This is a genomic window from Microbacterium azadirachtae (assembly GCF_000956505.1).
In the GTDB taxonomy this organism is placed as follows: domain Bacteria; phylum Actinomycetota; class Actinomycetes; order Actinomycetales; family Microbacteriaceae; genus Microbacterium; species Microbacterium azadirachtae_A.
This window is the reverse complement of the sequence record NZ_JYIX01000031.1, coordinates 1-55922: the sequence shown is the minus strand read 5'-3', so window position 1 is coordinate 55922 and position 55922 is coordinate 1. Positions and strand designations below refer to the sequence as shown.

The 55922-nt window shown below is 71.0% G+C and carries 54 protein-coding genes (1 of these 54 running past the window's edge); 24 read left to right on the top strand and 30 right to left on the bottom strand.

Annotated elements, in window-relative coordinates:
• A protein-coding gene (locus RS86_RS06675; protein ID WP_045271449.1) for a histidinol-phosphate transaminase crosses the window boundary here: on the bottom strand, nt 1-210 show its start. Its footprint begins 861 nt before the window's first position; 210 of the gene's 1071 nt are visible here — the first part of the coding sequence; the start codon lies at nt 208-210; the stop codon falls past the left edge of the window.
• Between the two features lie 125 nt (nt 211-335).
• Here RS86_RS06675 and RS86_RS06670 point away from each other — a divergent pair, with 125 nt between their 5' ends.
• Nucleotides 336-740 (top strand): phage holin family protein, encoded by a 405-nt coding sequence (locus RS86_RS06670; RefSeq protein WP_045271448.1) that lies wholly within the window; start codon nt 336-338, stop codon nt 738-740.
• 23 nt (nt 741-763) lie between these two features.
• On the opposite strand, the gene RS86_RS06665 is transcribed toward RS86_RS06670, so the two are convergent.
• Complete coding sequence (locus tag RS86_RS06665) at nt 764-2167, bottom strand: hypothetical protein (protein ID WP_045271447.1); 1404 nt, start codon at nt 2165-2167, stop codon at nt 764-766.
• Between the two features lie 6 nt (nt 2168-2173).
• Nucleotides 2174-2419 (bottom strand): hypothetical protein, encoded by a 246-nt coding sequence (locus RS86_RS06660; RefSeq protein WP_045271446.1) that lies wholly within the window; start codon nt 2417-2419, stop codon nt 2174-2176.
• A gap of 170 nt (nt 2420-2589) precedes the next feature.
• Between RS86_RS06660 and RS86_RS06655 the strand changes: the two genes are divergently transcribed.
• The 3 genes from RS86_RS06655 to RS86_RS06645 are packed head-to-tail and all read left to right on the top strand — an operon-like array spanning nt 2590 to nt 4917.
• Nucleotides 2590-3093 carry a low molecular weight protein-tyrosine-phosphatase gene (locus tag RS86_RS06655; RefSeq protein WP_045271445.1) on the top strand — a complete coding sequence of 168 codons (504 nt, stop codon included), beginning with the start codon at nt 2590-2592 and terminating at the stop codon, nt 3091-3093.
• Nucleotides 3094-3134: 41 nt separating this feature from the next.
• The gene (purB, locus tag RS86_RS06650) at nt 3135-4511 is read left to right on the top strand and encodes an adenylosuccinate lyase (protein WP_045271444.1); all 1377 of its coding nucleotides are present in this window, start codon (nt 3135-3137) and stop codon (nt 4509-4511) included.
• Nucleotides 4512-4515: 4 nt separating this feature from the next.
• Entirely contained in the window at nt 4516-4917 is a 402-nt protein-coding gene (locus RS86_RS06645) for a DivIVA domain-containing protein (protein WP_045271443.1), read from the top strand.
• Nucleotides 4918-4965: 48 nt separating this feature from the next.
• Here RS86_RS06645 and RS86_RS06640 read toward each other — a convergent pair whose 3' ends face one another.
• From RS86_RS06640 to manA, 5 genes are all read right to left on the bottom strand, one after another.
• A complete protein-coding gene (locus RS86_RS06640; protein WP_045271442.1) occupies nt 4966-6378 on the bottom strand; it encodes an MFS transporter in 1413 nt (470 codons plus the stop codon).
• Nucleotides 6379-6454: 76 nt separating this feature from the next.
• The gene (locus RS86_RS06635) at nt 6455-6895 is read right to left on the bottom strand and encodes a hypothetical protein (protein WP_200892758.1); all 441 of its coding nucleotides are present in this window, start codon (nt 6893-6895) and stop codon (nt 6455-6457) included.
• Entirely contained in the window at nt 6892-7560 is a 669-nt protein-coding gene (locus tag RS86_RS06630) for a hypothetical protein (RefSeq protein ID WP_045271441.1), read from the bottom strand. The genes RS86_RS06635 and RS86_RS06630 overlap by 4 nt, the downstream gene beginning before the upstream one ends.
• A 130-nt stretch (nt 7561-7690) precedes the next feature.
• Nucleotides 7691-8662, bottom strand: a complete 972-nt coding sequence (locus RS86_RS06625; RefSeq protein WP_235281669.1) for a DMT family transporter — start codon at nt 8660-8662, stop codon at nt 7691-7693.
• Nucleotides 8663-8826: 164 nt separating this feature from the next.
• Nucleotides 8827-9987, bottom strand: a complete 1161-nt coding sequence (manA, locus tag RS86_RS06620; protein WP_045271439.1) for a mannose-6-phosphate isomerase, class I — start codon at nt 9985-9987, stop codon at nt 8827-8829.
• A 150-nt stretch (nt 9988-10137) separates the two neighbouring features.
• Between manA and RS86_RS06615 the strand changes: the two genes are divergently transcribed.
• Nucleotides 10138-11883: an AMP-binding protein gene (locus RS86_RS06615; RefSeq protein ID WP_045271438.1), complete on the top strand. Its 1746-nt coding sequence runs from the start codon at nt 10138-10140 to the stop codon at nt 11881-11883.
• 104 nt (nt 11884-11987) lie between these two features.
• On the opposite strand, the gene RS86_RS06610 is transcribed toward RS86_RS06615, so the two are convergent.
• On the bottom strand, nt 11988-12413 hold the full coding sequence (locus RS86_RS06610) for a winged helix-turn-helix transcriptional regulator (protein ID WP_045271437.1): 426 nt from the start codon (nt 12411-12413) through the stop codon (nt 11988-11990).
• A gap of 116 nt (nt 12414-12529) precedes the next feature.
• Here RS86_RS06610 and RS86_RS06605 point away from each other — a divergent pair, with 116 nt between their 5' ends.
• Nucleotides 12530-12895, top strand: a complete 366-nt coding sequence (locus tag RS86_RS06605; RefSeq protein ID WP_045271436.1) for a DoxX family protein — start codon at nt 12530-12532, stop codon at nt 12893-12895.
• Nucleotides 12896-13032: 137 nt separating this feature from the next.
• Here the strand turns inward: RS86_RS06605 and RS86_RS06600 are convergent, their stop codons facing one another.
• The 8 genes from RS86_RS06600 to RS86_RS06565 all read right to left on the bottom strand — a co-directional run bounded on the left by RS86_RS06600 (nt 13033) and on the right by RS86_RS06565 (nt 23438).
• The gene (locus RS86_RS06600) at nt 13033-13938 is read right to left on the bottom strand and encodes a VOC family protein (RefSeq protein WP_045271435.1); all 906 of its coding nucleotides are present in this window, start codon (nt 13936-13938) and stop codon (nt 13033-13035) included.
• Nucleotides 13939-14063: 125 nt separating this feature from the next.
• On the bottom strand, nt 14064-15536 hold the full coding sequence (locus RS86_RS06595; RefSeq protein ID WP_045271434.1) for an MATE family efflux transporter: 1473 nt from the start codon (nt 15534-15536) through the stop codon (nt 14064-14066).
• A gap of 150 nt (nt 15537-15686) precedes the next feature.
• Nucleotides 15687-17393: a hydantoinase B/oxoprolinase family protein gene (locus tag RS86_RS06590; protein ID WP_045271433.1), complete on the bottom strand. Its 1707-nt coding sequence runs from the start codon at nt 17391-17393 to the stop codon at nt 15687-15689.
• A 1-nt stretch (nt 17394) separates the two neighbouring features.
• A complete protein-coding gene (locus RS86_RS06585) occupies nt 17395-19443 on the bottom strand; it encodes a hydantoinase/oxoprolinase family protein (RefSeq protein WP_045271432.1) in 2049 nt (682 codons plus the stop codon).
• A gap of 103 nt (nt 19444-19546) precedes the next feature.
• Entirely contained in the window at nt 19547-20530 is a 984-nt protein-coding gene (locus RS86_RS06580) for an ABC transporter permease (RefSeq protein ID WP_052680116.1), read from the bottom strand.
• Entirely contained in the window at nt 20527-22053 is a 1527-nt protein-coding gene (locus RS86_RS06575) for a sugar ABC transporter ATP-binding protein (protein ID WP_045271431.1), read from the bottom strand. Before RS86_RS06575 ends, RS86_RS06580 begins: the two co-directional genes overlap by 4 nt.
• A gap of 4 nt (nt 22054-22057) precedes the next feature.
• On the bottom strand, nt 22058-23092 hold the full coding sequence (locus RS86_RS06570) for a sugar ABC transporter substrate-binding protein (RefSeq protein WP_045271430.1): 1035 nt from the start codon (nt 23090-23092) through the stop codon (nt 22058-22060).
• Nucleotides 23093-23120: 28 nt separating this feature from the next.
• Nucleotides 23121-23438 (bottom strand): antibiotic biosynthesis monooxygenase family protein, encoded by a 318-nt coding sequence (locus tag RS86_RS06565; RefSeq protein ID WP_045271429.1) that lies wholly within the window; start codon nt 23436-23438, stop codon nt 23121-23123.
• A 181-nt stretch (nt 23439-23619) separates the two neighbouring features.
• Here RS86_RS06565 and RS86_RS20605 point away from each other — a divergent pair, with 181 nt between their 5' ends.
• From RS86_RS20605 to RS86_RS06550, 3 genes are read left to right on the top strand one after another with little or no spacing between them, the layout of a single operon-like run.
• Nucleotides 23620-24894 carry a hypothetical protein gene (locus RS86_RS20605; RefSeq protein ID WP_045271428.1) on the top strand — a complete coding sequence of 425 codons (1275 nt, stop codon included), beginning with the start codon at nt 23620-23622 and terminating at the stop codon, nt 24892-24894.
• The gene (locus tag RS86_RS06555) at nt 24878-25960 is read left to right on the top strand and encodes a DUF917 domain-containing protein (RefSeq protein ID WP_045271525.1); all 1083 of its coding nucleotides are present in this window, start codon (nt 24878-24880) and stop codon (nt 25958-25960) included. The genes RS86_RS20605 and RS86_RS06555 overlap by 17 nt, the downstream gene beginning before the upstream one ends.
• Nucleotides 25957-27456 (top strand): helix-turn-helix domain-containing protein, encoded by a 1500-nt coding sequence (locus tag RS86_RS06550; protein WP_045271427.1) that lies wholly within the window; start codon nt 25957-25959, stop codon nt 27454-27456. The genes RS86_RS06555 and RS86_RS06550 overlap by 4 nt, the downstream gene beginning before the upstream one ends.
• A gap of 13 nt (nt 27457-27469) precedes the next feature.
• Here RS86_RS06550 and RS86_RS06545 read toward each other — a convergent pair whose 3' ends face one another.
• A complete protein-coding gene (locus tag RS86_RS06545) occupies nt 27470-28474 on the bottom strand; it encodes an aldo/keto reductase (protein ID WP_045271426.1) in 1005 nt (334 codons plus the stop codon).
• A 176-nt stretch (nt 28475-28650) separates the two neighbouring features.
• Here RS86_RS06545 and RS86_RS06540 point away from each other — a divergent pair, with 176 nt between their 5' ends.
• Entirely contained in the window at nt 28651-29430 is a 780-nt protein-coding gene (locus RS86_RS06540) for a helix-turn-helix domain-containing protein (protein ID WP_327037093.1), read from the top strand.
• Nucleotides 29328-29540, top strand: coding sequence for a hypothetical protein (locus tag RS86_RS21140; RefSeq protein ID WP_327037092.1), 213 nt, complete (start codon nt 29328-29330; stop codon nt 29538-29540). Before RS86_RS06540 ends, RS86_RS21140 begins: the two co-directional genes overlap by 103 nt.
• 165 nt (nt 29541-29705) lie before the next feature.
• On the opposite strand, the gene RS86_RS06535 is transcribed toward RS86_RS21140, so the two are convergent.
• Complete coding sequence (locus RS86_RS06535; RefSeq protein ID WP_045271425.1) at nt 29706-30182, bottom strand: MarR family winged helix-turn-helix transcriptional regulator; 477 nt, start codon at nt 30180-30182, stop codon at nt 29706-29708.
• A gap of 53 nt (nt 30183-30235) precedes the next feature.
• On the opposite strand from RS86_RS06535, the gene RS86_RS06530 reads away from it, so the two are divergent.
• The 3 genes from RS86_RS06530 to RS86_RS06520 all read left to right on the top strand — a co-directional run bounded on the left by RS86_RS06530 (nt 30236) and on the right by RS86_RS06520 (nt 32160).
• Complete coding sequence (locus RS86_RS06530; protein WP_045271424.1) at nt 30236-30946, top strand: hypothetical protein; 711 nt, start codon at nt 30236-30238, stop codon at nt 30944-30946.
• Nucleotides 30943-31668, top strand: a complete 726-nt coding sequence (locus RS86_RS06525) for an SDR family NAD(P)-dependent oxidoreductase (protein WP_045271423.1) — start codon at nt 30943-30945, stop codon at nt 31666-31668. Before RS86_RS06530 ends, RS86_RS06525 begins: the two co-directional genes overlap by 4 nt.
• Nucleotides 31669-31794: 126 nt before the next feature.
• A complete protein-coding gene (locus RS86_RS06520; protein WP_052680114.1) occupies nt 31795-32160 on the top strand; it encodes a hypothetical protein in 366 nt (121 codons plus the stop codon).
• A gap of 211 nt (nt 32161-32371) precedes the next feature.
• On the opposite strand, the gene RS86_RS06515 is transcribed toward RS86_RS06520, so the two are convergent.
• The 4 genes from RS86_RS06515 to RS86_RS06500 form a co-directional block, all read right to left on the bottom strand.
• Nucleotides 32372-34666: a heavy metal translocating P-type ATPase gene (locus RS86_RS06515; protein ID WP_045271422.1), complete on the bottom strand. Its 2295-nt coding sequence runs from the start codon at nt 34664-34666 to the stop codon at nt 32372-32374.
• Between the two features lie 37 nt (nt 34667-34703).
• The gene (locus tag RS86_RS06510) at nt 34704-35669 is read right to left on the bottom strand and encodes a hypothetical protein (RefSeq protein WP_045271421.1); all 966 of its coding nucleotides are present in this window, start codon (nt 35667-35669) and stop codon (nt 34704-34706) included.
• Nucleotides 35669-35878: a heavy-metal-associated domain-containing protein gene (locus RS86_RS06505; protein ID WP_045271420.1), complete on the bottom strand. Its 210-nt coding sequence runs from the start codon at nt 35876-35878 to the stop codon at nt 35669-35671. Before RS86_RS06505 ends, RS86_RS06510 begins: the two co-directional genes overlap by 1 nt.
• 150 nt (nt 35879-36028) lie before the next feature.
• Nucleotides 36029-36607 (bottom strand): DUF1349 domain-containing protein, encoded by a 579-nt coding sequence (locus RS86_RS06500; RefSeq protein ID WP_045271419.1) that lies wholly within the window; start codon nt 36605-36607, stop codon nt 36029-36031.
• 65 nt (nt 36608-36672) lie between these two features.
• On the opposite strand from RS86_RS06500, the gene RS86_RS06495 reads away from it, so the two are divergent.
• The 3 genes from RS86_RS06495 (at nt 36673) to RS86_RS20600 (ending at nt 39419) form a co-directional block, all read left to right on the top strand.
• On the top strand, nt 36673-37944 hold the full coding sequence (locus RS86_RS06495) for a hypothetical protein (protein ID WP_045271418.1): 1272 nt from the start codon (nt 36673-36675) through the stop codon (nt 37942-37944).
• 39 nt (nt 37945-37983) lie between these two features.
• Nucleotides 37984-38505 (top strand): AAA family ATPase, encoded by a 522-nt coding sequence (locus tag RS86_RS06490; RefSeq protein ID WP_045271417.1) that lies wholly within the window; start codon nt 37984-37986, stop codon nt 38503-38505.
• Nucleotides 38506-38696: 191 nt separating this feature from the next.
• Entirely contained in the window at nt 38697-39419 is a 723-nt protein-coding gene (locus RS86_RS20600) for a hypothetical protein (RefSeq protein WP_052680113.1), read from the top strand.
• Nucleotides 39420-39525: 106 nt separating this feature from the next.
• On the opposite strand, the gene RS86_RS06480 is transcribed toward RS86_RS20600, so the two are convergent.
• The 5 genes from RS86_RS06480 to RS86_RS06460 form a co-directional block, all read right to left on the bottom strand.
• Nucleotides 39526-40677 (bottom strand): cystathionine gamma-synthase, encoded by a 1152-nt coding sequence (locus RS86_RS06480; protein WP_045271416.1) that lies wholly within the window; start codon nt 40675-40677, stop codon nt 39526-39528.
• Nucleotides 40678-40693: 16 nt separating this feature from the next.
• Nucleotides 40694-41725 (bottom strand): pyridoxal-phosphate dependent enzyme, encoded by a 1032-nt coding sequence (locus RS86_RS06475; protein WP_045271415.1) that lies wholly within the window; start codon nt 41723-41725, stop codon nt 40694-40696.
• 197 nt (nt 41726-41922) lie between these two features.
• Nucleotides 41923-42543, bottom strand: coding sequence for an NADPH-dependent F420 reductase (locus RS86_RS06470; RefSeq protein ID WP_045271414.1), 621 nt, complete (start codon nt 42541-42543; stop codon nt 41923-41925).
• On the bottom strand, nt 42540-43760 hold the full coding sequence (locus RS86_RS06465; RefSeq protein WP_045271413.1) for an FAD-dependent monooxygenase: 1221 nt from the start codon (nt 43758-43760) through the stop codon (nt 42540-42542). The genes RS86_RS06470 and RS86_RS06465 overlap by 4 nt, the downstream gene beginning before the upstream one ends.
• 40 nt (nt 43761-43800) lie before the next feature.
• On the bottom strand, nt 43801-45192 hold the full coding sequence (locus RS86_RS06460; protein ID WP_045271412.1) for an MFS transporter: 1392 nt from the start codon (nt 45190-45192) through the stop codon (nt 43801-43803).
• Nucleotides 45193-45342: 150 nt separating this feature from the next.
• Here RS86_RS06460 and RS86_RS06455 point away from each other — a divergent pair, with 150 nt between their 5' ends.
• Together RS86_RS06455 and RS86_RS06450 are read left to right on the top strand one after the other, a co-directional pair.
• Entirely contained in the window at nt 45343-46242 is a 900-nt protein-coding gene (locus tag RS86_RS06455; RefSeq protein ID WP_045271411.1) for a LysR substrate-binding domain-containing protein, read from the top strand.
• Between the two features lie 76 nt (nt 46243-46318).
• Complete coding sequence (locus RS86_RS06450; protein WP_152642106.1) at nt 46319-46741, top strand: hypothetical protein; 423 nt, start codon at nt 46319-46321, stop codon at nt 46739-46741.
• Between the two features lie 42 nt (nt 46742-46783).
• On the opposite strand, the gene sufU is transcribed toward RS86_RS06450, so the two are convergent.
• Nucleotides 46784-47233, bottom strand: a complete 450-nt coding sequence (gene sufU, locus RS86_RS06445; RefSeq protein ID WP_045271410.1) for a Fe-S cluster assembly sulfur transfer protein SufU — start codon at nt 47231-47233, stop codon at nt 46784-46786.
• The gene (locus RS86_RS06440) at nt 47230-48570 is read right to left on the bottom strand and encodes an aminotransferase class V-fold PLP-dependent enzyme (protein ID WP_082076627.1); all 1341 of its coding nucleotides are present in this window, start codon (nt 48568-48570) and stop codon (nt 47230-47232) included. The genes sufU and RS86_RS06440 overlap by 4 nt, the downstream gene beginning before the upstream one ends.
• 154 nt (nt 48571-48724) lie before the next feature.
• On the opposite strand from RS86_RS06440, the gene RS86_RS06435 reads away from it, so the two are divergent.
• From RS86_RS06435 to RS86_RS06415, 5 genes are all read left to right on the top strand, one after another.
• Complete coding sequence (locus tag RS86_RS06435) at nt 48725-49783, top strand: hypothetical protein (protein ID WP_152642105.1); 1059 nt, start codon at nt 48725-48727, stop codon at nt 49781-49783.
• 77 nt (nt 49784-49860) lie between these two features.
• Nucleotides 49861-52653 (top strand): hypothetical protein, encoded by a 2793-nt coding sequence (locus tag RS86_RS06430; protein WP_045271408.1) that lies wholly within the window; start codon nt 49861-49863, stop codon nt 52651-52653.
• Between the two features lie 143 nt (nt 52654-52796).
• Nucleotides 52797-54506, top strand: coding sequence for a radical SAM protein (locus tag RS86_RS06425; protein WP_082076626.1), 1710 nt, complete (start codon nt 52797-52799; stop codon nt 54504-54506).
• Nucleotides 54507-54509: 3 nt separating this feature from the next.
• The gene (locus tag RS86_RS06420) at nt 54510-54947 is read left to right on the top strand and encodes a hypothetical protein (RefSeq protein ID WP_235281667.1); all 438 of its coding nucleotides are present in this window, start codon (nt 54510-54512) and stop codon (nt 54945-54947) included.
• Nucleotides 54947-55753 (top strand): prolipoprotein diacylglyceryl transferase, encoded by an 807-nt coding sequence (locus tag RS86_RS06415; protein ID WP_045271407.1) that lies wholly within the window; start codon nt 54947-54949, stop codon nt 55751-55753. Before RS86_RS06420 ends, RS86_RS06415 begins: the two co-directional genes overlap by 1 nt.
• Nucleotides 55754-55922: the final 169 nt, after the last annotated feature.

The window sequence follows — 55922 nt, the reverse complement described above, 5'->3', positions numbered from 1 at the left end:
GAGGCGCGCGCGCAGCGCACCCGCGGTCGCGTCGGGGTAGCGGTTCATCGGCGTCGCGTCGGAGAGCGCGGCGAGGACCGAGGGCAGCGGGTCGAACGGGTTCTCGTTGCTGGACAGCTTGAACGCGTCGGCACCGGCCTGCTTGCCCTGGCGGTACGGCGGAAGGGCCGCGATCTCTTCGCGGATGCGGGGCAGGATCTCTTCGCTCACGCGTCGAGTCTAGATCCGGCTACCCGGACTGTTCCGGCCGGGCGGGCGCGACAGCCGGTCCGCCGTCGCGGAAGGCCCGGAGGATTCCTGGGCGGATCCCGGGTGCGGATGCGACAATCGGCATCATGAGGTTCCTGATCCGCGTCATCGTGAACGCCTTCGCCATCTGGGTCGTGAGCCTGATCACGGTCCTGGAGGTCTCGGTCACCCCCTATCCCCCGGGCGGCATGGTCCCGCTGCTCGTCACGCTGCTCGCGATCGGCGCCGTCTTCGCGATCGTGAACACGATCGTCGGCACCGTGGTGAAGATCGTGGCGATCCCGCTGTACATCCTCACGCTCGGCCTGATCTCGCTCGTGATCAACGGCTTCCTGCTCTGGCTCACCGCCTGGATCACCGGCTTCTGGGGCTGGGGTCTGGCGCTCGGAGGCTTCGGCTGGACGATCGTCGCCGCCTTCCTCATCGCCGTGATCAACGCGGTCTTCAACGCGATCCTGCGCCCGCAGCGGCAGCGCGACCGCGATCGCTGACACCACGGCACGGGTGCTCCCCCTCATCCCGTGACCCGTCGGGCGGTGTAGTCGGTCGACGTCATCGACGTCGCGGTGTCGAGCACCGCGAAGTGCTCGGCGATCCTCGCCATCCGCTCGTCCCCCGAGGCCTCGGCGCGACGCACCGTCTCCGCATAGCCGTCGAGCAGGTGCGCCGGGATCTGCGGATCCGTCCCGTGACCGGGAGCGACCGTGCGACGGATGACCAGGCTGTCCGGCGAGCCCGTGCCGTTCGGACTGCCGCCGCCCGCGAGGCCGGCGACCGGGTCGTCGGTATGCCGGACGGCGACGCTCAGCACGTCGTCCGGCAGGACGGGTTCGATCGGGGATCCCACGGTGACGACGCCCTGCACGTCGAACTCGCCGGACTGCGCGAGCAGGCCGGCGATCATCCCGCCCTGCGAGTACCCCACCAGGTCCACCGGGGTGTCCGCGCCGGCGCCGGCATCGCGCAGCGCCTCGGCGACGGCCCTGTAGGAGTCGGCCTCGGCGTGCTCGGAGTACATCCGCAGATTCGAGGCGAACGACCACGGCTCCTCGGCGGACCGGCCACGGGTGCCGTCGATGTAGGCCACGAAGCGCTGCGCACCGTCGCCCATCCGATAGGTCTCGACCCGTACCTGCGACGAACGCCCGAAGGGGATGCGCGACACCGCCCCGGCGAGGGTCGAGGGTCCGGCGGGGATCGTGGCGGCAGGTCCGCGATCGATCACCACATCCCCCGCCCGGGGTCTGACGCCCGCCGGGCTTCGCGCATCCGCCATCAGGACGAGACCGGGCGCAGGCGCGAGCGGCGCCGGGCGCACCACGCCATTCTCGGCCGCGACGGAGGTCATCAGGCGCTGCGCGCCCTCCGCCTGCACCCGCGTGTTCCACCCGAGCACACTCTGGAGCAGGAACAGCGCGGGGCTGAGCCCGAGCAGCAGCGCATCGCCGGCCGCCCCGGGCAGCGACCCCGGCTCGCCCCCCGGAGCGAAGCCCTCGGCCACGCCCCGCCGCCAGCTCTCCTGCAGTCGCTCGTCAAGAGCGGACAGCCTCGCATCACCGGCCAGAAGCCGCTCCTCGCGGCGGCGGAGATCCCGGGCGGCCGCGACATCGCCCGCGCCGAGCATGGCCTGCCGTGCGCGCAGATCGGCCAGCTCGTACACGTCCGCCATCGTGCCGACCCCGCCGGCGAGCCGCTCCAGCGCGTCCTCGACGTTCTGCAGTCGGGCCGCCGCCGACCACAGCGCCGGGAACCCGCGGGCGAGCGGGACGTCGTCGACGAGGCCCGGGATCGCGAGCAGATCCTGTCGCGCGCACGCGACCTCCCCTGCCTCGGCCCGCACCCGGCCCGCCGTCGTCCGCAGCCGATCCGGATCGACCGCGATCATGCCGCCATGAGTGATCTCGACGTCATCGGCCATCCGCGCTCACCCCGCCTGCAGCGCCGCTTCGATGGACGGCAGCGACTCCCGCGCCACCCCGAGCGCCTGTCGCTGGGTCTCCAGCTCCCGCTGCAGGAACTCGACGCTCCTCGAGCGCCATCCGCAGTCGGCCTCGATCGCACGCAGCGCGACGACGGCCGCCTCGATGCGTTCACGGGCGCTCTCGCAGCGGAGCAGTGCCTCGGCGAGCTGCCAGGATCCCGGGGCGGCGTCCGGGGCGAAGGTGATCATGGCCGCCAGCCTGCCCGTCACCGGAGCACCGCGGAGGCCTCGTCGCGCAACCCGTGCGCACCGGGAGCAGGCCGCTGCGTGTGGAGGACGAACCGCCCCGTGCATGGCATCCGACACCGCGGCGGGAATCCGCGCACGGGTCGGCGGATCCGGTGCGGCACAATGGAGGGATGACCGAGTCGGATCCGTTCCGCGTCATCTTCGTATGCACGGGGAACATCTGCCGGTCCCCGATGGCGGAGGTGGTCTTCCGCGACATCGCGGCGAAGCAGGGACTCGGCGACCGGATCGTCTCGACGAGCGCCGGCACGGGCGACTGGCACGTGGGCGAGCAGGCCGACAGTCGCACGATCGACGCCCTCGCCCGCCGCGGTTACGACGGGACCAAGCACCGCGCGCGCCAGTTCACCTACGAGTCCTTCACCGGGAGCGACCTCGTCGTGGCCCTGGACCGCACGCACGAGCGGATCCTGAAGCAGTGGGCCCGCGACGAGTCGGAGGAGGGCAAGGTGACCCTGCTGCTCTCGTTCGAGCACAACCCGACCGTGCTGGACGTGCCGGACCCCTACTACGCCGACGCCCGGGTGTTCGATGAGGTGCTCGGTATGATCGAGAGCGCGAGCCACGGCCTCTTCCGTCAGCTCGAACCCGCCATCCGACCGTCACGTCCGTGACACAGGCGGTCCGGATCCACGACTCTTCCCGGAGGACCCCCGTGACCGCCTCGCTTCCCGTGCAGCCCCTCAGCCCGCTCGACGGGCGCTACCGCGCCGCGGTCGCCCCTCTCGCCGACTACCTCTCCGAGGCCGGGCTCAACCGCGCCCGCGTCGAGGTCGAGGTGGAGTGGCTGATCGCGCTCACCGACCGCTCGCTCTTCGGCACCGCGCCCCTCGCCGACGCCGACAAGGAGCGCCTGCGGGGCCTCTACCTCGACTTCGGCCAGGCCGAGATCGACTGGCTCGCCGAGAAGGAGGCGGTGACCCGCCACGACGTGAAGGCCGTGGAGTACCTCGTCCGCGACCGCCTGTCGACCCTGGGCCTGGACGCGATCGCCGAGCTCACGCACTTCGCGTGCACGAGCGAGGACATCAACTCCGCCTCCTACGCGCTGACCGTCAAGCGCGCCGTCGAGCGCGTGTGGCTGCCCGCCCTGCAGGACGTGATCGCCAAGCTCCGCGAGCTCGCGATCGAGCACGCCGACGCCGCGATGCTGTCGCGCACGCACGGCCAGCCCGCGACGCCCTCGACCATGGGCAAGGAGATCGCCGTCTTCGCGTGGCGCCTGGAGCGCGTGGTCAAGCGGATCGAGGGATCCGAGTACCTCGCGAAGTTCTCCGGCGCGACCGGCACATGGTCGGCGCACCTCGCCGCCGAGCCCGACGCCGACTGGCCCCGCATCGCCCGCGAGTACATCGAGGGCCTCGGGATCGACTTCAACATCCTCACCACGCAGATCGAGTCGCACGACTGGCAGGTCGAGTTGTACGACCACGTCCGTCACGCGGGCGGGATCCTGCACAACCTCACGACCGACATCTGGACCTACATCTCGCTCGGCTACTTCGCCCAGATCCCCGTCGCGGGCGCGACCGGATCCTCGACCATGCCGCACAAGATCAACCCGATCCGCTTCGAGAACGCCGAGGCGAACCTCGAGCTCTCCGGTGCGCTGCTCGGATCCCTGTCGCAGACGCTGGTCACGAGCCGTCTGCAGCGCGACCTCACCGACTCGACGACGCAGCGCAACATCGGCGTCGCGTTCGGGCACTCCCTGCTCGCCCTGGACAACCTGCGCCGCGGCCTCAACGAGATCTCGCTCTCGCGCGACGTCCTGCTCGCCGACCTCGACACGAACTGGGAGGTGCTCGGCGAGGCGATCCAGACGGCGATCCGCGCGGAGGTCGTCGCGGGGCGCTCCACGATCCAGGACCCGTACGCGATGCTGAAGGAGCTCACCCGCGGTCACCGCGTGGGCGCCGCCGAGCTCGCCGAGTTCGTTCAGGGGCTGGAGATCGGCGACGCCGCGAAGCAGCGCCTGCTGGCCCTGACCCCGGCGACCTACGTGGGCCTCGCGGAGACGCTCGCGAAGTAGCGGCATGGACAGCGCCGGTCTCTCGGCCGCCCGTCTCGCGCGCCGCCGAGCGGGCGCGCGCTACGCGATCGACGAGGTCGACGACTTCCTCGACGAGTGCGTCGCGACCCTGCGGTCCTGGGAGGAGGGCCGCCAGGGCCCCCTCTCGGCAGAGTCGGTCGTGCTCGCGCAGTTCACCGACGTCCCACTGAGCGGCGAGGGCTACGACGCGGATGCCGTCGACGAGCTGCTCGACGCAGTCGCGGATCGGCTCCGCGCGTACGCCGGCCCTTCTGCAGCGGCGTCGAGCGCGCCGCTCCCCGGCGATCGCCCTCGCTGGCTCGTCCTCGGGATCAGGGGCATCGGCGTGCTGGCGGTCGTGGCGACCGCGGTGATGATCGCGATGCGGATGCTCGGCGACAGCTGACGTCGAGCACCGCACGCGGGCCGCGAACGAGATCTGGCCGGGAGACCCTCAGCCGTGGTCGCCCGCGCGGTCCTTCGGCATCGCGAAGACGGCGACCAGCACGAGCGCCGCGGTCACGGCCGCCGCGATGAACACCCAGGTCGAGGCGCGCACGACGGTGGCCGGATCCCCGGATCCACCGCCCGACGCCATGACGGCGTTGGAGATCGCGCCGAACACGGCCACGCCCACGGCGCTGCCCGCCGAACGCGCGAACGTGTTCATGCCGGTCACCGCGCCGCGCTCGCCCCAGCCGACCGAGGCCTGCGCGACGATGAGAGTGGGCGCCGCCGTCCAGCCCAGGCCGAAGCCGATCACGAAGGCGACTGCGGCGAGGGAGTAGGCGTTCGGATACGGCCCGATGAGCGCCAGCCCGATCGCGCCGAGCGTCGCGATCGACGCTCCGAGCAGCGCGGTGAATCGGAATCCGTGCCGCAGGTACAGTCGTCCCGCATTCGCCGCCGAGAGCGGCCACCCCAGCGTGAGCGCCGCCACGGCGAGCCCCGCGAGCAGCGGCGGCACGGCGATCGCGCCCTGCAGATAGGCCGGCGCGAAGCTCGTGATGCCCGTCAGCAGGGCGCCGATCGCGAGCGACGCGAGGGTGGTGGTGAGGATGAGGCGGCCCGAGATCAGCCGCAGGTCGATGATCGGCTCGGCGGCGCGGCGCTCCACGAGCGCGAACGCGACGAGGGCGATGGCCCCGCCGACGAAGCAGGCGAGACTCGGCACCGACTGCCAGGCCCAGGCGTTCCCGCCCTCGAGCACGCCGACGATGATCGCGGTGAGACCGATCGTCAGCAGCACCGCGCCCGCGTAGTCGATCCGATGCCGGCGTTTCTCGATCTGCTCGTGGAAGTGCCGCAGCAGCATCCAGGCCGCGATCAGGCACAGCGGGATGTTGATGAAGAAGATCAAGCGCCAGGCGTCGAACTGAGCGAACACCCCGCCCAGCGCGGGCCCCACCACCGAGGACAGTGCCCAGACGCTCGCGATGTACCCCTGCACGACCGCCCGCTCGGACAGCGTGTAGATGTCGCCAACGATGGTCGCGACCATCGGGCCCACGGCTCCCGCACCCAGGCCCTGCAGCAGTCGGAACAGGATGAGCGACGGCATGCTCCACGCGAGTCCGCACAGGATGGATCCGAGGAGGAACAGCGCGATTCCGATCAGCACGATCGGCTTGCGGCCGACCGTGTCCGCGAGCTTGGAGTAGATCGGCACGCTCACCGCCTGCGCGAGCAGGTAGACCGAGAACAGCCAGGGGAACTGCTGGTAGCTGCCGAGGTCGCGCACCACGCTCGGCACGGCCGTGGCGAGGATCGTCGCATCCATCGCGATGAGGCCCATCGCGAGCATGAGCGAGAGCAGCACAGGACCGCGCTCGGAACGGAAGCCCACCGTTGCGCGGTCGATCGTCATGCTCACCCTCGTGACAAGCCGTGCGGAGCGCGGGCTATTCCCGAGCCCGCGTGCGGCGGGACGGGGATCCGGCCGGTCAGGAGGCGGAAGGCGTCCCGGATCCGGGAGCGTCGTCGGCGTCGTCCGCATCGGACGGAGCGGCCGACTCATCGGATCCAGTGGATCCCGCATCCGCCGCAGCGGCGGCTCCCACTGCGGCGGCATCCGCGGACTCGGCGTCGTCGTCGTACAGCACCGGACGGTCGTGCGGCTTCGTGAAGTCCGACGGGTCGACGGCCAGGATCAGGATCGACAGGATCAGCAGGGCGGCGATGAAGATCCCGCCCGTCACGATGAACGCGAGGTTCCACGGCGGGATGGCGCCGTAGGTGCCCTTGTCGACCATGCGCATCACCTTGTCGGTGAACGCGCCCGTGGCGATCAGCGTCACGACACCGGCGAAGAGGCCGCACAGCAGCGACAGGCCGACCAGCTGCAACGGTCGGAACAGATCCCTGCGCCTGGTCTTCTCGGTCATGCGGATCCTTCGTTCTCGGCCGGCGCCCTGCCGGCGGTGTCGGTGCCCGCACCAGTGGCGCGGGCGCGGGGGCTGAGCCCGGCGATGCCGAGGAAGACCGCGACGATGGCGGCGTAGGCGCCGAAGATCCCGACGGCCAGGGTGATCCCGGTCAGCGTGAACGAGCCGGCCTCGGCGATGGAGTAGTTGAGCGCATAGGTCGTCGGCACGCACAGCAGGCCGACGGCGAGGGCAAGCCCCAGGGATCCGATCAGGATCGCATCGCGGGCGCCGTCGGCGATCACGGCCGGCGCGGTCCCGGTGCGGGCCTGGCGGCGGGCGCGGATCCCGGCGATGAGCTCGACGAGTCCGCCGAGTGCGCCCCAGGCGATCACCACGACGAAGAACATCGGCGTGGTGCGCCAGGCCGGGATACTGCTGGCCATGCCGGTGACGATCGCGATGGCCGCGAGCAGCACGTACGGCCAGCGCCACCCCGAAGGTGCGACGAGCCAGGCCGCGAGCATGTGGATCAGCGCGGTGACCAGGGCGAACCCGCTGAACACCGCCAGCCCCACGAACGCGGAGTGGTTCGCGGAGAAGGTGATCATGAGCGCCGCGACCGCAGCGAAGGCGGCGCGCGCGAGCTGCACGTGGCGCAGCTGGAACGTGCGTGTGGCGGGCATGACGGATCCTCGGGTCCCTGTGCTTCGAGCCCTTCGAGCGGCCTCGGGGACCGAGCCTCAGCAACCGCTTCGACGGGTTCTACGGCCGCCCCGGTAGATGGGCGGACTCCGCCAGTCTACGCGCGGGATCCTAGGCGCCCGCTCGGGAGCTGAGCTCCGTCGCATCCGGATCAGGATCGTCGGACCACTGCTCGGGATCCGGGTCTTCGACCGTGCGGCCGTTCTTCCGCCGCGGCTGCAATTCGCTGAGCAGGGTGCCCGCGATGATGAGGGCCGCTCCCAGAATGGCGAGCGGCGGGATCCGCTCCCCCGCGATGCGCCCGACCACGCCCGCCCACACCGGTTCGCCGGTGTAGATGATGGTGGCGCGGGTCGCGGAGACGGAGCGCTGCGCCCAGTTCATGGTGAGCTGGATCAGTCCGCTCGCCAGGCCCATGCCGAGGCCGGCGATCAGCCAGACCGGGTCGAAGGCGGGGATGCTCTCGCCGACGGCGGGCATGGTCGCGAAGCCGAGGAGCGATGCGGTGAGCAGCTGCACGACGGTCAGCCGGCCTACGTCGAATCGTCTGCCGAAGAGGCTGATCAGGATGATCTCGCCCGCGATCGGCAGGGTGCTGATGAGCGTGAGGATCTCGCCCTCGCCGAGATGGACCCCGCGGGATCCGATGCCGGCGACCAGCAGCAGGCCGGCGAAGGCGAGGCCCGCGCCGGCGAGGGTCAGCGCGCGCGGCGGCTTGCGCAGCACGAGCCACTGCAGCAGGGGCACGAGCGGCACGTAGAACGCCGTCATGAACGCGCTGGTGCTGGAGTCGATCGTCTGAAGGCCCGCGGTCTGCAGACCGTAGCCGCCGTAGATCGCGGCGCCGATGGCCGCGCCGGCGCCGATCTCGCGCCAGGTCATGCCGCGCAGCGAGCGCCAGAAGATCGCCGCGGCGAACAGCCCCGCGGCGAGGAACCGGAACCCGACGAAGAACCAGGGCCCCGAGTGCTGCATCGCGGTGTGCACGACGAGGAAGGTGCCGCCCCAGATGATCGTGATCCCGACGAGGGCCCACTCCGGAACGGACAGCCCCAGGACGCGGCGGGAGGCGGACTGGTTCACAGTCATACGCTACGCGGTTCCGCGCCGCGAAGGCTCTTCCCCCCAGGGACGTTGAGCGAGGACGGCTAAGCCGACGCCCGGGGTCGTTGAGCGAGGACGGCGCGTTTCGTCTCGCGGAGCTCGCTCAACGACCGGACGGGCGGCGCTCTCGCGAGCGCGCCGCGTCAGCCGGCGGTCGCGATCCAGAGCCGTCCGGATCCGGCGACCTGCACGTCCGCCGAGCGGGTGGCGAACACGGCCGCGCCGCGTGGGACATCGGCCGTCGCACCGCCGGAGGACAGCGCGAAGGATCCGTCCGTCGTGATCGCGATCGACGAACCGGCGAGCGCGATCGTCGCGTCGCCGGTGATCGCGAGCAGCTCGAACGGCACGTCGGCGCCCGAGGCGTGGATGCGCGGACGGTAGCTCTGCACATTCTCGGCGACCGCGACGGGCACCAGGTGGTCGTCCTCCGACGCCGTGAACGTCAGCACCCGCTCGAGCTCTGCGGTGTCGACGTGCTTGGGGGTGAGCCCGCCGCGCAGCACGTTGTCACTCGGGCCCATGAGCTCGACGCCGGCCCCGCGCAGATACGCGTGGATGTTGCCTGCCGGCAGCCAGAGCGACTCCCCCGCGGCGAGCGTGACGTGACGCAGCATGAGCGCGACCGCGATCCCGGGGTCGCCGGGGTACGTCTCGGCGAGACGCGTGAGCAGCTCGAAGCGCTCATCGCCGGACGCCGCGGCCACCAGTGCGGCGACGGCGAGGTCCACGCCCGCAGCGCCGGCGAGCAGCCAGGAGAACCCGGCGCGCAGGCCGTCCGGCCCGCTCAGCTCTTGGCGCCAGGGGGCGAGGGAATCGGATCCGGCGCGTGCGGCGAGGGCATCGACGTCGGCCAGGATCTCGGCGACGGGGCGGAACCCGCACAGCGCCTCGAAGCCGTCCTCGAGGGCCACGATCAGCTCGGGCTTGGCGTACGGATCCTTGTAGTTGCGGTGCGCGGCCGTGAGCGGAACGCCGCGCAGGTTCTCGTCGGCGAATCCGGCCTCCGCCTGCGCCGGCGTCGGGTGCGCCTGCAGCGAGAGCGGACCGCCCGACACGAGGATCTTGAGCAGGAAGGGCAGCTTCGCCCCGCTCTGCCGCTCCCAGTCGAGGAGCGTGGGCCAGGGAGTCCCGTCCGCCGTCCGGGCCGGCGAGCCGGGGTGCGCGCCCAGCCACAGCTCGGCCTCGGGACCACCGGTGCCTGCCGTGCCCAGCACACCGGCGACGCCGTCGACCCTGCCCCAGGCGTAGTCGCGCGGCTCGTTGCCGATCTGGACGAAGAGCTCGTTCTCGTGCGCGCTCATGCGGCTCCGTTCAGGGTTGGAGGGGATCCCTGCCAGCGTAAGGCCCCCGGCCGCTCTGTTCCCGCCGTTTCGAAGCGCGCGAATGGCTGTATTCCGAGCCCCGGATCCGCGTTTCTCGCGCTTCGAACCGAGACGGACCAAGATGGCTCCATGAGCCAGCCCCGTGCCGCGACCGCGGCGACCTCCGCGATCCGTGCCGCCCGCGACCTGCTGCTCGCGCACGCCAGCGACTACGCCGGCGCCCGCAACGCGTTCCGCTGGCCAGAGCTCCGCGAGTTCAACTTCGCCCTGGAGTGGTTCGACGTGGTGGCCGGCGAGACGCCGAACCGGCCCGCGGTGCAGATCGTCTCGGCCGACCTCTCCAGTCGCAGCTGGTCGTACGGCGAGCTCGCGCGGCGCTCGAACCAGGTCGCGAACTGGCTGCACGGACTCGGGATCCGCCGGGGCGACCACGTGATCGTGATGCTCGGCAACACGATCGACCTGTGGGAGACGATGCTCGGCCTCGCCAAAGTCGGAGCGGTCGCGATCCCGACCTCGACGCTGCTCTCCCCCGCGGACCTCGCCTATCGTGCGGAGAAGGGCGAGGCACGCGGTGTCGTGACGCTCGGCTCGCTCACCGACCGGGTGGCGGAGCTGCCGGCCTCGCTCCTGCGGATCGCGGTGCCGGAGAGCGCGGGCGCCGCCGCACCGGAGGGCTGGCACGACTTCGCCGGATCGAACGACGCCTCGGATGAGTTCGAGCCCGAAGGCCCGACTCCCGCCGGCGACACCAGCCTGCTCTATTTCACCTCCGGCACGACCAGCCGGCCCAAGCTCGTGCAGCACACGCACGTGTCGTATCCGGTCGGGCACCTGTCGACCATGTGGTGGCTGGGCGTGCGCGAGGACGACGTGCATCTGAACATCTCCTCGCCGGGCTGGGCCAAGCACGCCTGGTCGAGCTTCTACTCGCCGTTCCTCGCCGAGGCCACCGTGTTCGTCTACAACTACGACCGCTTCGATGCGAACACCCTCATGGAGGTCATGGAGACGCACCGCGTCACGACGTTCTGCGCCCCGCCGACGGTGTGGCGCATGCTGATCCAGGCTGATCTGGGCCGGCTCCCGCACCCGCCGCGCGAGCTCGTCGGCGCCGGCGAGCCGCTCAATCCGGAGGTCATCGGCCGGGTGCGCCAGGCGTGGGGCGGCACGATCCGCGACGGCTTCGGGCAGACCGAGATGACCGCGTGCGTGGGCAACTCGCCGGGCCAGGTCGTGAAGGACGGATCCATGGGCCGTCCGCTGCCGGGCTATCCGGTGGTGCTCGTGGATCCGGTCACCGGCGCACGCGTCGACGGCGACGCCGAGGGCGTCGCCGAGGGCGAGATCTGCCTGGACCTCGCGGAGAGTCCGCTCGGGCTGATGGCGGGGTACTACGCGGACCCCGAGGCCACCGCCCGTTCCCGTGAGGGAGGGTTCCACCACACGGGCGACATCGCGACGCGCGACGCCGAGGGGTACCTGACCTACGTCGGGCGCGCGGACGACGTGTTCAAGGCCTCCGACTACAAGATCTCGCCGTTCGAGCTCGAGTCGGTGCTCCTGGAGCACCCCGACGTCATGGAGGCGGCCGTCGTGCCGAGCCCGGATCCGACCCGTCTCGCCGTGCCGAAGGCCTATGTGCTGCTGACCGCATCGGCGCACGACGACCTCGTCGCGACCGCCGGCTCGATCTTCGCTCACGCGCGCGGCCAGCTCTCCCCGCACCTGTGGGTGCGCATCATCGAGTTCGTCCCGGAGCTGCCCAAGACGATCTCGGGCAAGATCCGCCGCGTGGACCTGCGCGCTCGCGAGGCCGAGCGCGTCTCGAGCGGCGACGAGTCGGGCCAGCACCACGACCGCGACCACCGCTGAGCGATCCCTGGCTGCTCGCTGCTCGCTCAGGTCGCGATTTCTGTCGATATGGGCGGTCCGAAGCGGCAGTTTCTGCGACCTGAACGCCTGAAGCAGGGCCGAGGTCAGCGCGCGTCGTACTCGGCGCGGGACTGCTCGATCGTGGAATGGTTCGCGATCGCCCACTGCGCGATCGTGTGCGCGATCCCGATGAGCGTGGCGCCGAGCGCGGTGAGCCGGTACTCGACGCGCGGCGGCACCTCGGCGTAGGCGGTGCGGATCACGAGTCCGTCGCGCTCGAGCTGGCGCAGCGTCAGGGTGAGCATGCGCTGCGAGATCCCCGGGATATGACGCAGCAGGTCGCTGAACCGCATGACGTCGTCGCCGAGCGTCGCGACCACGAGCAGCGACCACTTGTCGCCCACGCGGTCGAGCACCTCGCGGATCATCCGGCCCGCCTCCGGGCCGCCAGGGTGCCCCTCGCAGGAGCGCTCGTACTCGGCGAGGCCGGCCGGGGAGGTGGCGGCCGCGGGTGGGGCCGCCACGGTCATGGTTCTCCCGCTGTGCGCCGGTGACACCGATGTTCCTTTTGTACGCGTCTCCACCATGCCCCATCCTTTACTTACTGATCGTAACAAGGTGACGATCGATAACAAGAAGGAACCTCATGCTGATCGCCCTCTGGATCGTCAACGCGCTGCTCACCCTGGCCATGCTGGGCGGCGGCGGCATGAAGCTGATCACCCCGAAGCCGGTGCTCGCCGAGCGCGGGATGGCGTGGACCGACGACTTCTCGGCGGGTTCGGTCAAGGCGATCGCCGCGCTCGAGGTCATCGGCGCCGTCGGGCTGGTCCTGCCGCTCGCGACCGGGATCGCCCCGATCCTCACGCCCCTGGCCGGCACCGGTCTCGCCGTCATCATGCTCGGCGCGGTCGTCGTGCACCTGCGACGCAAGGAGCCGGCCACCCCGGCGATCGTCCTCGCCGCGCTGGCCGTCGTCAGCGCCGTCCTGGGCTTCCTCGCCCTTCGCTGACGCCTGTCGCCCCCCTCGTCGCCCACCAACGCCGTTCAGGTCGCGATTTCCGTCCTCTCCGGGCGTTTGCGGAAGCAGATTCTGCGACCTGAACGTGCGCAGGGCGACCTGAAGTCGGGCGACCTGAAGCCGGGCCCTCAGAAGTCGGCGATGATGAGGCGGCCCATCTGCATCAGGTGAGGGTAGGCGTTCGGGCGCTGCATGAGTTCGGCCATGTTCGCCGGGACGATCTGCCAGCTCAGCCCGAAGCGGTCGACGAGCCACCCGCACTGCTCGGCCTCGGGGACCATGCTGAGGGCGTCCCAGAGCCGGTCGATCTCCTCCTGCCCGTCGCAGTCGACCTGCAGGGAGATCCCCGGCGTGAACGGGTGATCCCGGTCGACCGGTGAGTCGAACGCCGCGAAGCGCTGCCCCGCGAGCAGGAACTCCGAGTAGGTGATCGGCTCGTCGACGCGCGGAGGCGCCGTGACCGGATGCTCCGTCTGGCGGACGATCCCCGACGGCGGCAGCAGCGCGCCGTAGAACGCGATGGCCTCCTCCGCCCTGTTCTGCAGCGGTCCGCCGAACACCAGCATCGGAATGATCGGCGGCTCCGGCTCCGCCGCGGCGTCCATCAGCTTCAGCTGCCAGCTCACCCCGTACCGGTCCTCGATCCAGCCGTACAGTCCGCTGAACCGGTACTCGCCGATGTCCATGAGCACGCGCCCCTCCTCGCCGAGGCGGGTCCAGACGCGGTTGATCCACCCCCGCGCGGCGTGCTCGTCCCCGCCGAAGTCGCGCGGATCCACGCAGACGACGAACGAGATCGCGGATGTCGGCGCGAACTCGGCGCCCGCGTTGATGAGCGTGATCCGGTAGCCGTCGATCGTGACGTCGACCGTGAGCGGCTGCCCCGCGAACGCGCTCTGGAACTCGGGCAGCCCGCGGTCGGGATAGCGCGCGACGACCTCCGACGTTGTGCGGTCGAACACCGAGGCGTAGAAGGCCCCGACCTCCTCGGCATTGTGGTCGCACCAGATGTTCGGGATGATCCGCTGGGTCATGGGAAGCTCCTCGCGCGCCGATGTCTCCCCCCGGAGTCCAGGGTGCGCGCCTTCGTGCCCGCACCGCAAGCATCGGCCGGAGATCCGTCCACCGCTCCCGAACCGCAGTCCATCCGGGGCGGGGCTCAGCGGCGTCCGGCCTTGAGGCGCGACCTCGCCGTGATCACCGGCACCGGCGCCGTGATGACCGCGTCGACGACCATGGACCCGTCGGTGGGCCCGACCACGGGGATCGCGGTGGTCGGGGTGACCTCGATCGGATCCACGGGCATGCGCGCGAGGGCGCGGTGCGCCTTCACGTATGCGGGGATGAGGAGCGCCGCGGCGCCCAGCCACGCGAGCGGATTGCTCAGCGCGACGCCGGGGTAGCCGATGAGGGCGCCGAGCACGACGGCCGCGGCCACGCGCATCACCAGCTCGATCACGCCGGTGACCGTCGGGATGAGCGTGTGCCCGAGGCCCTGCAGCACGCCGCGCAGCACGAACAGCACGCCGAGCGCGCTGTAGCTGAGTCCGTTGATCAGCAGCATGAGGGCGGCGAGGCGCACGACCTCGTCGGATCCGTCGCCGATGAACACGCGCACCATCGAGGATCCGAACAGCACCAGCAGGGCGCCGAGCACGACCGCCGTGATGACCGCCATCCAGATCGCCTGCGTGACGCCCCGGCGGATCCGGTCCGGGCGACGCCCGCCCAGGTTCTGCGCGGCGTACATCGAGGCGGCAAGGCCGATCGAGGAGAGGAAGGCGACCGCGATGCTGTCCACCCGGGAGGCGGTCGTGTAGGCGGCCACGGCGTCAGGACCGAGCACGTTGAGTGCGACCTGCACGGTGATCGTGCCGATCGCGATGATCGAGGCCTGGAAGCCCATCGGAAGACCGAGGCGCAGGTGCTGGACGACGTCGTCGCGGGTCACCCTCCAGTCGGCGCGGTGCACGTGCAGCACCGGCAGCTTGCGCCACACGTACACGAGGCACAGCACGACCGAGACGCCCTGCGCGACGACGGTCGCCCAGGCGGCTCCCGCCACGCCCCACTCGAAGGTGCCCACCATGAGGATCACGAGCACGATGTTCAGCGCGCACGAGACGGTGAGGAACACGAGCGGAGTGCGGGAGTCGCCGATCGCGCGGATCACCGCGGAGAGGTAGTTGAAGAACATCACGGTGCTGCCGCCGATGAAGGTGACCTGCGTGAACACGGTCGCCTCCGGCATGAGCACTTCGGGCGTCTGCAGCAGGGCGAGCAGCGGCGCGGTCACGAGCGGGGCGCCGACCGTGATGATGATGCTCGTGGCGGCGGTCAGCAGGGTGCCCGTGGCGACGGAACGGCGCACCGCGGCGTGGTCTCCCGCGCCGAAGGACTGCGCGGTCGGGATCGCGAAACCGCTGCTGAGCCCCCAGGCGAAGCCGATCAGCAGGAAGATCAGGCTGCCCGTGGCGCCGACGGCCGCGAGCGAATCGACGCCGAGGTGGCGGCCGACGACGATCGCGTCGGCGAACTGATAGAGCTGCTGGACGACGTTGCCGATCAGCAGGGGGACGGCAAAGGCAAGGATGACGCGCCAGGGGCGGCCGGTGGTGAGGGGCGTGGCCATGAGTGCTCTTCGGGGGACGGAGGTGAGCGGAACCGAGCAATCCTATCGAATCGATTCGACTATGTCGATCCAATCATCGGATCTTTCTTCCCGCTCACGGTGGCAGGGGACGACCGATCACCGTCGGCCGCCCCCTGCCGGAACCGGGATCTAGCTGCCCCGGATCGCCGCGGTCGCCGCGTGGTCGATGCCGAACTCGGCCGTCACCACGACGCCGTAGTCCTGCCGCGCCGACTGCGAGGAGACGAAGCCGTTGCGCACATCGCGCGCGACGGCCGAAGGGTCGCGGTCGAAGGGGTGACCGTAGCCGCCGCCCCCGCCGGTCTGGTTGACGAGCACATCACCGGCGTCGAGGCGGTTGTAGCTCCCGCCCTGCACGACCTCCCGCGAGGTACCGGGGTTCAGCACGACCCGATTCGGCTGTCCCTCACCGCCGCCGCCGATCGACCAGGGATCCGTCTTGGTCTTGTAGACGAGGCAGATGCCCGTGGCCGGCGCCGTGAAGCGATACGACCTGCTCACGCCGACGCCGCCGCGGTGCCGTCCCGCGCCGCCGGTGTCGGTGCGGTACCCGTAGTGGTCGATGATCATCGACGACTTGGCCTCCAGCACCTCGACCGGGTTGTTGCGGCAGCCGGGCTCTGAAAGGTGCATGATGCCGTCCTCGCCGTCGTGCACCGCGGTGCCTCCGAAGCCGACCGCCTCGTTCGTGGCCTCCTGCCACGGCTCACCGGTGCGCGGGTTCGTGCCCAGGCCCATCATCGAGCAGACGTCGCCGCCGGAGCAGGCCGGAACGAGCTCCGGCATCCCCTGCGCCAGCGCCTTCAGGATCACCTCGCCGGCCAGCAGGCCGGTCCACAGCGTGAAGGTCGGCATCGGCGACACCGCGTGCATGACCGACCCCGGCACGGTGACGACCCGCAGCGGTGCGAAGTTGCCCGCGACCACCGGGGTGTCGGGGGTCGTGAGCGCCTTGAAGATGAGGCTGGACAGCGCTTCGGTCTGCCCTGGCGGGAGATTGATCGGGCCCTCGACGTTCTCCGCGCTGCCGGTCCAGTCGACCACCATCTCCTCGTCGGTGACCGTGACCGTGCACTGGAGCTTGACGAGATCGTCCTTGTTGATCCCGTCGTCGTCGACGAAGTCGATGGCGCTCCAGGTGCCCTTCGGGAGCTTCGCCAGTCCGAGCCTGGCGAGCTTCTCGCCGTGATCGTTGATCGTCCGCATCGCCTCGGTGAGGGTGTCGACGCCGTATCGCGCCGCGATCTCCTGCGTCCGACGGACGCCCGTCACGCAGGCGGACACCTGGGCCTGGATGTCTCCGATCGTGTGCTTCGGCATCCGGCTGTTGAACCGGATGATGTTGAACACGTCGTCGTTGCGCTCGCCCCGGCGATAGAGCTTCGAGGCCGGCAGCATGAGGCCCTCCTGCGAGCGATCCGTCGAGTCGAGCACGTAGCCCGGATCCTTCTGGTTCAGGTCCGTGATGTGCACACGGCAGGAGGCGAAGCCGATGAGCACGTCGTCCACGTGGATCGGTGCGAAGACCAGCGGATCGAGGGTGTGCGCGCTCGACCAGTACGGGAAGTTGAGGATGAAGATGTCGCCGGGCTCCATCGTGTCCACGCCGAGGAACTCCATCGAGTGCTTGATGCCCGCGTCGTTCCCGCGCGTGAACACTGCGATGCCCGGCGCGTCGGCGACGACGTCGCCGAGCGCATCGTGGATCCCGATGCCGTAGTCGTGGATCTCGTAGACCACGGTGTTGTAGGCGGTGCGGCACAGGTTGCGCGCGACCTCCTCCGCCGCGGCCAGCAGACCGTGCCTGATGATCTCCGTCGTGATGGCGTCGGCCATGTCACGCTCCCTTCTGTGCGTACTGGATCGAGATGACGAGTTCGCCGTAGTCGCCGACCTCGAGCCGGTCGCCGGCGTGCAGGACAGTCGTCGCGGTGTGCTCGGTGATGACGGCCGGCCCTTCGATCGCGTCTCCCGCCAGGAGTTCCTCGCGGGCAATCAGCGCGTACTCCGCGGTCTCGTCGCCGTCGAGCACCACCGTGCGCGTGCGGACCACCGGACCGTCCCCGGCGGACCGGCGCGCGACGTGCGGCAGGTCGGGCTTGTCGACGACGCCGAGGGCGCTCAGCCGCAGGGTCGTGGTCTCGATGGGATCGTCCATGACGTGGCCGTACTGGCGCTCGTGCAGACGGTTGAACTCGGAGCGGATCGCGTCGCGAGGATCGGATCCGTCCTCGGGATAGGTGACGGTGACCGCATGCTCCTGACCCGAGTAGCGGACGGCCACGACCCGGTGGAAGACCATCCGGTCGTCGTCGAACCCCTCGGCGCGCAGCGTCTCCCTCGCCTCGCTCTCCATGCCGGCGTAGAGCGCGTCGGCCACGGAGGCGTCCAGCTCGTGCAAGGCCTGGAGGCTCGTGCGCGAGTAGTCGTGCTGCACGTCCGCCATCAGCATGCCGAGCGCCGAGAACGCGCCCTGCCCCGGCGGCACGATCACCTCGGGGATCCCGAGATCCCTGGCCACGTCGACCGCGACGAGGCCGCCGCCTCCCCCGAAGGAGAGCAGCGCGAAGTCCTTGGGATCGTGCCCGAGTTCGATCGTGATCGCCCGCACGGCGCCCATGATCTTGGTGTTGGAGATCCGCACCATGCCCCGTGCGAGCTGCGTGACCGTCAGTTCGAGGGCCTCCGCGATCGGGGCGAGGGCCTCGAGGGACTTCTCGCGGTCGAGCGTGAGCTCGCCGCCGAGAGGGGTGTCGGTGCCGAGGTAGCCGATCGCGAGCGCCGCGTCGGTGAACGTCGGCTCGGTGCCGCCCCTGCCGTACGCCGCCGGGCCCGGCATCGCGCCCGCGCTCTTCGGCCCCACCTGCAGCGCGCCGCCGTCGTCCAGGTAGCCGAGGGATCCGCCACCGGCGCCGATCGTGTGGATGTAGAGCGAAGGCGTGTTGATCGGCAGCCCCTCGAACTCGGCGCCGTGGTACAGCACAGGGCTTCCGCCCTGCACGAGGGAGGCGTCGAGGCTCGTCCCTCCCATGTCGATCGTGATGAGGTTGGGCCGCCCGATGAGCTTCGAGAAGGCCGCCGCCCCCACGACTCCGCCGGCGGGTCCGGAAAGGATGAGGTTCACCGGCTGCTCCCGCGCGGCCGAGGCCGTCATCGCGCCGCCGCCGGAGCGCGACATGAGGAAGCGTCCGCCGAATCCGCGGCGCTCGAGCTCGCCCTCGAGAGCGCGCAGATAGCCGCGCATGATCGGTTTGATGTAGGCGTCGAGCACGGCCGTGCTGGTGCGCTCGTACTCCCGGTACTCGCGCGAGAGCTCGTGCGAGATGGTGATCTCGAGCTCCGGCGCCTCCTCCGCGAGGATCTCGCGCATCCGGAGCTCGTGCGACGGGTTGGCGTAGGCGTGCAGGAACGCCACGGCGACCGCGTCGTAGCCCCTGCGGCCGATCTCGCGCGCGATCTCCCGCGCGTCGTCCTCGTCCAGCGCCACCGCGACCGAGCCGTCGAACATGCTGCGCTCGGTCACCTCGAAGGTGTCGAAGCGCTCCAGCAGCGCCTCCGGCTTCTGATAGCCGATGTCGTACATCACCCGGCGGTCGGTGCGGCCGAGCAGGTAGACGTCGCGGAAGCCGCGCGTGGCGATGGTCGCGATCCTGGCACCGGTGCGGGTCAGCAGCGAGTTGAGTCCGAGCGTGCTGCCATGGTTGAACATCGAGACCTGAGCCGGATCGGCCTCCGCCTTGTCGAAGGCGGCGAGGACTCCGGCCGTGGGTTCGGCGGGCGTGGTGGGCACCTTCTCGAAGCGCAGCTCTCCGGTCTCCGGGACGAGCTTCACCACGTCGGTGAACGTCCCGCCGACGTCGACGGCGATGCGGATGTTTTCAGGCATGAAAGGGGTTCCTTTCGAGGGGTTCGAGGAGTTTTCGGGCAGCCCGCGGAGCCCGGTGGCGACCGGATCGCCACCGGACAGGGTTCCCGGATGGACGTGCGGGTCAGCGCTTCCTGCGCCCGGCGGCCGAGAGGCCGACGGCGGCGAGGATGATGAAGCCGGTCACCATGTCTTTGAGCTGGGGATTGAGGTTGAGCAGGTCGAAGCCGTTGCCGATGAGGGCGATGAGGAACACACCGGCCACCGAGCGCCAGACGGCGCCGATGCCTCCGTAGATGCTGGTGCCGCCGAGGATCACCGCCGCGATCGCGCTCAGCTCCAGTCCGGCACCGGCGAGCGGCTGACCGGAGGAGATCCGGGAGACGCCGATCGCCGCCGCCGCTCCCGCCGCGAGGCCGCTCAGCACGAACACGACGATGCGCGTCCTCGTGACCTGGACGCCGGAGAGCTCCGCCGCCTCCGGGTTGCCGCCGATCGCATAGACGTGGCGGCCGAACACCGTGCGCGAGAGCACGAACCACAGGAGGGCGACGACCACGATCATCACGAAGACCGCGATGAAGATCCCGCCGACCCGGTTGCGGCCGAGCGCGGTGAAGCCGGGCGTCGTCACCGTGATGAGGCTGCCGCCGGTGATCAGCACTGCGATGGTGGTGAAGATCATCGACGAGGCGAGCGTCGCGAGGAACGAGTGGACGCGGAGCTTCGTGATCACGACGCCGTTGAACGCCCCGAGCACGAGGCCGATCAGCGGCGCCGCGAGCAGTGCGAGCCAGACGTTGCCCGTGGACACCGCGATCCACGCCGAGACGACGCCCGCCACACCGTAGATGGCGCCGGTCGACAGATCGAAGTTGCCCGAGATGATCACGAAGGTCCCGGCCGCCGCGATGATGACGAGCGGGGTGTTCTGGTTCAGGATGTTGACGATGTTGCCGAACGTGAAGAACGACGGCGACAGGATCGCGAGCGCGATCAGGATCGCCGCGAGCAGGAGCAGCACCGCGTACTCGATCGCGAGCTCGGTCATCGAGAACTTCCTGCGGGCACGCGTCTGCGTCGCCGTGGTGTTGACGGCCTCGCTCATGCTGCCGCCTCCTCTCCGGGGGTCACGTGGAAGAGCCGGAACAGCACGTCCTCCACGGTGGTCTGCACGGGGACGATCTCCGCGAACGTACGGCCATCGGAGACGAGATAGGCCCGGTGGGCGAGCTCCATGATCTCCTCGTGCTCCGAGGAGATCAGCAGCACGGCGATCCCCTCCTCGGCGAGCCGGGCGATCAGCTCGTAGATGGTGCGCTTGGCGCCGACGTCCACGCCTCGGGTGGGCTCGTCGAGGATGATCGCCTTCGGCCCTGCCGCCAGCGCCTTGCCGAGCAGGGCCTTCTGCTGATTCCCTCCGGAGAACCAGCCGACCGGGAGCTCGGGGTCGAGCGGCCGGATCTCCAGAGCGCGGGAGAGCTCCTCGGCGACGGAGCGCTCCCTGCGACCGTCGATGACGCCGCCGCGGGCGCGCGCTCCGAGGCTCGCGAGCGCGATGTTCTCCCGCACGGAGCGCTGGAGCACGAGCCCGTCCTTGTGCCGGTCCTCGGAGACCAGTACAAGGCCGGCATCGATCGACTGCTTCGGCGAGCGTCCCGACCAGTCGAGGTCGCCGAAGCGGACCTCCCCCTCCACGATCGCGTCGAGCCCGAACACGGCGCGGAGGCATTCGGTGCGTCCGCTGCCGACGAGGCCGAGCAGTCCGACGATCTCACCGGCGCGGACCGTGAAGCTCATGTCCTCGACCCCGGTGTCGGTGCGCAGATGCTGCACGTCGAGAAGAACCGGTGCATCAGGACCCGGTGCGGCAGGGCGATCCGGATACGCCTGATCCATCTCGCGCCCCAGCATCGACGTCACCAGATCGTGCTTGCGGACGGCGGCCGCATCGAAGGTCTCGATCCGGCGGCCGTCGCGCATCACGGTGATCCGATCCGCGACGCCGAGCACGGAGTCGAGGAAGTGCGAGACGTAGATGACGCAGCAGCCGCGGTCCCGGAGCGTCCGCATCAGGTCCTCGAGCTGGGTCATCTCGTGCGCGGTCAGCGACGAGGTCGGCTCGTCCATCACGATGACCCTCGCGCCCCGCGCCAGCGAGCGGAGGATCTCCACCTTCTGCTTGTCGGCGATCCTCAGGTCCCGCACCCTGGCGTGAGGGTCGAGCCCGAAGCCGACCTCGGCGTCGAGCGCCGCGAACCGTGCGTCCAGGTTGCGCCGTTCGACCCCGAGCCAGTGCTGCTCGGCGCCGAGGAACACGTTCTGCGCCACCGTGAGGTCGGGCACGAGCGCGAGCTCCTGGGCGATCATGGCGATCCCGCGCCGCTGCGCGATCCCGGGGTTCCATCTTTCGACGGGGGCGCCGTCGACGAAGACCTCGCCCTGATCGGCGGAGTAGATGCCGGCGATCACCTTGCCGAGTGTCGATTTGCCCGCGCCGTTCTCGCCGACGAACGCGTGGATCTCTCCGGCGCGCACGTCGAGCGAGACCGCGTCGAGGGCATGGGTCGCCCCGAAGCGCTTCTCCACGCCGCGCAGTTCGACGAGCACGGAGCCTGTCGGCCCGGTCATCCGTCTAGCCGTTCCACTCGCCGGTGAAGTCCGGCACCGCGTCGAGATCCTTCTTGGTGGCCATCGGCCCGATCTTGACCAGGGTGTCCGCATCGACGACGGACTGGACCTTCTCTCCGCGCAGCTTGTTGACGAGCTGCTCGAGCGCCGCCTTGCCCATGCTCACCGGGTAGTTCAGGTAGTCGTTCGTCCACTTGCCGTCGCGAACGGCCTTGACGGCCTCCGTCGTCCCGCCGCCGCCGGTGAGGAAGATCTTCGACGGATCGATGCCCGCGTTCTCGAGCGCGATCTGCGCGCCCTGGGTCTGCTGGTCCGCGTTGCTCAGGATCCCGTTGATGTCCTTGTTCGCCTGCAGCAGGTTGGAGACCGCCGTGAGCGACTTGTCGCGGTCGTAGGCGCCCTCGACGGTCCCCACGATCTTGATGTTCGGGGACTGCGCGAGCACCTTGTTCCATGCGGCGATGCGCGCGACGTCGAGCGGGGAGTTCAGCAGGCCGGCGACGAGGCCGATCTTGCAGGGGTCGATGTTCTTGCAGTAATCGACGACGGTCTGCGCCTGCCGGGCCGCGCCCTCCGACGGGGACGACGCCACCGTCGACACCACGCCGTCGATCTGCGGGGCCATCTTGTCGATGTCGGGGCCGATCGGGTTCAGCACCGACACCACCGGCACGTCGTTGCCGAGCGGGAACGCGGCGGCGAGGCCCGGCCCGTCCTGAGGCACCACGATGATGCCGCTCGCCTGTCCCGTCGTGCCGGCGTTCTGCAGCTGGGAGAGCTGGGTGTTGGCGTCGAACTGCCCGTCCTGGATCTTGGTGGTGATCGTGATCCCGAGCTTCTTCTCGAGATCCTTCGCCTCCTTCTGCACTCCCTCGTAGACGGCCTGGTTGTAGCCGTTCTGCGAGGACGAGGCGAGGAAGACGATCGAGTACTTGTCTCCGCCCGATCCGCCAGACCCGCTGCCCGAGCTGCAGGCGGCGAGGGAGACGCCGAGGGCGACGACACCGGCGCCGGCGATGATTCGTGAGAGGTGCGTCATTGCATTCTTCTTTCGTGGGTGAGGGGTGTCAGTGAGCGTGTGCGGAGGCGTGGTGGTCGATCGCGTAGAGGCGTCCGGCCGTGACGGCCGTGCCGAGCAGCGCGGCGAGCTCCGGCGCTGTGCGTCCCCGGTTCGGATGATCGAGCCACTCCTGATACGCGGCTTCGTCGGGCCATACGGCCGTCACGATGATCTCGTCGGATCCGTCGACGGCCGTCGCGATCTCCGATGCGGTGGCGCGTGTCAGGTCGAGCGACTCCTGCAGGATCGACTCCCTGCGATACAGGGACAGGATGGCGTCCACGTGCTCGGGCGCCGGGCGGAAGGTCAGGATGGAACGAATCATCAGGGTCTGGACTCCGTTGTCAGGATCGGGTGTGACTCCGCGCCCTCGGTGATTCGGGATCTCGGGAGCGCTGACATGAAGTTAGCCGCTGCCCTTTGGTGGCTCCGGTGCGTTTTGCACCTTGCAGTCTCCCCGATTTGTGCAAAAGAATGAACGGGACCTCAAGGACGACGGGAAGCACGTGCGAATCGGAATCGGTGTCTATGACGACCGGCTGTCGGCCGTCGGCCTGCACCCCGATGGCAGCCGGACCGCGCTGACCGCCCCGCTCTCCTCCGGGATCGAGGTCTCGCTCGACCGTCTGCTGACCCGCTTCCCGACGCCCGCGGAGGACGCCGTCGATTCCCTCGCGTTCGATCTGAGCGCCGTGCTGCGCAGAGCCGACGACGCCCCCTTCACCGTCGTCCGCATCGCGCCGCGTCCTCCCGTCGAGCGCACCGACGAGCCGCATGTGGGCTCGGCGCCGATCCTGCACGTGCGCGGCGGCCACACGACCCTCGGCGATGAGCTGGCCCCCTTCGACGCGGAGGGGTTCCGGGTGGCCTCCGCCGGGATCCCCGCCGGGTCGAGGGTGGTGATCACGAGCGTCGGCTCGTTCGCGAACCCGGGGCATGAGCTCGCCGCAGGGGAGATCCTCCTCGAGCACGGCGGTCCCCTGAGCGTCACGTTCTCGCACACGTTCGACAGCAACTCCTTCGCCACCCGGGAACGCACCGCCGAGCTGAACGGCGCCATGGTGGCCGACGCCGAGGCGCTCACGACATCGCTCTCCCTGATCGCGGGCCGGCGGTTCCCGGGGGCCAGGCTCTCGGTCACCCGCAACGACGGCGGGCGCGTGCCGCTCAGCCGGCTCGCGTCCTCACCGGTCCATTCGGCGCTCTCGGGGCAGCCGATGGAGTTCCTCGGCGGAGCCGCGTTCTGCGGCCTGACCGAGGGCGATCTCGTCCTGGCGACCGGGGAGGGGCCGATCCTGGGCTCGGTGAGGGACGGCGTCCCCGCTGTCGTTCCGCAGCTGCGCTGGAACGGCGCACGTCTCGCCACCCAGGCCGCACATCTCGTCCCCGCGACCAGGATCCTGCTGCACGGACGCAACCCGGCCCCGCGTCTCGTCAAGGCCCTCGGAGCAGAGCTCGACGACTGGCTCGATGACGGGAGCGCGGTCGAGGCGGACACGGACCTCCGCGCGCTCGGCGCCGCCGTCGCGCCGCTGTCGGACTGGGCGCTGGGCGTCGTCAGCGCGGGCAACGCCGCCGAGATGGCCCATGAGCTGCGTGCCGCCGAGGCCCGCGTGCACGCCCGGCTCGTGGCATTCGGGGCGCTCCCCTCCACGGTCCGGATCGTCGAGTCGAGACTGGTCGCGACCACCTACGAACACGCGCGCGTGGTCTCGGTGCGCGTGCACGGCGTGGCGGCGGAGCCGACGGGAGAGGGTGCGCACGATGCGGCTGAACGCTGACGACGTCCGTCACCTGCGCACCGGCGCGCTCTTCCTCGCCTGCGCCGCGGATCCCGAATGGTGCGACGAGCAGCAGGACCGGATCCTCGCCCGCATGTCGGCCGGCGACGGCGGGCCGGAACTGATCGAGGTCGGCGAGCTCGACGGCGACGCCCTCGTCGCCGCCGTGGGCTTCGTCAACAACGGGCTGCCGCTGTCGGAGCTCCGCCCCGCCGGCGACGAGTTCGTCACCAGCGTCGAGCTGCTGGAGCGAGAGCTCGGCCAACGGATCGAGGGGCTCTTCCCTCTCGCCGCGGCGAACGTGAACTCCATGGTGCCGCTGCTCACCGGGATGCAGCTCGGGCGGCCCACCGTGGACGCCGATCCGATGGGCCGGGTCTTCCCGCTGCTGTTCCAGTCGGTTTTCACCCTCGCCGGCCTTCCCGCCGGCCCTCTGGCCGCCACCGGTCCCGTCGGCGAGTCCGCCGTCCTCCGCGTCCGCGAGCCGCGAAGGGCCGAGCGGCTCGTCCGCGCGCTCGCGGAGGAGTTCGGCGGCTGGTCGGCGACCGCGCTCTACCCGATGACCGCTCGCGACCTGGCCCGCACGGGCGTCCTCGGCAGCGTGTCGCGCATGGTCCGCATCGGCAGGATCCTGGACTCCGCGCTCCCCGTCGCGGAGAAGCACGAGCTGCTGCGCCGGACGGAGGGCGTGCGCCGGATCATCCGCGCCCGCGTCGCCGATGTCGCAGGGCTCTCCCGCCCCGCACCGGCGGGCGAGCCCGATCACCCGTCCAGCGTCGTCCTCATCGAGGAGACGCAGGGGCGCTTCGTCCAGCTCGAGATCCAGAACGAGCTGCTCATGCTCATGGTCGACGGCACCCCGGAGGCGGTGATCCCCGACATCATCACGATGCTGCACCCCGAGGACGGGCGGGTCGCCAGCCTCGACGACCTCTGGGCCGGCAACACCCTGGATCTCGTCGTGCTGCCCGCCGCCGCGCAGTGGTACACGCCGGAAGGCAGACGCCTCGCGGCGCCCGAGACGATGCACGCGGTGCTGCCGGACCGCAGAAGGAGCCGAGCATGAGCACACCCTCGCGCGGAGCCGTCGAGCTGCGCGACCTGATCGGCGCCCGCGAGCTCGACGGGCTGACGGTGCTCCACCTCGTCTCGGAGCGGAGCCCGGTGCGGGACGTCGCGCTCGTCACCGACTTCGAGGACATCGGCTCCGTGGGTCCCGACACGGTGGTGCTCCTCTCCCCCGGCGGCGCGCGCGGCGGATGGATGATCTCGGCAGCCCTGCGATACGCGTGGGAGCGCCGCGCCTGCGCGCTCATCGTCCCGGAACAGCCGTTCACCGGCTCCGTCGTCGAGCTCGCCCGGCGCCTCGAGGTGTCCCTGCTCACGACGGGCCGCGACATGACGCGTCTCGCGATCGACGCGGCGATCCGGCTGGGCACGGCCCGTGCGGAGACGATGGCACGCGTTCGCGCGGTCGTCGACCGGCTCTCCGGCGCCGTGGATCCGTCCCAGGCCGTCGCCCTGCTCTCCGAGGAGCTCGACGGCGCGAGCGTGTGGATCGAATCCGCGGGCGTGCGCACGTTCGGGTCGCCGCAGCGGACGGGCGAGTCCTCGTCGGCCCCGGCGGGCCAGCTCGTGCGGACGAGGCTGTCCCCCCGCGATCGCGGCCTGGGGATCCTCGTCGCCCGGTTGCCGGCGCCGATGGTCGGCTTCGGCGAGCAGCTGCTCGCCGAAGCCGCCCCCTCGATCAGAGCGCTGCTGCGGGAGCAGCAGGTCTCCGCGACCCGCGACTCCCTTCCGACCATCGCCATCACCGCGCTGACCGGAATGCCGGGGATCGCGGAGTTCGTGGAGCCGGAGCTCGGCGCTCTGGAAGGGTCCGCGGCGCTCCCCTTCGACGGCTCGTTCGTCGCGATCTGCCTGCGCTCCGATGATCCAGAACGCCTCGGCGCGCTCGTGCACCAGCTCTGGTACCTCGCCTTCCGCGAGAACCCGCTCACCCGGTTCGACGGCGGGTGGTTCGGAATCCTGCCCGCACCGGATCGCGAGAGTCTCGATGCGCAGATCGATCGCGTGCGCAGCGGCTTCGTCCGCACGGCCGGCCTGCCGCTCTCCGGAGGCGCCTCCCGCCGGCACAGCTCCCGCGCCGAGGCACGGGATGCCGTCCGCGAGGCCTGGCTCGCCGCCCGCCTCGCGGATCCGAGCCCGGATGCCCCCGTGTCCGAGGCGTTCCTCGAGTTCGACGGGATCAGGCCCGCGATGATCGGGCGCCTCGTTCCGACGGATCTCGCCGATCAGCTCGTGGCCGCGCTCTACCCGCGCCTTTCCGCCGATCCCGCAGCGGGACAGGTGATCGACGCCCTGCTCGCCCGCCTCTCGGCGCTGGGCTCGCTCACGGGTGCGGCGGATCGGCTCGGGCTGCATCGCAACACGCTGAAGTCGCGCCTGCGTCGCGCCGGCGAGCTCGGCGTCGATCTGTCGGACTCCGCCGACGTCCTTCCGGTGCACCTGCTCCTCTCCGCCGTGCGACGCACGGAGGAGAGGAGCAGGACGGAGGACTGACCGCTCGTCGCCGTCAGCGCCCCACGTACGAGATCTGGTCGGGGTTGTAGCGATCGCCGGCGACGCCGAGCCGCGAGGCCAGGGAGTCGAGATCCGCACGTTCGTCGGCGGACAGGGCGACCGCGGTGGATCCGGCGTTCTCGGCGATGCGGGCCGTGCGCCGGGTGCCGGGGATCGGCACGATCCACGGCTCCTGCGCGAGCAGCCAGGCCAGCGCGATCTGCCCCGGCGTCGCACCCCTTGCCGTGGCGAGCGCGGCGACGTGGTCGACGAGACGCTGGTTCTCGCCACGGTTGTCGGCCGTGTACCGCGGGATGGTGGAGCGGATGTCGCCGTCGGCGAAGGGGGTGTCCGCCGTGACCGTGCCCGTGAGGAAGCCCTTGCCGAGCGGGCTGAACGGCACGAAGCCGATCCCGAGCTCGGCGAGCGCCGGCAGCACTTCGGCCTCCGGATCCCGCGTCCACAGCGAGTACTCGCTCTGCACGGCGGTCACCGGGAACACGGCGTGCGCGCGGCGGATGGTCGCCGCGGACGCCTCGGACATGCCGAAGTGGCGCACCTTCCCCTCGCGCACGAGCTCGCCGACGGTTCCTGCGACGTCTTCGATCGGCACCGCCGGATCCACCCTGTGCTGGTAGAAGAGGTCGATGACGTCCGTGCGCAACCGGCGGAGCGAGGCCTCCGCGACCCGGCGGATCTGCTCGGGCCGGCTGTCCACCCCCGTGTACCGGCCGTCCTCCTCGATGTGCCAGCCGAACTTCGTCGCGATCACGACCTCGTCTCGCACGGGCTCCAGCGCTTCGCCGACGAGCTCCTCGTTCACGTAGGGGCCGTAGACCTCCGCCGTGTCGATCAGGGTCACGCCGTGATCGAGCGCCGAGCGCAGCACGCCGATCATGTCCTCCCTGCTGCCGGGGTTCGGTCCGTAGCTCTGGGACATGCCCATCGCGCCGAGGCCGATCGCCGAGACCTCGAGGCCAGTGCCGTCGATGCCGTGTCCGAGTGTGCGCGTGTGCATGCGGCTCTCCTTCCGTCGCGGATCCGGTCCGCGTGATCGCGGCCGGTGCGTTTCTCCGCCCCGGTGCCTCCGGGACTCCTCCAGTGGACTCCCGATCGGCGGCCGGCACCAGACCCGGATGTTCCGGGTACTGCCAGTGCCTGGCACCGTGGGAGCGCTGCGCGTACGGTCGAGGGATGGACGAGCGCGCGAGGGACGCCAGGGCCGAGGTGCAGGACTTCCTCACCTCGCGCCGCGCCCGCCTCTCCCCCGAGCAGGCGGGGCTGCCCGCCTACGGCCGATTCCGGCGAGTGCCGGGGCTGCGCCGCGAGGAGGTCGCACTGCTGGCCGGCGTGAGCGTCGACTACTACATCCGCATCGAGCGCGGCGACCTCTCCCGCGCTTCGGACGCGGTGCTGGGCGGTATCGCGATGGCCCTGCAGCTGGACGAGGCCGAGACCGCGCACCTGTTCGATCTCGCCCGCGGCGCGGATCGCACCGCCCGCACCGGCTCCGTCGTGCGGGCGCGCACCGTCGCCCTCCGGCCCAGTGTGCTCCGGATGCTCGACGCGATCGTCGACGCACCGGCGATCGTACGAGGCGGCGGCTTCGACTACCTCGGCGCCAACCGTCTCGGCCGCGCCCTGTACGCGCCGCTGTTCGCGCACGCCGCCCCGAACAGCCTGCGCTTCGCGTTCCTCGATCCGGCGGCGCGCACGTTCTACCGCGAGTGGGATCAGGTGGCGCAGGACCTCGTCGCGACTCTGCACGCCGAGGTCGGCCGGCATCCCGGGGATCCGGCGCTCGCCTCGATCGTCACCGAGCTCTCGGAGTGCTCGGAGGAGTTCCGCACGCTCTGGGCCGCGCACAAAACGTGCGGTTCCACCGCACCGGGATCAAGCGCCTGCACCACCCCGTCGTCGGCGACCTCGACCTCACGTTCGAGGGGCTGGATCTGTCGGCCGACCCCGGCGTGATGATGGCCGTCTACACCGCCGAACCCGGATCCGGATCCGCGGACGCCTTGCGGATGCTCGCCAGCTGGGCGGCGACCGACGAGGAGGAGAGGCTCCGCGCGGAGCGCTGATCCCGGGGGTCAGTTGGTTCCGCAGGTTCCCAACGACCATGTCCCCATTTCGGCTCCCGGAGCCAACCATGTCCCCATTTCGGCTCCCGCACCGCGGTTTTCTGAGCCAGAAGTGGGACATGGCGGGGCAAGATGTGGGACGCGGTCGGGCGCGGGGCTCCGTCCTCAGCGGGCGTGCGGATGGTCGCCGAAGCCCCGATGCACGTCGGGGTCGATCCCGTGCGCCGTGGCGAGGCGGGAGATGAGAGCGGCGAACGCCTCGCGCTCTGCGGGATCGAGCGGCCCGAGGATGTCGGCGTTCTGCTGCTCGGCCGCCGCGCGCAGCCCCTGCAACGCGGCGCGGCCGGCGTCGGTGAGATCGAGCCTGTGGTGCCGGCGGTCGTCGGGATCGCGGGTACGGGAGACGAGGCCCGCGTTCTCGAGCGCGTCGACGAGCACCACGACGCGGCTGGGGACCGCACCGAGCCGGTCGGCGAGCGCGCGCTGGCTGAGTCCGGGATTGCGCGCCAGGATGCGCAGGGCGCCGGCCGTCGCCGGAGTGAGGCCGGCCGGCTTCACGAGTTCGGCGAAGCGCGCGGCCGCGAAGGATCCGAGCTGGGAGAGCAGGAAGCCCGTGCGCTCGGGTCGGCGGGGGGTGTCCATCACCTCAGCATAGTCGCTTGACAGAATGATTCATAGCGTGCATCGTTTAGTACATGACCGAATATTCGCAGCGCTCCCGTCGGCCCGGCGGACCACCTCTGGGCCCGCTCGCGATCGTGACGTTCGCACTCACGATCGCCGGCGTCGTCACCCTGCTGGCGGGGACCGGATCCGCTCCTGCGCCGTTCGCGCCCGCGGCCGACGTCGCGGCCTGGTACGCGGCGCACGCCCTGCCGATCCGCATCGCGGCGACCCTTCAGCTCGGCGCAGCCGTGCCGCTCGGGATCCTCGCCGCGTCCGTCTACGCACGGCAGCTCCGGCTCGGCGTGCGGGTGCCTGGCCCGGTGATCGGGCTGTACGGCGGCATCGCCGCCTCGCTGCTGCTGCTCGTCTCGACCCTGGTCACCTGGTCGATCGCCTCCGGAACGGACCCGGCCGATCCCGGCGGAACCGCGGCGCTCGGCCGGCTCGCCTTCGGTCTCGGCGGCGTCGGCTACGCGGTGGGCATGGGGCTGCTGATCGCGGGCATCGCGGTCCCGGCGTACATCCTGCGGCTGATGCCGAGATGGCTCGCCCTCCTGGGGCTCGTCATCGCCGCCGCGGGCGAGGTGTCCTTCCTCTCGCTCGTGCTGGATCCGCTGCAGATCCTGCTGCCGGTCGTGCGCTTCGGCGGCGGCGCCTGGCTCATCGTCGCGGCCTTCCTCCTCCCCCCGGATCGCCCGCGCCGGGATCCGCGCCTCGTCACGACGGAGGACCTGTCGTGAGCTGCGCGATCGTGGTCGGCGCGAACGGCGCGATCGGAGAGGCGGTGGCACGGCGGCTCGCCGGCGAAGGGCACCGGATGCTCCTCGTGGCACGCCGGCAGGAACCGCTCGAGGATCTCGCCGCTCAGCTGCGGACGGCGGGGACCGACGTGACGGTCGGCGCGTTCGACGCCTCGGCGGAGGGCGCGCTCGAAGAGTTCCTCGCCCGTGAGGCCCGTGACGGCATCCAGGTCGCCGTCAACAATCTCGGCGTCGCGCACATGCCGCGCCCCCTCAGCGCGATCGACGATGCCGAGCTGGAGCGCGTGCTCGCGGTGGATCTCCTGGGGCTGGCCCGATGCCTGCGCGCCGAGCTCGCCACGATCAGCGATGGCGGGGCCGTCGTGAACGTGTCCTCCACCGCGGGCATCGGCGGCGCGCCGGGGATGTCGGCCTACGCCGCCGCCAAGCACGGCGTCGTAGGCCTCACGCGCACGACAGCCCTCGACGAGGCGGCCCGCGGCGTGCGGGTCAACGCCGTCGCCCCCGGTCCGATCGCCTCGGGGCACGTGCTCACCCAGCCCGCGGAGGTGCGGGAGCACATCGGCCGGTTCGTGCCGATGCAGCGGATGGGCCGTCCGGAGGAGGTCGCGGAGGCCATCGCCTGGCTCGCGTCGCCGGCCGCCTCGTTCGTCACCGGCGTGGTCCTGCCCGTCGACGGCGGGAAGACCGCCGCGGCCTGACCGCCCGGGACTGTCCCCATCATCACCCGCCGCGCCGGGTTCCCTCGGCGCGCCCATCTGCTCTGCCGGATCCGACCTGCCGGATCCGACCCGACCTGATCCGACCCGATCCGAATGGAGACACTCATGGATCCCCTGTCCCTGCTGCGCGAGTTCCTCGTGCTCGTGCACCTCGTGGGCTTTGCACTGCTGCTCGGCGGCTGGGCGGCCCAGGCCGTGCGCCGCCGCTACGTCACCACGACCCTGTTCCGCACCGGGCTGGGGGTCATGATCGCGTCGGGCCTGCTCCTCGCGATCCCCTTCCCCGCCGGGGTGCACCTGGACTATCTCAAGCTCGGCGTGAAGCTCGTGGTCGCCCTGGCGATCGGCGGCGCGTTCGGCGTCGTCATCACCCGGGAGAAGGCCGGCCGGCCGACCGCGGGAGCCTTCTGGACGATCGGAGCGCTCGCGGTGCTGAACGCCGGCATCGCGATCTTCTGGCACGGCGCCTGACCGGTGCGGGCCCCGACCGTGGCGGGCGCCGAGCGGGCCCCGAACCGTGGCCGACCCCGACCGTGTCCCCTTTTTGGCTCCAGATCCGGGACTTTCTGAACCAGAAGTGGGACACGGTGGGGCCAGAAGTGGGACACGGTGGGGCCAGAAGTGGGACACGGTGGGTGACGGTCCGACGGCGGCGCACGGCCGCGGGCGGGGCGGGCGGGCGTCAGCGGAAGCGGCGCAGCCTCAGGCTGTTGCCCACCACGAACACGCTCGAGAACGCCATCGCGGCTCCGGCCAGCATGGGGTTCAGCAGGCCCAGCGCGGCGATCGGGACCGCCGCCACGTTGTACGCGAAGGCCCAGAACAGGTTCGTCTTGATCGTCCCGAGCGTGCGGCGGGAGAGCCGGATCGCGTCGGCCGCGGTACGGAGGTCGCCGCGCACGAGCGTGATGTCGCTCGCCTCGATCGCGACGTCGGTGCCCGTGCCCATCGCCATGCCGAGGTCGGCCGTGGCGAGCGCCGGGGCGTCGTTCACGCCGTCGCCCACCATCGCCACGACGCGTCCCTCGCCCTGCAGCCGGGCGACCACGTCGACCTTGCCTTCGGGGAGCACCTCGGCGATCACCTCGTCGATGCCCACCTCCGCGGCGATCCGGCGGGCGACCGCCTCGTTGTCCCCGGTGAGCAGGATCGGGGTGAGACCGAGACGCTTGAGCGCGGCGACGGCCTCGGCGCTCGTGGGCTTCACGGTGTCGGCGATGACGACGACGCCGCGGGCGGATCCATCCCAGCCGACCGCGATGACGGTCTTGCCGCCCGCCTCGGCCTCGGCCTTCGCCGCAGCGACCCTCGGGCTCAGGTGCTGCGCCCAGTCCGCGAGCAGGGCCTCCCGGCCCACGAGCACCGCACGGCCGTCGACGACGCCCTGCACGCCGCGGCCCGGGATGTTCTGGAAGGACTCGACGACCGACCCTTCGCCTCGTGGCTGCGCCCCTCGCTCAGGGACCGGAGCGGCGGCCGCCGCACGGGCCACGGCCTGTGCGATCGGGTGCTCGGACGCGCTCTCGACGGCGCCGGCCAGGCGCAGCAGCTCGGGGGGATCCGTGCCCTCCTCGGCGATGACGTCGGTGACCTCCATGCGGCCGCTCGTCACCGTGCCGGTCTTGTCGAGCACGATCGTGTCCACCTTGCGGGTGGACTCCAGCACCTCGGGGCCCTTGATCAGGATCCCGAGTTGCGCTCCGCGGCCGGTGCCCACGAGCAGCGCCGTCGGGGTGGCGAGGCCGAGAGCGCACGGGCACGCGATCACGAGCACGGCGACCGCGGCGGTGAAGGCCGCCGTCGCGGGGAATCCCACGCCGAGCCAGGCCCCGAGGGCCACCACGGCGATCGCGATCACGATCGGCACGAACACTCCGCTGATCCGGTCTGCGAGGCGCTGCACCTCGGCCTTGCCGGTCTGCGCGTCCTCGACGAGACGCGCCATCTGCGCGAGCTGCGTGTCGGATCCGATCCGCGTGGCGCGCACGACGAGGCGCCCGCCCGCGTTGACCGTCGCGCCGGCCACGGCGTCGCCCGCGCCGACCTCGACCGGCACGGATTCGCCGGTGAGCATCGAGGCGTCGACCGCCGAGGTCCCGGCCACGACGACGCCGTCGGTGGCGATCTTCTCGCCCGGCCGCACCACGAACTCGTCGCCGACGGCGAGCTGCGCGATCGGGATCCGCACCTCTTCGGTCCCGGAGCCGGGGGTCCCGGAGCCCGCCGCAGGGCGGAGCACCGCGACGTCCTTGGCGCCGAGCTCGAGCAGCGCGCGCAGCGCCGCCCCCGCACGCCGCTTGGAGCGCTTCTCGAAGTACCGGCCGGCCAGGATGAACACGGTCACCCCCGCGCCCACCTCGAGGTAGATGTTGCTGCTGCCGTCACCGGCCTGGAGGGCGAACGAGAACTCGTGCCGCATCCCGGGCATGCCTGCTGTGCCGAAGAACAGGGCGTACAGCGACCAGCCGAACGCGGCCAGCGTGCCCATCGAGATGAGCGTGTCCATGGTCGCGGCGCCGTGGCGCAGGTTCAGCCATGCAGCGCGGTGGAACGGCCACGCACCCCACACGATCACAGGCGCGGCGAGCGCGAGCGAAGCCCACTGCCAGGAGGTGAACTGCAGCGCGGGGATCATCGCCATCGCGATGACGGGCACCGCCAGTACCGTGCTGACCAGGAGCCGGGTGCGCAGGGAGCTCAGCTCGGGGTCGGCGGGTTCCGTCGGCGCGCCCGCGCCCTCCGATGGCGCCTCCGCGACGGGCGGCGCCGGGAGCACCGCGGAGTAGCCGATGTCCTCGACCTGTGCGATGAGCGTCGCGGGATCGAAGCCGTCCGGCAGCTCGACCTTGGCCTTCTCGGTCGCGTAGTTCACGGTGGCCGTGACGCCGTCGAGCTTGTTGAGGGTCTTCTCGATGCGGTTCGCGCAGGAAGCGCACGTCATCCCGCCGATCTCGAGCTCCACGCTGTTCGCGTTCATGGGTGCGTCTCCTTCCGGATGGGTCGTGTTCTGGCGTTCAGTGCTGGTGCGGGGCCTTCGCGGTGCCGCCTGCCGCCTCCAGGACGAACGCCGCCGTGTGCACGGATCCGTCGATCTGGAAGTCGAAGTAGAGCAGGTAGCGGCCGGCCGTGGGCACGTGCGCGCCGAAGCGGACGTCGGGCCCGGAGGTCGCCTCCGCGCCTGCCGGGGCCGCACCCTCGGGGTGCACGTGCAGGTAGGCGAGGTCGCCCTCGCGCAGCGCGACCAGGTGCCCGAAGGCGCCCAGGTACGGCTGCAGGGTTGTGACGGGCGCCCCGTCGCGTCGGACCGTCACGGTCAGCTCCGAGGGGGATCCGGCGACCAGATCCCCGGTGATGCCGACCTCGAGACCGTCGACGCTCGCCCTGGTGCTCGTCTCGGCGACGACGGGCGTGAAGGATCCGGCGACGTCGACCATACGCGTGAGCGTGACCGGATCCGCACCGGCCGCCGCGAAATCGGCGAACACCCGATACGAACCCGCGGCGCTCCAGGTCCAAGGGATGCTCCACGTGCCGGTGCCCGCGTCGAGCGTCGGGTGCACGTGCCGGAACTGCGCGCCGTCGCTGCGGACGACGATGAGATGCAGATCCTTCTCGTGCTGCGGCGTGTATGCCGTGACCGGAGCGCCGGACCCGTCGAGGATCCCGAAGCTCAGCCGCCCCTGCTCCCCCACCGCGACCGGAGCGGAGACCGGGGCGAGCGCGTACCCGCCCGAGGCGAGGGACACGCCAGCCGTCGTCTCGGCCGCCGTGTGCGCACCGTGGTCGACAGCCTCCTGTACAGCGGTGCCGTGCGCGTCGTGCCCGTTCATGCCCTTCTCCTCCTGCTGAGTGCTCTGCTCGTGCTTCGTGCCTTCTGCCGCGGCCTCTCGCGGGGCGACGAGTCCCGCGGCGCCGAACGCCACGGCGAACGCCGCCGCGAGCCCTGCACCGTAGAGGCCCAGTCGTCCCGCGGTGTTCATCAGGCCCGAACCGCCCGGTATCCGGCCTCGTCGACGGCTGCGAACACGCTCGCGTCGTCGAGCGGTGCGCTCGCCGTGATCGAGAGCGAACCGTCGGCCGCGCTCACCTCGACGGCGTCGACACCGGCGATCTTGCCGACCTCGCGGCGCACGGACATCTCGCAGTGCCCGCAGGTCATCCCGGTCACCTGGTACTCGGTCGTGGTCATGTCGTCTCCTTCGGTCGATACCCCGTCCGGGTATCCAATATCGACAACCATATACCCCCTGGGGGTATTCCGCACGCGTCGAAGAACTTCGCCGCGACACGCAGAACCGCGACTCAGGAGGTCACGCCGGTGCATCGCACCGGCGCAGGATCAGTGCAGGGCGCCGTCCGCCTCGACGACGCGCCACGCGTGCAGGCGCACGACGAGGCCGGCTCGCGTCGGTGCGCACACGAACGGCCCCGCCTCGGCGGAGACTTCGGCCGGGAGCGGCAGCACGCGCACGAGCTGGAGCGCCGCGCCGACGATTCCGGCGCGCACCGTGAGCGCATCCACTCCGCGGCTCACCCGCACCAGGATCCGGCGGTCGGCCCATTCCGGCACCGGGGCGAGCGACCAGTCGGACATCCCGTCGGTGACGACGGCGCCGACCTGCGGCCGTCCGTCTGCGAACTCGACACCCGCCTTGACCCAGCGGTCATCCGACACGCGTACGAAGACGCCGGCCTGATCGAACTGCTCCGAGAACGCCGCGGTGAACTCCACCTCCACGGCCGTGCCCACCGCGAACGGCGCGAGGAGCGCATGCTCACTGTCGTGCACGAAGCCGTACGACGTGATCCGCCAGGCGTCGCTGCCCTCGACCGCCGCGACGACGAGGTCGCCCCGCTCTTCCACGACCCCCGCGGGAGGGTGGGTCCAGCGTCCGTCCGACCAGGCGATGTCCGTCATGACCTCAGGCTACGACGACCACCACCGCCCGCGCGGGTTCCGTCGGTGCCGGTAGTGTCGGCTCCATGTCCGACGGAACCGCACCCCCGGCCGAAAGACCGGAAGGAACCGCCGATGCCGCCGCGGCCGTCGCGCCCGTCGGCGCTCGCGCCCGCCAGCGTGCTGCGGACCGCTGGTTCCGCGAGCAGGGACTGCCGACCTTCGTGCCGCTGCGGCGCTGGTTCACGGATCTGCCCCGGCGCGTCGCTCCTCTGCTGACCGCGGTCACCCTGACCGCAGCTCTCCTCGAGGGCGTGATGGTCACCGCGATCGATGCGGCCGCGGACCTCCTTCCGGACGACGAATGGGCCCTGCTCGGGATCGCGCTGCTGCTCCTGGCCGGCATCGCGGTGATCGCCTGGGCGGGCTTCCGGCTCGTGCGCGCGGCGCTGCGCCGGCTCTCCGCTCCGGCAGGCGCCGCGGTCGCGGGGGTCGTGATCGCCGCGTGCCTCATCGCGCTCGTCGTGGTCGGCTATCTCATGCGGCCCGGAGCCAAGGTCGCCCCTGTGATCGAGGGGCTCGCCCTGGTCGCCGCCTGCATGCTGGTCACGGGCGCCGGCGGCGGCGCGCTGCTCTCCTGGGGGAGCCGCCTTGCGGTCCGCAACGTCTCCGCGATCGGGCACATGGCGTCGATCGCGCTTCCCGTGATCCTGATGCTGGTCGTCTTCGCCTTCTTCTCCGCCGAGGTCTGGCAGATGAGTTCGGCGCTGCCCTGGGGATCCATCGCCCTGATCGGCGCCGTGGTCGCCGCGCTCGCGCTGATCGTGGTCCTGCGGGTGTGCGCCTCCGAGATCGACGAGATCCGCCAGACCCTCACGCCAGAGGAGCGCACGGCGCTTCTCGCCCGAACGCCGATCGCGCACGACGGATCCGGATCCGCATCATCGGCACCGCTGCGCTTCGTCCAGCGCTTCAACGTGATGCTCGTGATGGCGGTGGCCCAGCTCATGCAGGCGGTGCTGTTCGCCGCGATGCTGTGGGCGCTGCTCGTGCTCATCGGCGGCATCGCCATCCCGGTCGGGATCGTCGAGCTGTGGGTGGGACCAGGAACGCCCGCCCACCCGCTGCACGTGGATCGCCTGATGATCGGCGGCGCGACGCTTCCGATCACGATGAATCTCGTAAAGACTGCCGCGGTGATGTCGATCATCTCCTCGCTGCCGTTCGTGCTGTCGGCCGTGAGCGAGCAGCGCTATCGAGAGCGCTTCTTCGACCCGATCATGGTCGACATGCGCCGCGCGATCGTCGTGCGCGACGTCCTCATGGCTCGCACGCGCGGCGGTCGCGCGTCCGGCTGAGCCGCCCGATCCCTCAGGCCGGATCCGTAGAATCCGACCATGCGCATCGTCGTCTCCGGCACGCACGCGACCGGCAAGAGCACCCTGATCTCGGACTTCGCTCTCGCCCATCCCGAGTTCGCCGTGCTGCCCGATCCGTTCGATCTCGTGGACGACGGCCCCGGATCCGGATCCTTCGTCGCCCAGCTGCGGTTCAGCGCGGAGCGTCTCCTCGATCCCGCGCTGCCGCGCGCCGTGATCGCCGAACGCGGCCCGCTCGACTTCCTCGCCTACCTCGCGGCGATCGACGAGCTCGGCCGCTCCGGGGCCGCTGCGGAGCTGGTTCGCCGTGAGGCGCCCCTCGCCGCCCGGGCGATGGCGCAGGTCGATCTGCTGGTGCTGCTCGCGCCGGACGGCATCGCGGTGCCTGATGAGGAGGATCCGGAGCTCCGCGACGCGACGGCCGACGCGCTGCTCGACCTCGCGGACGATCCCGACCTCACCGGCACAGCCCGGATCCTGGAGCTGTCGGGCGACCCGGTGACCCGCCTGGCAGCGCTGCGAAGCGCCGTCTCCGGCTGATCCTCCGGTCGCAGGCTGCGACCCGACCCCGCGGGAGCACGGGCTCGCGCCTGCGGGGATGCCCGTAGGCGAACCCGGCCGTTCCGCCGCCGATCCGTATCCTGATCGCGATCCTTCGCCGAGTTCTCCGTCGAGACCGAGAACGCACACCCGGCGAACGGCATCGCACTCGCGAATCCAGGGGAGATCACATGCGGGCATCCGGACCACCGACCCTGACGGGCCTCGCGCTCGCTCTGACAGCGGGCTTCGCGCTGCTGCTCAGCGGCTGCGCATCGACGACCGGCGCGCACGCAGGGGCGCCGTCGAGCTCCGGCGCCCATCCGTCATCGCATCCCACTCCGACCTCGTCCGCCGGCGCCCCCGCGGACGATGACGACGACGATCCGGACGACGAGGGTGGCGCGGACGCCGATGACGACACGGATCCGGACGACGACACGGATCCGGACGACGACGCGGATCCGGACGACGACACGGATCCGGACGACGACGATCTGAAGCGGCTGGGTGTCGGACGCGACGATCTCGACGGGATCGACGACCCCGCCGACCGGAAGGACTTCCTCGACGACGCCCGCCGCGCCGCCTCCCCCGCCGGCATCGCCGCGCAGTGCGTCGTCGTGCATCCCAGGCTCGACGACATCATCGCGGCCGGCTTCGGCGGACTCGGTGTGGACGAGCTCGCCGCGGCCCGGTCCTCGGGCTCCGGCGGCTACTACATCGCCGTCGACCTGGAGGATGGCCGGATAGCCGTCCTCTACACCGCCCTGTCACCGCACAGCGCGACGTTCGAGGATCACCTCTACGCGGTCGACGACACGGCGCTCGCACTGTCCACGTTCGACGACGTCACGTCGATCGGCGACTTCGCCGGAGACGACGGGATCGCGCGCGCCGCGCGCTGCCTCTGATCGAGGCTCGCGAGACACCTGGATCCGCGCGAGAAACCACGTGTGCCGTGGTGTCTCGTGCAGGATCCGGTGTCTCGCGGATGCCGTCCGGATCCGGGCCCGCGCGTCAGGCCCGCAGCGCCTGCTCCAGATCGGCGAGCAGGTCCGCGATGTCCTCCAGACCGACCGAGAGGCGGACGACCTCGACGGGCACGGCCGCCTCGGTGCCCCGCACGGAGGCGTGCGTCATCGCGTCGGGGTAGTTGACGAGGGACTCCACGCCGCCGAGCGACTCGGCGAGCTGGAACACGTGCGTCGACTCGGCGAAGCGCCGGGCGGCCTCGCCGGATTCCAGCGCGACCGAGACGATGCCCCCGAAGCCCGACATCTGCCGCGCCGCGAGCTCGTGCCCCGGGTGCGACGGCAGCGCAGGGTAGTAGACGCGGGCGACGCCGGGATGCCCGTCCAGGAACTCGGCCACGGCCTGCGCGTTCTCGTTGTGCTGGCGCATCCGCACCGGCAGCGTCTTGATGCCGCGGGTGGTGAGCCAGGCGTCGAACGGGCCGGACACGGCCCCGACCGCGAACTGCAGGAAGCCGATCTTCTCCGCGAGGGCGTCGTCGCGCAGCACCACGGCTCCGCCGACGACGTCGGAGTGCCCGCCCAGGTACTTCGTGGTGGAGTGCACGACCACGTCGGCGCCGAGTTCGAGCGGACGCTGGAGCGCGGGGGTGGCGAAGGTGTTGTCGACCACGACCACGGACCCGGCCTCGTGCCCGATCGCGGCGAGCGCGGCGATGTCCGAGATGCGCAGCAGCGGGTTCGAGGGCGTCTCGACCCACAGCACGCGCGGCGCCTGGGCGGCCACCGCGGTCCGCACCGCGTCGGTGTCGCTCATGTCGACCACCTGCACGGTCACGCCCCAGGCGCCGAGCACCCGCGAGATGAGCCGGAACGTGCCGCCGTAGACGTCGTTGCCGAGCAGCACGTGGTCGCCGGGCTGCAGGATCGCGCGCAGCAGGGTGTCCTCCGCGGCGAGGCCGGAGGCGAAGGAGTAGGCGTGCGTGCCGCCCTCGAGCGCGGCGAGCTGCGCCTGCAGAGCATCCCGGGTCGGGTTGCCGCTGCGGCCGTACTCGTAGCCTTGGCGGAGTCCGCCGATCCCGTCCTGCACGAACGTCGTGGACAGGTGCAGCGGCGGGATCACCGCCCCCGTGTACGGGTCGGCGGCCTGGCCCGCGTGGATCGCGACGGTGGCGGTCTTGTCGGTCTCGATGGTCATGGTCGGATCCTCCGGGTCAGTCGTTCGCGCCGGCCGCAGGGCCGGCCTGGTCGGTCGTTGCGGATGCGGCGCCCGGCACGTCGAAGCCGTGCGCGGTCATCCAGCCGTCGTCGTAGAGCTTGTCCAGGTATCCGCGGCCGTGGTCGGGCAGCAGCACGACCACCACGTCGCCCTCCCCCAGCCCCTCGGCGACGCGGAGCGCGGCCACCACGGCCATGCCGCTGGAGCCGCCGACGAGCAGCCCCTCTTCGCGGGCGAGCCGACGGGTCATCGCGAACGACTCCGCGTCGGAGATCCGCTCGTAGCCGTCGACCACGGCGGGATCGAACGTGGACGGCAGGAAGTCCTCACCCACGCCCTCGACGAGGTAGGAGTGGATCTCACCGCCGGAGTAGATGGATCCCTCCGGATCCGCACCGATCACCCGCACCCGGCCCTCGCTGACCTCCTTGAGGTGGCGCCCGGTGCCGCTGATCGTGCCGCCGGTGCCGATGCCCGCGACGAAGTGCGTGACCCGGCCGTCGGTGTCTGCCCAGACCTCGGGGCCGGTGGATTCGTAGTGCCCGCGCGGCCCGTTCTGGTTGGCGAACTGGTTCGGGTTGAAGGCCCCGGGGATCTCGCGGGCGAGCCGGGCGGCGACGGAGTAGTACGACTCGGGGTGCTCCGGGGGCACGGAGGTCGGCGTGACGACCACCTCGGCGCCGTAGGCCCGGAGCGTGGCGACCTTGGGGCCGTCGAACTTGTCCGGCACGACGAACACCATGCGATAACCGCGCTGCAGCGCGATCAGCGCCAGGCCGACGCCGGTATTGCCGCTCGTGGCCTCGACAATCGTGCCGCCGGCTCGGAGCAGCCCATCGCGCTCGGCCGCGTCGACGATGGACCGGGCGATGCGGTCCTTCGCGGATCCGCCGGGGTTGAAGTACTCGACCTTGGCGAGCACGGTCGCGCGGATCGGCCCGCGGTCGGCGGTCGCGCCGATGACGGAGGAGAGACGGACGAGGGGCGTCGCGCCGACGAGATCGGCGACGTGGCTGGCATAGCGCACGAGAAGTGTCCTGAACGGTGATCGCGCGGAGCGCGCGGGCTGTCTGTGGTCGTCGAAGGAGCGCGGATCGCGCTCAGAGACAACAACGACAGGTCAGGGCCACGGTGTCAACCTAACACCCTGGCTTCGAAGCGCGCAAATGGCTCGATCCGGACCCGGAATCGGGTCATTCGCGCGCTTCGAACCGGGCGTCAGGATCACTCCAGGAGGGTGAAACCGGACTCGTAGCGGGTCTTGCCGAGGGCCGCCATGATGATCTGGAGGAAGCCCATCGCCTCGAGCTCCCTCGCGCGGGTCAGCGGGCCGACGTCGACCGCGCGCATCCCCGCCGCCTCGATCAGCGACGCGACGGCCGTCTTCGCGTCGGCATAGTCTCCGGCGAACAGGACGGTCGTGCGTGTCGTGCCGTTCGTGCCGGACGTAAGGGTGTCGCCGAGGTTGACGTTGAACGCCTTGACGACGGAAGCCCCTTCGGGGAGCGCCCTGGCGAGCTCCGCCGCGGTCGAGGAGTCCGGCGGGGACGTCAGCGCGTCGTACGTGGAGAAGTCGATCGGGTTGCTGATGTCGATGACGACCCTGCCGCCGAGTCGGTCCCGGTAGTGCTCGAGGATGCTCGGGTACGCGCCGGAAGGGACGGCGAACACGACGAGATCCCCGGTGAGCTCGTCGCCGATGACGCCGTACTCGAAGCCGGGACGCGCGGCAGACGTGCTCGTCGCGCTGCGCTTGAGGATCTGGATGTCCGCGCCCGCACGGGAGGCGACCTCCGCGATCGCCGCGCCCATCTTCCCGCTGCCGATGATGCTGATCGAAGTCATGCGAACTGGACCTTCCGGAATCGGGTGAGTGCTTGTTCTGCCACCTTGTGCGCGTCGTAGTCGAACACCGCGCTCCGGCGGAAGTCCCGGCCGACGCGGATGTCAGCGTCGCGCTTCGCGAGATCCGCGAACTCGTCCTGCGCATCGAACATGGCGCCCGCCCTGCGCGATCCGCTCTGCAGGATCGCCGTGCGCTGCATGCGGACCGCGGCATAGCGGCGGAACGCCTCGGGGATGTCGGAGGCCTCCTCCGCGGCGGCGAGGAACGTCGCGAGCGCCATGCTGTCCTCGATCGCCTGGCTCACGCCCTGCCCCTGGTGGGGCAGCATCGTGTGCGCCGCGTCGCCGAGCAGCGTGATGGCTCCTCGGGACCAGTTGGTGAGCGGCTCGTGGTCGAAGAGACCCCACCAGAACGTCCGGTCGATGAGCCCGATGAACTGCTGGAGCTTCGGGTCCCATCCGTCGCCGGCGAACTCCGCCGCGAGCTCCTCGACCTCCGCAGGCCCCGACCACGACCCGTGCAGCGGCCGGTCGCTCGGGATCCCTGCGACGAAGTTGATCAGCTTCCGCTGCTGCAGCGGATAGCACATGAAGTGCCGGCTGTCGCCCATCCAGACCTGGCTGATCATGGGCCAGTCCGCGGGCAGAAGGGACGCATCGACGACGCCGCGATAGACGAGGTACCCGGAGTAGACCGGCTCGGGGAACTGCCCGACGGCGTTGCGGACGACGGAGTGGATCCCGTCCGCGCCGACGACGGCGTCGAAGACGTCCTCCGCACCGTTCTCGAACGTCACGCGGACGCCGGAGTCCACCGTCTCCACCGCGCTCAGGCGATGGCCGAGGCGAATGGTCTCCGGATCGATCGCCTGCGCGAGGGCGTCGATGAGGTCCGGCCGGTACATCCCGATGTTGCGGTACCGCTTCGCCGAGTCCTCCCATGCCGCGTCGGTGACCATGCGGCCCATGGCATCCAGGTAGACGCCGTGCCCGTCCGGGACCGCTCCTGCACTCTTGATCCGGTCGAGCACGCCGAGTCTGTCGAGGACGCGGGAGGCGTTCGGCGCGACCGTGACGCCCGCCCCCACCTCGCCCAGCGCACCGGCCTGCTCGAACACGGTGACCTGGACCCCGGCGATCCGCGTCAGCGCGATCGCGGCCGTGAGGCCGCCCATCCCCCCGCCGATGATCCCGATCCTGGTGGCGTGACTGACCATTTCTTCTCCTTGATAGACGTGTGCAGAAACGTGGGCGGCGTCAGCGCTTCCCGGCGAGCTCCCCGACCGGTGCCCCGGCGGCCTCCCGCGGGGTGAACATCGTGGCGCCGCTCGCCTGCTCGGCTTCGTGGTCGGGGCCGAGGGGGATGCCGCTGCGGTCGCGCAGGCACAGGGTCGCCCCCGCTCCCAGAAGGGTGGCGAAGAGCAGGTAGGCCGAGACGGCGGCCGTGGTGCCGGTGGCGCCCAGCAGCATCTGCGCGATCATCGGGGCGAACGCTCCACCCAGCACCGCGCCGAGCGCGTAGGTGATCGACACCCCGGAGAAGCGGATCGAGGCCGGGAAGATCTCCGCGTACCAGGCGGCCAGCGGCCCGTAGGTGAGACCGAGACCGGTCGAGATCAGCAGCAGCGCGGCGTAGAGACCCGGCAGCCCTCCGGCGTCGACGAGCCAGAAGATCGGGAAGACGATCACGGCCTGCAGCGCGAATCCGATGAGGAACGTGTTGCGCCGGCCGATCGCGTCGGCCAGATAGCCCGCGAGGAGCGTGGAGAAGAACCAGACGGCGGCGGCGAAGACCGCGGCGATCAGGACCGCCGTGGTGTCGATGCTCTGCACGTTGATCGCGTAGCTGTTGAGGAATCCGCCCGTGGTCATGTAGCCGAGCGCGCCGTTGCCCACGAACACGAGGGCCGCGAGGATCACCAGGTGCCAGTAGCGCTTGAACAGCGTCACGATCGGGAGGCTCGCCTGCTTCCCGCGCTTCGCGATCTCCGCGAACACGGGGCTCTCCTCGACCGAGCGGCGGATCACGAAGCCGACCACGATGAGGATCACGCTCGCCAGGAACGGCACGCGCCAGCCCCACTGCAGATACGCCGCTCCGGGAGAGATCACTCCGGTCATGAGCGCGGTCATACCCGAGGCGAGCAGGAAGCCGAGCGGCACGCCGAGCTGAGGCCAGGAGCCTGCGCGGCCGCGGCGGTGCGCCGGGGCGTGCTCGACGGCCATCAGGACCGCGCCTCCCCACTCGCCCCCGGCGGAGAGACCCTGCAGGATGCGGAGCAGGAGCAGGCAGATCGGCGCCGCGATGCCGATCTGGGCGAACGTCGGCAGCGCGCCGATGAGGGTGGTCGCCGCGCCCATGAGGACGAGCGTGACGACGAGCATCGCCCGCCGTCCGATGACATCGCCGAAGTGCCCGGCGAGGAACGCGCCGAGCGGACGGAAGAGGAAGGAGATGCCGACCGTGGCGAAGGACAGCAGGAGCGCGATCTCCTTGCCCGCGGGCTGGAAGAAGAGCTGCGCGAACACGAGCCCTGCGCTCGTGGCGTAGATGAAGAAGTCGTACCACTCGATGGTGGTGCCGATGATCGTGGCGAAGGCGATCCGTCGCTGAGAGGCGCGATCGCCGGGGGCAAGGGCGGAGGTCATGGTTGTCCCTAACGTCATTGTTCTCCCTCCGTGGAGGAGGGTTCGGGAAGCGGGTCCTCTCATCGTGGGTCACCTCCGTCTGCGTGTAAATCGCAGTTATGCGTGGATATAGTTCGAGTGAACTTAAGAATCCGAGCGAGGAGGACGGCCGTGGCCGATGTGAGCCTGAGGCAGCTGGAGCTGTTCGCCGCCCTGCCGAACTTCACGACGCTGAGCGCCGCCGCCGCCCATCTGCACATCTCGGAGTCCGCGCTCTCTCAGGCCATCACGGGCCTCGAGAAGGCCGTGGGCGAGCAGTTGTGCGTCCGTCGCAAGGCGCGCGGCCTCACGCTGACGCCGACGGGCCAGGAGTTCGCCGAGCACGCCCGCAGGATCATCGCCGACACCCAGGAGCTCGTCCTGCGTGCCGGTCGAGGCGAGGAGCTGCGGGGGCCGGTGAAGCTCGGCTGCTATGCGAGCTTCGCCACGAACCTGGTCCCCGAGCTCCTCGAGGGCTTTCCGAAGCGGCACCCCGGCGTGCGTCTGGAGATCATGGTGGGAACGAACGAGGAACTGCTCTCCGCGCTCGAGGCCGGCCGCCTCGACGTCGCCCTCGTGTTCGACGTGTCCCTGCCGGTCGGATATCGCCGCCGCAAGATCTACGCAACCGAGCTCGAGGTCCATCTGCCTCCCGACCATCCGCTGACGAATGCCGACGCGGTGGACCTGGCGGATCTCGCCGACCAGCCCTGCATCCTCTACGACGCGGCCCCGAGCATCCGCAACGTGACGGACGCCTTCACCGCCCGCGGGCTCGAGCCCCGCATCGAGGCCCGGGTCACGCAGATCAGTCTCGTCGAGGCGCTCGTGGGCCGCGGGCTGGGCTACGGGCTGCTCATGTCGCGACCGAACGTCATCCCGATGAGCACCGAGGGCCGCCCGGTCGTCATCCGGCCCCTCGACCCGCCCGTGACGCGCTCACACGTGGTGGGGATCTGGCCCGCCGACATGAACCTCACCCCCCGCGCCTCGGCCCTCCTCGACTTCGCCGTGGAGAAGTTCGGGGCCTGACGGGGACCTCGTTCTGGCTTCGAAGCAGGTACCGCCTCAGGCGCGGAGAGGAAGCTGCCTTCGATACGCTCTCTCCGTGCCGCCCCGCCGCCTGCCCACGTTCGCGACCGCCCTCGCGCTCCTTGCTCTGGCTTGGATTCTGAGCGCGTGCTCGCCTTCCTCCGCACCGACAGTGGCAGAGGAGAAGATCGAGGGCGGGGACGCATGGGTGGTCGTGATGTTCGAGGACCGTGAATCCGAGTTCGACAGCAACCTCATGGATCAGCTCCTGGAGACCGAGCTGGCCGCCGACGACGCACTCGCTGAGGCAGGTGCGGGCGGGATCGACGGCAACGAAGTGGGCGCCCACAGCTATGAGCTCTACTTCGTCGGCGACGATGCCGAGGCCATGTGGCGGGCGCTGGAGCCGGTGTTTGCGGCTGCCCCCGTCGCATGGACCCGCGTCGAACTCAGGAACGGCCTGGAGGACGCCGCGCCCCGGGTGTTGCTCCAGGGATAGAAGCGCAATGCAGGCGAAACGCCGCACGAGGGCGAAGCTCGCTCAGGCGCGGAGAAGCGCGTCCTCGAGGGCGACCCAGCCAAGCATCGCGCACTTGACGCGGGCGACGTAGCGGGAGACGCCGGTCAGGGCGGCCGCGTCGCCGTACACGTCCTCATCGAGCTCGATCGCGCCGCGGGAGCGCAGCGCCTCGCGGAACCCGTCGATGAGCTCCGCCGCCTCCGCCCGCGAGTGGCCGATCACGAGCTCGGTGAGCATCGAGGCGGACGCCTGTGAGATCGAGCAGCCGGATCCCTCCCAGCTCACCTCCGTGATGCGCTCGCCATCGTCGGAGACGCGGGCGCGCAGGGTGATGTCGTCGCCGCAGATCGGGTTGCGCTGGTGCGACTCGGCCGTGTGCGGGTCGTCCCCGGCGCCGAGCAGCCCCTTGCCGTGAGGGCGCTTGGAGTGGTCCAGGATGAGCTCCTGGTACAGGTCCTCGAGGCCGCTCACTTCGACTCCCTCCGGTCGCTCAGTGCATCGCACGCGTGATGCACCTCCTGATCCTCGGCGGATCCGGAGACGCCGAAGAACGCCCGCACCCCGGAGACAGCGTCGAGCATCCGGTCCACCTCGTCCGCCGTGTTGTACAGCGCGGCCGAGGCGCGCACCGACGCGGTCACGCCGAGGCGCGCGTGCACGGGCGCGGCGCAGTGGTGCCCGACGCGCACGGCGACGCCGCGGGAGTCGAGGAACTGGCCGACATCGTGAGCGTGCACCCCGTCGACCACGAAGGACTGCAGGGCCACCCGCTCCGCACCGTCTGCGGCGCCGAGCAGGCGCACGCCGTCGATCGCGCCGAGCCCCGTGCGCAGACGACGTTCCAGTTCCTTCTCGTGCGCGTGCACCGCGTCCATGCCGAGACCGTCGAGGTACCGCACGGCGGCGGCGAGCGCGATCGCCTGCGACACCGGCTGCGTGCCGGCCTCGAAGCGCTGCGGCGGTGGCAGGAACTCGGTGCGCTCGAACGTGACGCGGGTGATCATCGACCCGCCCGTGAGGAACGGCGGCAGCGCCTGGAGCACCTCGCGACGCCCGTACAGCCCGCCGATCCCGTAGGGACCCTGCATCTTGTGGCCGGAGAAGACCGCGAGATCGACGCCGAGGCCGGGCAGGTCGAGCGGAACGTGCGGCGCGGACTGGCACGCGTCGAGCACGGTGAGCGCGCCGACGGGCTGCGCAAGGGCGACGATCTCCGCGACCGGGTTGACGATGCCGAGCACGTTGGAGACGTGCGTGAACGCGACGACGCGCGTGCGGGATCCGATGACCTCCGCCGCGTGGTCGAGGTCGAGGGAACCGTCATCGCGGATCCGGATCACGCGCAGGACGGCGCCCGTACGAGCCGCGAGCTCCTGCCACGGCACGATGTTCGCGTGGTGCTCCGCCTCGGTGACGACGAGCTCGTCCCCCGGCTGCAGGGCGAAGCGGGCGCTCTCCGGCAGCCCTCGTCCGGCTGTGGCGTTGCCGATCGCGTAGGCGACGAGGTTCAGTCCCTCGGTGGCGCCGTGCGTCCACACCAGGTCGTCGGCGTCCGCGCCCACGAATCCGGCGACGGCGGCGCGGGCGTCTTCGTAGAGCTCGGTCGCCTCGGCCGCGAGCGTGTGCGCACCGCGGTGCACGGCGGCGTTCGAGCGCTCCAGGAAGTCGCGCTCGGCGTCCAGCACGACGCGGGGCTTCTGACTCGTCGCCGCGGAGTCGAGGTACGCCAGTGGAGCCCCGTTCACGGATTCGGCGAGCAGGGGGAAGTCGGCGCGGACGGCGGCCACATCTAGGGCAGGAGAACTCACGTATCAACGCTACGTCAGTGCGGGGTGCGCTGGCCGCGTCCCTGCAAAGCAGGCCGGGACCGGTGAAGCGATGTGAAACAACCGCACGCGGCTCTGGACAGATCCACCGCCGGGGCATAGCTTGTGCGGTAAGCCGGTATATCGGGGGGTATTCATGCGGGAACGTGCGCGGTCGCTACGGGGATTCATCCCCGGTGCGGTCGCGGGCGGGGTCCTCGCCCTCGGCTGGGTGGCGCTGTCGATCGCCTTCGGATCCGGATCCGCCCAGGCCGCCGAGACCGTCCCGCCGTCCCCGCCGAGCATCCTCGGCACGCTGCAAAGCACCGTCGGTGCGGTGCAGAGCTCGATCACCGAGGCGCCGGTCACCGTGCGGAGCACGCTCGCGGCGGTGCAAGCCACCGTCGCCGAGGTGCTCCCGGCACCGGCCGCCGTCGACGCACCCACCCCCGCACCTGCTGCTGAGGCCCCCGCGGCCGTCGCTCCCGCCGTCCCTGCGACCCCGCCCGCCCTCGGCACCGACGAGTCCACCAGCCCGCTGACCGCCCCGCTCGTGGGTGCGATCGCCCCGATCGTGCAGGGCGTGAGCCAGACCGCCGGCGCCGCGATCGATGTCGTCACGACCACCACGGACACCGTCGCTCCGGCGCTGAGTCCCGTGCTCGCACCCGTCGATGCGCTGCTGCGCCGCGTGCCCGCGACGCTCGACACCGTGACCGCCGCGCTTCCTCGGATCGCCGTCTCGCTCGACGACACCGTCGGTACCGTCACCGAGACGGTGCGCGGTGCGACCGGCGGTGTGATCCCGCCGACGACGACAACTTCCGGCGGGCGTCCCGCCGTTCCGGAAGTCCGTGGCCTGCCTGAACCGACCCCCGTGGCATCGCCGGCCGCCGTCGCGCCCGCATCGACCCAGGACGACGCGCAGAGCGCGTTGCCCGCGGTAAACGAGGCCATCGGTGCGGCTGGGGTCTCTGCGCCCTCGGTGGCAGCACCCGGTGCGCCCGCGCAGCGACCGTCGGGTTCCCCGGTCACCCAGCTCGGAATGCCCGGCACCGGCTCCGCCTCGGGCGGCAGCGCGGGCGATGTGCGACTGTTCGGCACCGTCTCATCGACGTCGTCGAGCGCCGGCCTGCTGGCCGTCCGTTCCGGATCGGCGGGCGACGATCGCCTGCCGGCCTCCCCCGTCGCAGATCACGACTCCTCTCCCGACTGATCGGGGCACGGCCGTCCCCCAGGACGGCACGTGTCATCGCGCATGCGCGCAATCCCCAGATCAGAAGGAAAGAGACCATGAATCGCATCGTCAAGCGCGCCCTTTGGGGCACGCTCCTCGCGGGCGGGATCACTCTCGCCGGCGCGACAGCGGCCAACGCCGCAGAGGGGCCACCCAGTGGCGCCGACTGCGGCTGCGACGTCGTCAAGAGCGCTCTCACGACAGTCACGAATCTGCTCACTGGCCCCTGCGACCCGTCGCAGGGCGGCAGCGCCGGCGGGACCGGCGGCCTCCCCGCGGTCACGCAGGACGTCTCCGACCTCGTCGGCGACACGCTCGGCACCGTGACCGGAACAGTTCCTCCCGGCGGCGGCGCGGATCCGGGCCTGCCTTCGGTGCCGACCCTCCCCGACGTCTCGACCACCGTCGGCCAGATCGCCGACACGGCGACCGATGGAGCTGCAGAAGCCGTCAGCGGCGTCACCGACACCGTTGGCGGGATCACCGGAGACCTCCCCGGTCTGCCTTCCGTTCCCGGTCTGCCCTCGGTTGCGGGTCTGCCCTCGGTTCCGGGTCTCCCCGGCACCGACGGCACGCCCGGCTTGGTCACCGTTCCGATCCCCGGGGTCGGCACCGTTCACGCGGGCGCCACCCCGGATGGGCTCAACGTCGGAAAGAACCTCGACGTCCTCGGAGTGAAGGACGTCTGGGATCTGACCGCCGGCCCTGACGGCGTGTCCACCACAGATCGCATCGGCACCGACGCCACGAACGTCTACGTCGATGCGGCGCTGCCCACCGGCGGTGCCACGCCGGGACACGCCTCCGTCACCCTGCCGGTGCTCGGCGACGTGGCCGGCGGTCTTCCGACCGTCCCGGGTCTTCCCGGTGGCGGATCCCTGCCCGGACTGCCGGGCACCGGCGGCACCCCCGGAGGTAATGGAGGAGGAACCATTCCGGGGCTGCCCTCACTGCCCATCGGTGACCTCGGCGGGATCCTCGGCGGTCTGACCGGCAGCCTTCCCGGTCTGCCTTCCGTTCCCGGCCTTCCCGGCAGCGGTGGCACCCCTGGTACCCCTGGCCTGATCACCGTCCCGGTTCCTGGAGTGGGCAGTGTCCACGCCGGCGCCACCCCCGACGGGCTCAACGTCGGTAAGAACCTGAACGTCCTCGGAATCAAGGACGTCTGGGACCTCACCGCCGGCCATCACGGAATCGCGACGAACGACCGCATCGGCACCGACAACACGAACGTCAACGTCGATGCGGCCGTCCCGACCACCGGCACCACCGCACCCCACGCCACCGTCACCCTGCCGAACCTCGGCGGAATCAGCGGCGGCCTCCCGGGCCTGCCCTCGGTTCCGGGCCTGCCGGGAACCGGCACCCCGGGCAACGGCGGAACCCTCCCCGGTCTGCCGAACCTCGGCGGAGTCCTCGGCGGTCTGACCGGCAACCTGCCGGGCCTGCCTTCGGTTCCGGGTCTTCCCGGCACCGGCGGCACGCCTGGCGTGATCACCATTCCGATCCCCGGAGTGGGCAGTGTCCACGCCGGCGCCACCCCTGACGGACTCAACGTCGGAAAGAACCTCAACGTCCTCGGAATCAAGGACGTCTGGGACCTCACCGCCGGCCCCAAGGGCGTGTCCACCACGGACCGCATCGGCACCGACAACACCAATGTGAACGTCGACGCTGCGGTTCCGACCACCGGCACCACCGCACCCCACGCCACCGTCACCCTGCCGAACCTCGGCGGAATCACCGGCGGCCTGCCCACCGTCCCGGGCCTTCCTGGAACGGGTAACCCCGGCACCCCGGGAACCGGCGGAACCCTTCCGGGTCTGCCGAACCTCGGCGGGATCCTCAGCGGGATCACCGACAACCTGCCGGGCCTGCCCACCACCCCGGGCCTCCCCGGAACGGGCAACGGCGGAACCCTCCCCGGCCTGCCGAACCTCGACGGGATCCTTGGCGGTCTGACTGGCAACCTGCCCGGCCTGCCCTCCGTTCCGGGTCTCCCGGGAACGGGTAACCCCGGCAACGGCGGTTCGCTGCCCGGCCTGCCCAACCTCGGCGGGATCCTCGGCGGCCTGACCGGCAATCTGCCGGGCCTGCCCACCGCCCCGGGCCTCCCGGGGACGGGCAACGGCGGAACCCTCCCCGGCCTGCCGAACCTCGGCGGGATCCTGGGCGGAATCACCGGCAACCTGCCCGGTACCGGCAACCCCGGCACCCCGGGCATCGGCGGAGCCCTTCCGGGTCTCCCTGGCACCGGCACCCCCGGTAACGGCGGTTCACTGCCCGGCCTGCCGAACCTCGGCGGCATCCTCGGCGGAATCACCGGCAGCCTGCCGGGTCTGCCTACTGTCCCCGGTCTGCCCTCGATCCCGGGCCTACCCGGCACCGGCGGCACCCCGGGCAACGGCGGAACCCTCCCGGGTCTCCCGTCGCTCCCCGTCGGCAATATCGGCGGCCTCGTCGGAGGTGTCACCGGAGCTCTTCCGGCGGCGCTCACCGGCGTCATCGGAGGGGTCACCGGTTCCCTTCCCGGCGTGATCGGCGGCGTCCTCGGAGGGGTCACCGGCTCCCTGCCGGGTCTGCCCACCGTTCCCGGAACCGGAACCGGCACTCCCGGAACCAGCACGCCCGGGACCGGAGGAACCACTCCCGGCGTCGGCAACGGCGGAGTCCAGGTCGTGTCCCACGTGACGCGCGGCCTGAACGAGGCGGTGCGCACCCTGCGCGCTTCCTCGACCGCCAAGCAGGGCACGCTCGCGCAGAGCGGGTTCTACGACCCGTTCCTGCTCGTCTCCGGCGTGCTGCTGCTGGCCGCGGGCGCCGCGACGAGGTTCTTCGAGCGTCGCTGAACCACAGGACGGAGGGTCGCCTTCCCCGGAGGGCGGTCCTCCGTCCCGTGCTGCCCGCACGCGAACGCGAGCACCGGACCCGGTTGTCCACACGCCCCGATCACTCCCCCGATGCCGCACCACTCGGCCGCTAGGGTGAGCCCATGACCCCCACCGTGGAGACTCCGGCAGGCCTCGGCCCCGGTGCGGCGGGAGCCCCCGCCCGCGCGAAGACCGCCGGATCCGGCCAGCCCCTGCGCGACTACCGCGTGCATCGCTACGTCAACGCGTTCTGCCCGACGTGCCACGAAGAGGATCCGGATCGGCCGCTCGCGGATGTCCGCCGCCTGAGCGGCTGGCTGGCCGTGCGGGACGATCGGGTCTGGCTGGAGCGCGGATGCCCGGAGCACGGGCTGCAGCGCACGATGTACGACGAGTCGGCCGAGATCCTCACCTACCTCGAGCAGTGGACCGCGCCGACCAAGGTGCACGAGCCCGACCTCGCGGGCAACTTCAAGCCGGTGCCCTCGGCCTACGAGGACGGACTTCCCGAGATGCAGACGCAGCACACCTGCATCCTGCTGGAGGACCTCACCGACCACTGCAACCTGCGCTGTCCCACGTGCTTCGCGGAGTCCAGCCCTGCGGCGAGCGCGATCGCCCCGCTCGCCGAGGTGCTCGCCTCGGTCGACGCGCGGCTGGCGCGGGAGAACAACCGCATCGACGTGCTCATGCTCTCCGGCGGCGAGCCGACCCTGTACCCGTGGCTCGAGCAGCTGCTGGAGCACCTCGTGGCGCGCCCTGTGGTGCGCATCCTGCTGAACTCGAACGGCCTGCGCATCGCACAGGACGACGCGCTCGTCGCGACGCTCAAGAAGCACCGCGAGCGGGTGGAGGTGTACCTGCAGTACGACGGCGAGAGCGCCGAGGCGTCTGCGTACCACCGCGGCGCGGACATCCGCCGGTTCAAGGAGCGCGCACTCGCCCGCCTCAGCGAGGCAGGCGTGTTCACGACCCTCACGATGACCGCGGCCCTGGGCGTCAACGACGGCGAGATCGGCGCCGTGATCCGCCGGGCCATGGAGACGCCCTACGTCGGCGGCGTCACGATCCAGCCCGTGTTCGGATCCGGCCGGTCGGCGGGCATCGACCCGCACGACCGCCTCACGCACACCGGCGTGCTGGCGCGGCTGGCGCCGCAGACCGACGGCGAGGTCACCTGGAAGGATCTCACCGCACTGCCCTGCAGCCACCCGCACTGCTGTTCGGTCGGTTACCTGCTCAAGGACGACTCAGGATCCTGGAACTCGCTCACCAAGCTCGTCGGGCACGACAGGCTCAAGGAGTTCCTCGATCTGAACCCCGACCTGATCGCGAACAGGATCGCCGACAGCGGCATCAACCAGAAGCTCAAGGACTCGGTCAAGCAGTCGCTGCTCGACCTGCTCAGCGAGCAGTCGTCGCTGTCGCACCCGTCGATCGGGTCCCTCTGGAAGGACATCTGCACGGGCTGCGACCTCGGCATCGGCACGCTCACGAAGCTCGCCACCGCGGCGCTGCCCGGTCAGCACAAACGACTGCGCCAGTTCCTCGGCGAGCGTGTCAAGCGCATCACCGTCAAGCCCTTCATGGATATCAACACGATGATCGAGGAGCGCCTCACGCAGTGCTGCGTGCATGTCGCGACCGTCAACGAGCAGACGTCCGCGCATCAGTGCGCTCCGTTCTGCGCCGTGCAGGCCTGGGCGCCGCTCTCCCGCACGCGCATCTCGACCGCGACCGGATCCGCCGGGGCCCGCACGGCCACGGCGGGCTCCGAGGCCGGCGTCGACGCCGGCGATCGCGCGCGACTTCCGCTCTCGGTGGGGCGCTGAGCCATGTCGTCGGGGGGCGATGCGCAGCGCGACCTGTTCCGAGCTCAGCCGGAGAGGGCGATTCCCGCGCGCCCCGCCCCCGCCGCACCCGAATCGACGGAGCTCGGCGCAGTCGACGCCACTGGCCCCGCCCCGCTCGACCTGTCCGGGCTGAACCGCTACGACGAGGCGGTCGGATCCCCCGCTCCGCCCTTCGACCCGCTGCGGCTGTGCGTGTTCACGACGGTCGCGCTCATCGCGTGCCTGCTCGGCCCGATCGCGGTCCTGGGCTTCGCGCTCATCGCGATCGCCGGGTACGCCCGCGCCCGCCGCCAGGGGCTGCTGCGGTCGAAGTGCAAGCTCGGCGACACCCGTCTCGTGCTCGCGTACCTCTCCGTGCTCGCGGTGCTCGCCGCCGTCGCGACCCCGTTCTGGGTGATGTTCTGGATCGGGCGGATCTGATGTTCCCGACGCTGCAGGATCTGCTCGGGCCGTGGGCGCCGCCGCTCGAGACGCACGGCTTCTTCGTCGCGCTGGGCCTCGGCGCGGCGGGGATCGTGTTCCTCATCGAACGCCGCCGGCGGGGAGTCACGGATCCGCGGGTCGCGTATCTCGTGCTCGGGGCTCTGGTGGGCGCGGCGATCCTGAGCCGCCTCGGCACCTGGGCGCAGCACATCGACCTCACGAAGAACCGGGACCTCGTCTCGCAGCTCACGCACGGCAACGCGTCGATCCTGAGCGCCCTGGTCGGCGCCTGGCTCGGCGTGCACGTCGCGAAGAAGATCGTCGGATACCGGGACCGCAGCGGCGACCTGTTCGCCCCCGCCGTGGCGATCGCGATGGCGATCGGCCGGTTCGGCTGCCTCTTCACCGAGCGTCCGGGCACCCCGACCGGCGCGGGCTGGGGCATCGTCCTGGATCCGGCCGCCGCCGCACGGGTCGGATCCCCGGCGGGAGTGCCGCTGCACCCGAGCTTCGTGTACGAGATCGCGTTCCATGCGGCCGCGTTCTGCCTGCTCTGGTTCTGGCTGCGTCACCGCGACATCGCCGCCGGGGAGACCCTCACCCTCTACATCGCCGCTTACGGCATCTTCCGGTTCTTCGTCGAATTCGTGCGCGGCAACGACATCGCCTGGCTCGGCCTGACCCGCCCTCAGCTCTTCCTGATCGTCACCATCCCGCTCCTGCTCGCCCGCATCGTCTGGAAGGCCCGACGCGGCGCCTTCCCCCTCATCCCCAGGAGGACCCCGAGTGAACAGCACGCCTGACCTCCCGTCCGAACCGGATCCGGAGCAGCCCCAGACGCCGCCGGCGCACCCGCCCGCGGTGCCGGGACCGCCGAGTCCCCCCGAGCCGCCAGCACCACCGGTGCCGCCGCTCGCACCGCCTCTGACCCCCGCACCTGTCCCTCCGCCGGGTCCGGTGGCACCCGCCGCC

Coding starts and splice junctions, on each gene's coding strand:
- RS86_RS06515 (WP_045271422.1), bottom strand. CDS start 34,666: ATGAACGCGAACAGCGTGGAGCTCGAGATCGGCGGGATGACGTGCGCT.
- RS86_RS06465 (WP_045271413.1), bottom strand. CDS start 43,760: ATGGTCAGTCACGCCACCAGGATCGGGATCATCGGCGGGGGGATGGGC.
- RS86_RS06435 (WP_152642105.1), top strand. CDS start 48,725: ATGCGGGAACGTGCGCGGTCGCTACGGGGATTCATCCCCGGTGCGGTC.
- RS86_RS06645 (WP_045271443.1), top strand. CDS start 4,516: ATGGACAGCGCCGGTCTCTCGGCCGCCCGTCTCGCGCGCCGCCGAGCG.
- RS86_RS06555 (WP_045271525.1), top strand. CDS start 24,878: ATGCGGCTGAACGCTGACGACGTCCGTCACCTGCGCACCGGCGCGCTC.
- RS86_RS06595 (WP_045271434.1), bottom strand. CDS start 15,536: ATGGCCACGCCCCTCACCACCGGCCGCCCCTGGCGCGTCATCCTTGCC.
- RS86_RS06500 (WP_045271419.1), bottom strand. CDS start 36,607: ATGACGGACATCGCCTGGTCGGACGGACGCTGGACCCACCCTCCCGCG.
- RS86_RS06570 (WP_045271430.1), bottom strand. CDS start 23,092: ATGACGCACCTCTCACGAATCATCGCCGGCGCCGGTGTCGTCGCCCTC.
- RS86_RS06660 (WP_045271446.1), bottom strand. CDS start 2,419: ATGATCACCTTCGCCCCGGACGCCGCCCCGGGATCCTGGCAGCTCGCC.
- RS86_RS06600 (WP_045271435.1), bottom strand. CDS start 13,938: ATGACCCAGCGGATCATCCCGAACATCTGGTGCGACCACAATGCCGAG.
- RS86_RS06460 (WP_045271412.1), bottom strand. CDS start 45,192: ATGACCTCCGCCCTTGCCCCCGGCGATCGCGCCTCTCAGCGACGGATC.
- RS86_RS06470 (WP_045271414.1), bottom strand. CDS start 42,543: ATGACTTCGATCAGCATCATCGGCAGCGGGAAGATGGGCGCGGCGATC.
- RS86_RS06495 (WP_045271418.1), top strand. CDS start 36,673: ATGTCCGACGGAACCGCACCCCCGGCCGAAAGACCGGAAGGAACCGCC.
- RS86_RS06520 (WP_052680114.1), top strand. CDS start 31,795: ATGGATCCCCTGTCCCTGCTGCGCGAGTTCCTCGTGCTCGTGCACCTC.
- RS86_RS06550 (WP_045271427.1), top strand. CDS start 25,957: ATGAGCACACCCTCGCGCGGAGCCGTCGAGCTGCGCGACCTGATCGGC.
- RS86_RS06415 (WP_045271407.1), top strand. CDS start 54,947: ATGTTCCCGACGCTGCAGGATCTGCTCGGGCCGTGGGCGCCGCCGCTC.
- RS86_RS06505 (WP_045271420.1), bottom strand. CDS start 35,878: ATGACCACGACCGAGTACCAGGTGACCGGGATGACCTGCGGGCACTGC.
- RS86_RS06425 (WP_082076626.1), top strand. CDS start 52,797: ATGACCCCCACCGTGGAGACTCCGGCAGGCCTCGGCCCCGGTGCGGCG.
- RS86_RS06535 (WP_045271425.1), bottom strand. CDS start 30,182: ATGGACACCCCCCGCCGACCCGAGCGCACGGGCTTCCTGCTCTCCCAG.
- RS86_RS06635 (WP_200892758.1), bottom strand. CDS start 6,895: ATGACCGAGAAGACCAGGCGCAGGGATCTGTTCCGACCGTTGCAGCTG.
- RS86_RS06540 (WP_327037093.1), top strand. CDS start 28,651: ATGGACGAGCGCGCGAGGGACGCCAGGGCCGAGGTGCAGGACTTCCTC.
- RS86_RS06615 (WP_045271438.1), top strand. CDS start 10,138: ATGAGCCAGCCCCGTGCCGCGACCGCGGCGACCTCCGCGATCCGTGCC.
- RS86_RS06510 (WP_045271421.1), bottom strand. CDS start 35,669: ATGAACACCGCGGGACGACTGGGCCTCTACGGTGCAGGGCTCGCGGCG.
- RS86_RS06430 (WP_045271408.1), top strand. CDS start 49,861: ATGAATCGCATCGTCAAGCGCGCCCTTTGGGGCACGCTCCTCGCGGGC.
- RS86_RS06605 (WP_045271436.1), top strand. CDS start 12,530: ATGCTGATCGCCCTCTGGATCGTCAACGCGCTGCTCACCCTGGCCATG.
- RS86_RS06420 (WP_235281667.1), top strand. CDS start 54,510: ATGTCGTCGGGGGGCGATGCGCAGCGCGACCTGTTCCGAGCTCAGCCG.
- RS86_RS06575 (WP_045271431.1), bottom strand. CDS start 22,053: ATGACCGGGCCGACAGGCTCCGTGCTCGTCGAACTGCGCGGCGTGGAG.
- RS86_RS06610 (WP_045271437.1), bottom strand. CDS start 12,413: ATGACCGTGGCGGCCCCACCCGCGGCCGCCACCTCCCCGGCCGGCCTC.
- RS86_RS06670 (WP_045271448.1), top strand. CDS start 336: ATGAGGTTCCTGATCCGCGTCATCGTGAACGCCTTCGCCATCTGGGTC.
- RS86_RS20600 (WP_052680113.1), top strand. CDS start 38,697: ATGCGGGCATCCGGACCACCGACCCTGACGGGCCTCGCGCTCGCTCTG.
- RS86_RS06590 (WP_045271433.1), bottom strand. CDS start 17,393: ATGGCCGACGCCATCACGACGGAGATCATCAGGCACGGTCTGCTGGCC.
- RS86_RS06665 (WP_045271447.1), bottom strand. CDS start 2,167: ATGGCCGATGACGTCGAGATCACTCATGGCGGCATGATCGCGGTCGAT.
- RS86_RS06640 (WP_045271442.1), bottom strand. CDS start 6,378: ATGACGATCGACCGCGCAACGGTGGGCTTCCGTTCCGAGCGCGGTCCT.
- RS86_RS06630 (WP_045271441.1), bottom strand. CDS start 7,560: ATGCCCGCCACACGCACGTTCCAGCTGCGCCACGTGCAGCTCGCGCGC.
- RS86_RS06580 (WP_052680116.1), bottom strand. CDS start 20,530: ATGAGCGAGGCCGTCAACACCACGGCGACGCAGACGCGTGCCCGCAGG.
- RS86_RS06480 (WP_045271416.1), bottom strand. CDS start 40,677: ATGACCATCGAGACCGACAAGACCGCCACCGTCGCGATCCACGCGGGC.
- RS86_RS06530 (WP_045271424.1), top strand. CDS start 30,236: ATGACCGAATATTCGCAGCGCTCCCGTCGGCCCGGCGGACCACCTCTG.
- RS86_RS06585 (WP_045271432.1), bottom strand. CDS start 19,443: ATGCCTGAAAACATCCGCATCGCCGTCGACGTCGGCGGGACGTTCACC.
- RS86_RS06490 (WP_045271417.1), top strand. CDS start 37,984: ATGCGCATCGTCGTCTCCGGCACGCACGCGACCGGCAAGAGCACCCTG.
- RS86_RS06545 (WP_045271426.1), bottom strand. CDS start 28,474: ATGCACACGCGCACACTCGGACACGGCATCGACGGCACTGGCCTCGAG.
- RS86_RS06655 (WP_045271445.1), top strand. CDS start 2,590: ATGACCGAGTCGGATCCGTTCCGCGTCATCTTCGTATGCACGGGGAAC.
- manA (WP_045271439.1), bottom strand. CDS start 9,987: ATGAGCGCGCACGAGAACGAGCTCTTCGTCCAGATCGGCAACGAGCCG.
- RS86_RS06565 (WP_045271429.1), bottom strand. CDS start 23,438: ATGATTCGTTCCATCCTGACCTTCCGCCCGGCGCCCGAGCACGTGGAC.